We start from the raw sequence: 56,370 nt of genomic DNA, 5'->3' as shown, positions 1-56,370 counted from the left end.
GGAAAAATGAATCTCGACGCGGTGCGCCGCCGGGGGAGCGGACTTTTTGGAGAATAAACCCATGGGACTACTCGTTGTGGGGATCTGAGAGGCAGAAAACGATGCCGTAGGGATCGCGCAGTACGGCCCATCCGAATTCGGGGTCCTCATTGTGTTCCTCAATGAGCGTGGCGCCGGCGGCGATGAGCTGCTCGACTTCCTCGGCGCGGTTGCTGCTGGCTTCCAGGTCCAAGTGGACGCGGTTCTTACCCTCGGTGGGGGCGTCGACCTGCTGGAATCCAAGGCGTGTACTGGACCCGGGAATGGAAATCATGGTGAAGCCGGGGTACTGCCCGATGTATTCGCCCTTGAGAACGAGCCTCCACCACGCGGAAGCTGACTGTTCATCGGTTGTATCAAGTGTGATCATGCCAAGGTTCGCCATGCCTATAAAACTACCGGGGCGAAGGGCGAAAGGGTAGGGCAAAGCGAAGATGAAGCCGGAGCAAAAGGCAGCGCCGGAACGCACGAGGCGTCCCGGCGCTGCCGAGGTTCAGCTGCGGATCAGCTGCCGAAGTAGTCCATGACCTTTTCTTCGGCGGCCGGCGGCGCCGAAGGCGAAACCTGCTTGGCGACCTTCAGCTTCCCGTCTAAGTAGTCCACTGCCACCGTGTCTCCGGCAGCCAGCTCGTCGCTGATCAACAGGTCGGCGATGGCATCCTGCACCTTGCGCTGCACCAGGCGGCGCAGCGGACGGGCGCCGAACTCCGGATCGTAGCCCTGTTCGGCAAGCCAGGCGATGGCTGCCTGGCTGACATCCAGCTTCAGTTCCTGCTCGGTCAGGCGCTCGCCGGTTTCAGCCAGCACCAGCTCGACGATCCGTCCGATCTCGGTTTGCGAGAGCTTGGAGAAGAGCAGCACCTCGTCCAGGCGGTTCAGGAACTCGGGGCGCATGAACTCGCGCACCTTGCTCATGACCTTGGCGCGGACCTCCTGCGAGCCGGCTTCTGCAGCCGCAGAAGTGAAGCCGAAGCTTCCGGCCCTGTTGGCCAGGTACTCGCCGCCGAGGTTGCTGGTCATCAGGATCAGCGTGTTGGAGAAGTCCACGGTGCGTCCGGCCGCATCGGTCAGCCGGCCGTCGTCCAGCACCTGCAGCAGCACGTTGAACACATCCGGGTGCGCCTTCTCGATCTCATCGAGCAGGATCACCGAGTACGGGTTGCGGCGGACCTTCTCGGTCAGCTGGCCCGGCTGGTCATGGCCGATGTACCCCGGAGGGGCGCCGATCAGCCGCGCCACGGTGTGCTTCTCGCCGTACTCGCTCATATCCACGCGGATCAGCGCGTCGGCCGAGCCGAACAGGTTGGTGGCCAGCGCCTTGGCCAGCTCGGTCTTGCCCACGCCGGTGGGACCCAAGAACAGGAAGGAGCCGATGGGGCGGTGCGCCGCCGAAAGCCCCGCACGGCTGCGCCGCACCGCCTTGGCCACCGCCGATACGGCGTCGGACTGGCCGATCACCGAAGCATGCAGCGACTCTTCCAGCGTGGCAAGGCGCGCCTTGTCATCCCCGCTGATCCGCGAGGTGGGGATGCCGGTGGAGCGGGAGATGACCTCGGAGATCTGGGCCTCGTCCACCACACGGGTGACCCCGGCGGCGCCGGATTCCTCCGCGGCGGTGATGCGCGAGGTCAGCTCCGCGATGTGGTCGCGCCAGGCGCTGGCATCCTCATAGCGCTCCTCGCCGATGGCGCGGGCCTTGTCGCGTTCGGCCTCAACCAGTTCGGCGCGCAGGCCCTGTACGTCCTCGGTGTCTCCGGCGGCGATGGAGCGGCGGGCGCCGGCGATGTCAATCAGGTCGATCGCCTTGTCGGGCAGCCGCCGGTCGGTCAGGTAGCGGGCCGAAAGGCTCACCGCGGCCTTCAACGCCTCGGGGGTGTACTGCACCTGGTGGTGGTCCTCGTAGGATTCGCGCAGACCCTCAAGGATGGCCAGTGCGATTTCCTGTGAGGGCTCCTCAACCATGACCTTGCCGAAGCGGCGGGCCAGTGCCGAGTCCTTCTCCACCTTGCGGAATTCATCCAGCGTGGTGGCGCCGATCAGGTGCAGCTCGCCGCGGGCCAACCGCGGCTTGAGGATGTTCGCGGCATCCATGTTGCCCGATTCGCCCGATCCTGCGCCGACCAGCAGGTGCATCTCGTCGATGAATACGATGGCCTGGCCTTCGGCGTTGGCCACCTCTTCCAGCAGGCCGGTCAGGCGCTGTTCGAAGTCGCCGCGGTAGCGGGTTCCGGCAAGCATGCCCGGCAAGTCGATGGAGATCAGCTGGGCGCCGCGGATCTGCTCCGGGACCTCGTCGGCCACGATGGCGCGCGCCAGCCCCTCAGCGATGGCGGTCTTGCCGACGCCTGCCTCGCCGATCAGCACCGGGTTGTTCTTGGTGCGGCGGGCGAGGATCTCAACCACTTGATCCAGCTCGTCGTCGCGGCCGATCACGGGGTCGATCTGGCCATCCGCTGCCAGCGCCGTCAGGTCGGTGCCGTAGCGTTCAAGCATCGAGACGTCTTCGGACTCGTCTTCGCCCTGCCCGCCGCCTGACTGGGCGCGCTGAGCCTGCTCCATGGCAGCCTGCTGCAGCGACTGCCCGGTGACGCCGTGCTGTGCCAGCAGGTTGCTGACCGGCGACTCCGGGTTGAAGACGAAGGCCAGGAACAGATGGTCCGGGTCGATGTAGGTTGAACCGTAATTGCGGGCCACCTGGTAGGCGTCGAAAAGGCTGCGCTGCGCGGCAGAAGAGAGCCTGCTCGGCTTCTCCGTGCCCTGTTGGCTGTGCGGCAGGTGGGCGATGGCGTCTTTTGACAGCGCATCGATGTCGATGCCCATGGCTTGAAGATGAGAGTCGATGGGCGAGGTGCGCAGCAGGGCTACGAGCAGGTGCAGCGAGTCGATCTCGTCGTGGCCGTGCTCGTGGGAAATTGCAGCTGCGGTTTGAACTGCCTCGTGGGTACGTGCAGAGAGCAGACGCGTAATGTCGATTGGTCGGGCGGCCTGAGCGCGCGAGGAAAGGAACCGGGAGAGAAATTCCTCGAACGAGCCGTTGTCCGGTGAACCGAAGAATGCTGGCAAGTGAGCCTCCTAGTAGAAACTTGAGCGGTCTATGCTCATGTTCAACGTTCTGCGCGCGAATCTATTCCCGCCCGAGTGCAGCAAACTACGCTTGGAGGCCCATCTCACACCGGAGGGTGCGGCTATTCCCTGGGGATCTCGATCAATCCCATGCGGGTTGCGGCAACCAACGCTTGAACGCGGTCGCGGACATCAAGCTTGGCGAAGATCTTTGCCATGTGGGTCTTGACGGTTGTTTCAGAGATTTTCAGCAGCTTGCTGATCTCCGGGTTGTTCAGCCCCTTGGCCAGCAAGTTGAGGATCTCTAGCTCGCGGGAAGTAAGGCCCAGATCCGAGATGAGGTCTTCAACTTCCTGTGTCGTGTCTCGGTAGGCAACTTGAATCGCCGAGACCAGGTCCGAAGAAACGGAAGCTGAAATCGCCGCGGTGCCGCGGTGTACGGCGTGAACGGCGCTGATGATCTCGGCCGGATCCGTGTCTTTGACGAGGTATCCGCTGGCTCCTGCCGCCAGCACGGGAACGAGGTAATCGTCGGAAGAAAAAGCGGTAATTGCGAGAATGGCAGGGCTATTTTTCGAGCGCTTGATCTCGCGGGTTGCCACGACACCATCCATGACAGGCATCTGCAAATCCATGAGTACAACGTCGACTTCATGCTCTTGGCAGAATTCAACCGCTTTTAATCCATTTTCTACGGAATTTAGCGTTACAATTTGCGCGTCCGTTGCTAGGATTGTGCCCAAAGCATTGCGGATGAGGGGCTCGTCATCGACGATGAGAACCTTGACCTGTTCCATCAGTTTCCTTAGAACGATGTTGCAGACCAATTTCCGGACTGCTCCTTCGAAATAATATTAGTCATCGAAAGTCATGGGGTGTGTTTATGAAGGCTATTAAAATGCTCGCAGTAGCGGCATTGGTTATTGCGCCGGTTACGGCTGTTGCCGCACCGGCATCGGCAGCTGCTGGCAGCTCGTTGGAGCAGCAAGGAGTCAACGTTGTTTCCCCTGCAGGTTGGGGTGCAGACTTTGCTGCATGGATGTGCCGAAATTACGGCGTTTCCTGCCCAGGATAGACGTAATTTCTTGACTTCACTTGTATCTCCGTGAAGTATACGGCCTATGAAAATGAGCCTTAAAGACACCCTGACCAAACAGTTCGCTGGTCGGGGTGTCATCATTTGGGGCGGAATCATCGCTCTCCTGGCGGTTTCAAGCACCGAAATTCTGACACTCTTGCAGCAGGGTATTGGCGATACCTCGAATGTGTCCATAAGCGGAGCCATCGCTGGACCCGTCCTTTGTCTTGGACTGTTGTTGGGCAAGCGTTGGGTCAGCGCTTCGTTGGGCATTTTTTTCGCGGCGGCCTTTTTTCTCTTTTCGGATGGCGAACTAATTCTATGGATGATTTTTTCGATCATCATTTTTTCCGCATTAGCTGCTACATCACGGTCTCGCCACGTTCGTATTTGGTATCTGACGCTACTTGCAGCCTGGATGCTCCAGTTTGGAATCCGAGCTGGAGATGACGCCATCTTGGCTGTTTTGCTCGTGCCCTTGGCAGCCCTCTCATTCGGTTTGACCCGTATCATTTTCGTGTTGCGCGAGCGTAATGCAGCGGCCTTGAGGGATATGGATGCGGCCAATGAACGAACCAAGCAAGCCTTGGAGACGGAAAGAAAAAACATTGCCCGCGACCTGCATGACATCGTTGCCCACGACATAACTGTTGTGGCGATGCAGTCTAAGGCCGCGAAATTCGCCAATGACGGACAGAAGGCGCTGGACGCGATTGATGTTATTGCGAAACTCAGTACCGAAACGTTGCATGACCTTCGTCTAATGCTCAATGTGCTGCGCACCGATGGAACCATGATGGATCCCGCCGAGGCGAGCGGCGACAAACCGGCGGCGACTACGGTTTACGCGGTTCAGGGAGTTGAGCTGTTCTCCGAACGCCTTCGTGAAGCAAATTTTGCGGTGAATTCTCACACCGAGGAAAAAATTTCGAAGCTTCCGCGTTCCGCCCAGACTGCGTTGTACCGGGTGATGCAGGAAGCCACGACCAACGTGATTAAGCATGGATTGCCAGGGGGAGAATGCTCGATTTCACTGATCGCGCACGGCAATGAAGCGATACTGGAAATTACTAATCAGACGCGGAATTCCGGGGAAGAGCAGGTGACCTTCCCCTATGGCGGCAGCGGCTTGATTGGCATGGAAGACCGCATGCGTGCGTTCGGTGGAACATTCGACACAAAGGCCCGCAATGGGCGTTGGATTCTGCGGGCAAGTATCCCCTTTTAGGCCTTGCCCTCCTACTAAAGTATGATTTCGCATTTCTTGCAGACGCGATAAGTTAAACATGTATCGGTGAAGACCGATCACCGATTAGGTACTTGGTGGTGTTTTGCGAGTGGCATCACTAAGGATCCGAGGGTGATTAAAAGGTACGTTGCGTTACCGGACGGACGATCTTTCATCGGCGTTGTGCCCCCATCGCACGCCGTTGTCCGCGAGTAACGCGACGTACCTTTTGAACTTTAACGATACTAGTGTGATGGATCTCATATTATCTCGGGATGATGCTTCGTGGTTGATTTGTTTTAGCCATTAGGATCAATTTCTTTGAAAGTGAGAGACCGTGACCGTTCAGACCGAAACCAGCGTCTACGATTCCTTGACCATCACCCCCCGAAGCTGCTGATCAGCTTTTCTTCGATGCCCGCAGCGCCAACTCGTTCAGCGACGAGCCGGTATCCGATGAAACCCTTGATGCGATCTACCAGACCATGAAAATGGGTCCGACGCTGATGAACAACCAGCCAATGCGAATCACCTGGATCAAGTCCGAGGATGCACGCAAGGCCATCGCAGGCACCATGGCTGGTACCAATGCGCAGAAGGCGCTGAGTGCACCGGCGCTCGCGGTTCTCTCATTCGACACCGAATGGCATGAGGAATTTGAAAGCTTCTTCCCACATGCGCCAGAACGCAAGGCGATGTTCGAGGATGTAGGCGTTCGCACCGCGATTGGCAACAACAATGGTTGGCTGCAGGCGGGCTACTTCATCATGGCAGTCCGCGCAGCAGGCTTGGCAGCGGGTCCAATGGGTGGTTTCGATGCGAAGGCAGTCGACGCAATCATCAACGCGGACAATACCCATAAGTCGTTCTTGATCGTGAACGTTGGCAAGCCAGGGGAGAACCCATGGTTCGACCGCCTGCCGCGCCACTCTGCGCAGCTGGCCACCCGCAGCATCTAACAGACTGAAGATCCGTACATAAACAGGGCACGGCTCCGGTTCATGAAGAACCGGAGCCGCGCCCTGTATGTAGTCCGGGCTCAGTTACGCCTGGTCGTTGTTCTCCGCGACAGCGTCCGAGCCGTTATCGAGAACATGGTCGGAGACCTTGGCCAGGGCTCGTTCCAAGGCGGTGCGCAGCACCACCGGAACGGTGATGTGTTCATCAATCACCACCAGCCCCTCGCGTTCGAAGCTGCGCAACAGCGATTCAACCTGAGGGATGACGACCTCTAGGCTTGCGATGAGATGATGCTGCTCTTCTGGCAGATCGTCGGTGCTAGGAACCTGGAGGGCGAACTCGGTGCGCGGGGCCGTAGACGAGGCAGCGTTGCTCAGTACGCCGGCGGTCATTTCGGCGATGGTTGCCTTCTCCGGAGTATCAAGCGTGTTGATCAGGACGTGCGAGAAGAGCACCTCGGCAATCAGCTCCTTGACCAGGCGGGCTCCCGGGCCAGTTGAGCTTTGCAGCGCTTCCGCCAGGGTTGCGGTGGGCGTGGCATTGGGCGCCTGGTAGGTGAGCATGGCGGTGCCGATCAGGGCATCCCAGTAGGCGGACAGGCGGGGGATTTCTGCGAGGCTGGAGACGACGGTTCCGTCTTCCGGTTCCCAGGAGGAGGAGTCGGAAGGGGTAGCGTTTTCATCGACGGTGACAAGCAGTCCGAGTGCCGAGGCTGCATCCTGCAGGGTCTGGCCCGTGAGTACACCGCTTGGGGAGGTCGGCTGTCCTTCGCCCACCCATGCCAGCAGTTCGCGTGCCGCAAAGACGAATGGCATCGATTCGAGCGCGGCGTTGGCATCCTCGTCTTCCATGAAGGGAGCGACGATTGGTGAATCGCCGGCCATGCGGGAGAGGAACTCGAAGGTCTGCCGGAAATCGTCGACGCTGCCTCCGAAGTTGGCGGTGGTGCCCAGGAATGTCAGGTAGTGCTTGAGGATCGAGGCGCTGGCAACGGCGACTTCTTCGCCCAGCGAAGAGAGGTGTCCTAGCTGCTCACCCAGTGCCTTGGCATCCAAGGTAGTAACGTCAACCAGGTTGCGGCGCTGTGCGTGGACCGTCAAGAGCGTGGTTAGACCTTCAATGGCGGCGCGCGTTTCGCTGGCGGGGTGCCCCTCTTCCTGGAAATGGCGGAACAGCGACGACTTGAACGGTTGCAGTGCCTGGCGGACCTCGGTCTCAAACGGCACCGAGCTGGCACCTTCGCGTCGTGCTGGATGGCCTTGTGGCTGCTTCTTTTTTGCTGGTTTGCGAGATGCCATAGCGTTTGCGCAGGTTCCTTAGGTAGGCAGGGATTTCTTTCCTTCCAGTTTACGCAGTGCCGTGCTGATCTCCTTTTTGTTATTCGCCTCCGGTTTCAAGGTCTGCGTCGTTGCATCTACGGGTTGGGGCCGGTGAAGCGATTGATGCGTGGGCAGAACAGGGAATTTACGTACGAACGGTTTGTCGGAGCGAAATTGAGGGCAAAGTAAAACCTCCTACCGTGCACTTGATCCGCTGATGACACACAGATATTTGGTATACACCGAAATAGCTACGCATATTTTTAATATTTTCCGCAAAAAATACAGATCACATAATAATGTGCTCTCGATCACCGTCGATTCATCAGAGCCCGTTGATTTTCCCGTGTACAGAGACGAAAGTGATCTGTGAAGGCCCTGTGTGGAAGGGCCGCGAGTCTTAGGAGTGTGGGTCATGGCCGCAGCTGTCCCTGATCATGTAGTCATCGTCGGAGCCGGATTTGTCGGTCTGTCGACCGCTTGGTACCTGCAAGAGGCGGGAGTCAAGGTGACTGTCGTCGACCGCGGAGGCGTGGCCTCGGGTTCTTCGTGGGGCAATGCTGGTTGGCTGACACCGGCGTTGACCCTGCCAATTGCAGAGCCGTCGATTTTCTCGCAGGGTCTGAAGATGATGCTTGATCCGGCCTCGCCGCTGTACATCCCGCTGAAGGCCGACGCCAAGCTGCTGCGATTCCTGCTCGGCTTCACCTGGCACTCCACCCCGAAGAAGTGGGAAGAAGCAATGCGCATCTTCTCAGAGGTGGGCCACACAGGTCTGGACGCCTTCGATGAGATTGCCGAAGATACCGCTGCGGGTCCCGGCGCCAAGGAAAAGACCAAGCCTGCAGACCCATTCCTTACCGGCTTCATCTCTATGAAGGACCGCGACGCACTGCTGCACGAGTTCGAGATGATTCACAAGACCGGAGGCCACGTAGATTTCGATCTGCTCAGCGGCGACCAGCTGCGCGGCATTGAGCCGACCCTGTCCGACAATGTCGTTGCCGGCGTTGCTATCAAGGGTCAGCGCTACATTAATCCTCCAAAGTTCATGGAATCGCTGGCCGAGTCGGTGGTGGCACGCGGCGGAGACATTATCGGCACCTTCAACGTCACCGACGTGCGTGACAACGGCTCTTCGGTGACAGTCATCGGATCCGAGGGCCGCGCTATCACCGCCGACCACGTGGTGCTCGCCACCGGTGCGTGGATGACCGATATGGCCAGCAAATTCGGCGTGAAGGTTGTCGTCCAGGCGGGTCGCGGCTACTCCTTCACCGTCGAGCCCGAGGATATGCCGACCCACCCGATCTACTTCCCGACTCAGCGCGTTGCCTGCACCCCTTTGGGCGACCGTTTCCGCATTGCCGGCACCATGGAGTTCCGCGACGTCAACCACAAGCTGGAGCCAAAGCGCATCGAGGCCATCGTTGCAGCTGCTTCACCTGTGTACAAGGGCATCAATTGGGAAAACCGCAAGGAAGAATGGGTCGGTGGACGTCCCTGCACGGCCGATGGCCTGCCGCTGGTGGGTCAGACAGCTTCCTCCCGCGTCTCGGTGGGCGGTGGCCATGGAATGTGGGGCGTAGCGCTCGGCCCGCTCACCGGCAAGATCCTTGCCGCGCAGATCACCGGCCAATCGGTGCCGGCCATCGCCCGCCACTTCAACCCGCTGCGCAAGGGTTTCTAGCCCGTTCTGGTCCACACCCGGAACGTGAATAAAGCGAACCAGCGCGAACCCACACAATGTTGGGATCGCGCTGGTTTGTGCTCTTTTGCGGCGCGCTTTCAGCGGTGGCGGATGGAGTCGCCAGCCAGTACGGAACGGTAGCCTTCGCGGAATCCCGGGAACTGCAATTCGAAACCGGTGGCCAGCAGCTTGTCGTTGCGGATGCGGCGGTTTGCCGCTCGCCTCACCGTTTGTTCGGTCGCCTGAGGAGGAATAGGCAGGCGCAGCTGTTCGGCTAAGAACGTGTAGATTTCATCGATCTGGGCTGGTTCATCGTCGGTAACCATGTAAACATCCTCGGAGGCATTACCCAACGTAGCCACGTGCACGATCGCTTGGGCCAGATCGTCGCGGTGAATGCGGTTGGTCCAGTGGGAATCCAGCGGCATCCGTGCGCTGCCATCGCGTACTTGATCGATCAGGTGGTTGCGCCCAGGCCCGTAGATTCCTGATGCGCGCAGAACCGTCACCGGCAGGCCGGAATCCAGAAACACCCGCTCCGTGGCTGCCAGAACCTCGGAAGTGGCCCTATTGGGTGCCACTTCGGTGCCTTCGTCGATCCATTCGCCGTCGCCGCCGCCAGATACTGCAGAAGAAGAAACATAAATGATGCGCTTGAGAGTTGGTGCCTGGACAGATAGCCGCTGCACCAGCTCTTGAGCGACCTCCAGATAACTGCGGGTATAGGCCTCGTATGTACGGGCGGCAGGAACCGGGGTGAAGACCACAAATTCGGTGGATTCATCGATGACTGGCCACGCCGAAGGATTCAAAAGATCTACGTCTTGACCCTTGAATTCTGCAGGGAGTTTGCTGCTGTTGCGGCGCCAGCCCTCCACTTCATAGCCCTGTCTGACGAAGCGAAGACCAGATTCGATAGCAACATCCCCGGCGCTGACCAGTAGTACTTGCACGTGACTCCTTGGCTGGAAACTGTAGGTGTTTCTTCTAGATTAGTTCTAAGGCCCTGTTCCAAGCTGACCTAGGCTTCATATGTGTCATCGTGGCCTGGTTGCCAAGGATTTTAACTTCTGGTTGAAGGTTCTGGGCCCAGACTCTTGCAATCATCTTGTTCTTCTTAATAAACAGCCATGGAGATGGGCTGCGCAATTCGGGAATCAGACCAACAAGCAATAAATGATTGCCAGGGGCAATCCACGGAGCTGACTGGACATACCTGTGCATGTTGATTTATGCCATGGATGGGTTGGGAAATCTGCCCGGTACGTCAGGATTCATTGCGGATTCAGCGAGATGGATCGACAGCATCTCGGGGTTGGGTACATTTCTGGTCGGATTGAGGCACAAGAGTAACGCCCCAAAGCCGAGTTAGGAGTGTCCGACTGTAATCTCGAAGTGAATGCTATTCAAAGAGAGAAAGCAAAAGTAGACCTAAACGCGCTCAAGGGTTTCATGTTTCCCTTTTGGGATGACAATGCCTATTTTGTCGCCTGGCTTGACGGTACCGCCGTGGTGGATGATACCCATGATTCCTGCCCGGCGAACTAGTTCACCTGACTCGTCATAGCCAACGAGGTGTTTGAGTAGCCCATGTTGGAAGCTGTCTATTTGGGAGCAAGGGTTGCGCAGCCCGGTTACTTCAACGACGGATTCTGGCCCCAATTCTAGAAGGGTTCCCTTCGGCAGCCCAAGGAGATCGATTCCTGTGGTTGTCACGTTCTCGCCCAGCTCTCCAGGTTTTACTGAGTAGCCTTTCTGAGTCAGCCAATCGAACAGCTCCTGGTGAATCAGGTGAATCTGACGCAGATTGGGCTGGCTGGGATCTGCCTTGACCCTAGAACGGTGTTGAACCGTAGTTCCTGCGTGAGCATCGCCGGCCACGCCGAGACCCTCAAGTAGCTTGATCTCGCTGACAGTTTCTTTGCTGAAACGGTGCTTAGAATCTAGGTGGACGGCCAGTACCTTTGCAGTGCTGTTCATACGGACACTATAAGCGATTCTTTGCCGCCGGTTTTTGGGGGATTTTTCGCAGTGCTCCATCCTCCCTCTGGATAGATGTTGCATCACGTTGGGCAACGAAATAGATGTGACTGACATTCTGGCCCTCCGAGGGTGCTGCACCACGGTGGGCAAAGCTTTCACTGAAGGGAAACGAACCTCGAAGCGATGAGGAGGAAGAGTAATCTGAATGACAGATAATTATCAGGTCAATGACAGGTCAATGCTGCTGAGCGAGCTAGCCCAAGAGGTTGCCACCTTGGATGTGCCGAGGCCGTTGGTAGCAATTGATGGTGTGGACGGAAGTGGCAAATCAACGTTTGCACGGGAGCTGTCCGAGCACTTCGAAGGCAAGCCGGTCATCCTGATTCATGTTGATGACTTTCTGAACTTAACCGCGGTTCGACATCGAAAAGGACGAAATTCGCCAGAAGGGTTCTGGCTCGACACCTATGACTATGAAGCGCTTAATCGACTAGTGCTTATGCCCCTTTCGCGCGGTGGCAACGGAACACACTGGCCGGTCGCCACGGAGCACAAAATGAATCTTCGAGTTGAGGTGCCCGCGAGGCAGGCCCCAGACCGCTGCATAGTGCTCATCGAGGGAATGTTCCTGCATAGGGAGGAGCTGAGGCAAAAATGGGATTACTCGATTTTCTTGGATGTGCCATTTGAGGAAACAGCACGCCGCATGTCGCTCCGGGATGGAAGCAACCCCGATCCGGAACACCCGTCGATGCATCGATACGTCGGAGGTCAGCGCCTATACTTCGAAGCGTCAACACCTTGGCTCCATGCGACCCGTGTTATCGACAATTCTGATCCCGAGTCTCCTGGCTTGATTTCGCCGGACGATGCGAGTGCGGCTTCGAGCTGAAAAGCTGTACAATTTCAAATATTCGAAACTTTCTACGAATAATGTGATCGCAGAATGAGGTGAGACCCTGTGAGTAATGCAGAGCCTTTTGTGCCGGCGGCCTCCAGCGCCGGTCCCGTACAGGCTGTCTCAGCCATGGGTTTTCCCTCGCCGGCCCGCGACTACTTTGATGGCGGGCTGGATCTAAATCAACTGCTGGTCAAGGACAGAGTCTCGACATTCATCATGAGGGTCGGTGGGCACTCCATGCAGTCAGCAGGCATCTACGACGGAGACGAGATCATCGTCGATCGTTCATTGCCTGTGCGCCACAACAGTGTGGTGGTGCTGAGTCTCAACGGGCAAATGCTCATCCGTCGCTGGCAAGTCAGCGGGGCAAAAACTGGGCTGCTCTGCGATGAGTCGCCCATCCCGGTTACCATGACCGAAGGCGATGAAGTAAGCGTCTTCGGAGTTGTCACGAGGTGCCTGCACCATGTCCACTGACCATGTTGCGCTGGTAGACGTTAACAATTTTTATGTCTCATGTGAACGCGTATTTGATCAGCGACTGGTCAACAGGCCGGTGGTTGTCCTCTCCAACAACGACGGCTGTGTAGTAGCCCGTTCCCAAGAAGCCAAGGACCTAGGCATCAGCACCGGTGAGCCTTTCTTCAAGGTGCAGCGCTATGTGCAGAGCCACAATCTGGCGGTGCGATCAAGCAACTATGAACTCTACGGCGACATGTCGGCCCGTGTCATGGAGCTGCTGGGGAGATTTGGAACCTGGCACGAGGTGTATTCGATCGATGAATCATTCGTGGGGCTTGAAGGCAGCTTGGAACAGGTGCGTGCCACAGCGGCGCAGATTCGAGCCGCGATCGATAAGAGCATTGGAGTTCCGGTGTGCGTCGGGGTCTCGAGCACCAAAACCTTGGCGAAGTTTGCGAATCATATTGCAAAACGCAACGTGAACCTTGGCGGGGTCTGCGTGAGCGAACTGATGGATCGGGAAGTCTTGGACAAGATCATGTCGCTGGTTCCAGCCACAGATGTTTGGGGCGTGGGGCGAAAAACCGGGGCCAAACTTGCCGGGATGGGCATCGAATCCATCGCAGACCTCAAGGCGTCTGATCCTCTGGCGATCCGCAAGAAATTCTCTGTTGTCCTGCAGCGCACGGTTTTCGAACTTAACGGTCAGCGCTGTATTGGGCCGGTAGAAGAGCGCTCGGATAAAGGGCAGGTCATGTTTACCCGGTCATTTTCCACGCCGGTGCGCACACGCGAAGCGATGGAAGAAGTCATGTCCATCTATGCGCAAAAAGCCGCCAGCCGCTTGGCTCGGGAAGACCGCTATGCAAGCTTGTTGACCGTCACCGCAGGAACTAGCCGATTCGCCAGGGGAGAAGCGTCGTTCCCCACGACCCAAGTCAGGCTTGAACGGCCCACCCGCGACCCAATATTGCTCACCCGCATTGCGATAGCCGCGATGAACGAACTGATGCAGCCTGGCATTGACTACGTCCGAGGCGGCGTGATCCTTTCTGGGCTTAGCGACAACCCCGGGGAACAGCAGTTGGATATTTTTGGTGAAGCGGCAGATCCGGGAGAACAGGAAAGCGCCAACGTTTCGCAGGTGGTCCAGAACATCTCGGCGAAATTCGGCGCGCAGGCTATTGGGCTGGGGCGCGCCGGAATTGCGCAGGCTCCGGACTGGTCGATGAAACGCGAACACATTTCGCAACGCTTCACCACCCACTGGGACGAATTGCCAGTTGTTAAAGCTTGATGTCCACTTCATCCGAGTATTGCAGGTTCCTTGACCCTTAAGCCACCGAATCCTAGACTGTGGCTGAAGCCACCGCGACGTCAGGGGTGATTTTCGTTTGCCCCGCGCGATGGAACATCTACGGATTAGGATGTGTGGCAATGCGAGCAGTCGTCTTCGAACAATGGAAGACCTTCCCAACCATCAAGGACGTCCCCAAACCAACGCCTGGTCCAGGCGAGGTTGTACTGAAAGTTGCCGGGGCCGGAGCCTGCCATTCAGACGTTGCCGTGTACAGCGAATATTCGCCGGAGATGGGTGCAACGAGTGAACTGCTCAAGCCAAGCTACATCCTCGGTCATGAAAACTCCGGCTGGGTTGAAGAAGTGGGCGAAGGAGTATCGGGAGTCAACCCCGGCGAGGCATACTTGGTGTACGGCCCCATCGGCTGCGGTCGCTGCAAGGCCTGCTCTCGAGGTCAGGACACCTATTGTGAGCACCCAGAACAGGTGGGATACCTCGCCTCCGGCCTAGGCCGCGATGGTGGAATGGCCGAGTACATCAAGGTCCCCGCACGAAATCTGGTCCCCCTAGGAGATGCAGATCCGGTTCCGGCCGCGCCGCTGTCCGACGCGGGATTGACCCCCTACCATGCCATCAAGAACTCCTTCGATAAGTTGGCGGGCGGCGGCAAAACGGCGTTGGTGATTGGACTTGGTGGGCTAGGTCAAGTCGCGGTGCAGATCCTGCTGGCAATCACCGGCGCCAAGGTCATCGCTACAGACATGAAGCAAGAGGCCATGGAACTTGCAGCATCCCGCGGTGCTGTCACCGTGCCCGGCGGTGAAAACCAGGTGGCGCAGATTCGAGAACTGACCGGAGGCCGAGGCGTCGACGCGGTCTTCGACTTCGTCGGGGTGTCGCCAACAATTCAACTCGGGATGGAGACCGTAGCTTCCCGTGGCCGCATGACGGTAGTGGGCATCGCTGGCGGCCCGTACACCTGGTCGTTCTATACGGCGCCGTACGAAGCTGAACTGGTCAACACCTATTGGGGCACCATCGAGGAACTGCATGAGGTTGTTGCGCTCTATCGCGACGGGAAGATCACCCCAGACGTGGAACTCTACACAATGGACAATGCGTTGGAAGCCTACCGCAAACTTCAGGCGGGTGAACTCTCTGCCCGAGCTGTAGTCGTGCCCCATATGGCATAGCAGCGACTATCTTTGCCGCCCTAGTTCCAGCCGAATGAACAGCCTGCCCGTTTACTGGGCAGGCTGTCTTCGGTGGTTCCTAGTCGTCGTCGCTGCGATGTCCGACCTTCGCGACGCAGCAGATGAACCTGATGACTGGCTGGGTATCAACCGGCTGATGAGGCAAAAGTCCAAGATTGTTCGCAGAAAGCAGTGAAAGAATGGGCGGCATGACAACTCGTAAGCGTCAGGTTGCCTGTTGGGGAGTGCTCGCCGCGTTGCTGATGACCGGCTGCAGCGCCGGAGCGCCAAAGGCAAACACCACTGCCGGACCATCTTCACCCGCTGCCAGCACTCCAACGTCCAACCAACCACCCACCGCTTCGAGTACCGGACCTAGCTCGAGCGGCGAATCAGGTACAGGCAGCCCCGTACCGAGCACCACTCATGGTACCGAGGCGCCGAAAACGCTTGAGGAGCAGGCCCGGCAGCTTGCCGACCAAATGAGCACCGGAGAACTGGCGGCAAGTTTGGTCATGGCCGGCGTACCAGCCACAGGCGCTTCTAAAGGCGAAATTGCGCAACTGCAGGAACAGGGAATTTCAAATGTGTTCCTCCGCGGGCGTTCGCAGCTTTCGGTTTCCCAAACTGCCGCGCAGGTCAAGAAAATTACCGGTGCCCTTGCCGAAAATATGCCGCAGGATTTGCCCGTATGGGTCGCCACAGATCAAGAGGGCGGCTTTGTTCGGGTGCTGCAGGGACCCGGTTTCTCTGAGCTTCCTACAGCCACAAAGCAGGGACAATGGTCCCAGTCCACCTTGAAGTCCCGACTCTCGGGAGTCGGAGCAGAACTGGTGAAAGCCGGGGTCAACGTGAATCTTGCTCCGGTGGCAGACGTCGTGCCGGAGAGTATCGGCACGAAGAACGACCCCATTGGCTACTTCGGACGTCAATATGGGGACAACGCTCAAGACGTAGCGAGCTCGGTGCTGACGGTCAACGAAACCTTTGCCGAATCAGGGGTGCAGCCGGTGGTTAAGCACTTCCCGGGGTTGGGAAAGGTGACTGCCAATACCGATACGTCCAGTTCGGTCGAGGACACCACCACAGGGACCGACAGCCCGGATCTGGAACCATTTGAAAAGTCGATCGCCCAGGATCTCGCCTGGGTCATGATCTCAAATGCCCTCTACACCAAGATTGATTCGAAGAATGATGCCCCGTTTTCTTCGAAGGTCATTACCGGGCTGCTGCGCGAGCAGCTGGGGTACAAACGCTTGATTATCTCCGACGACCTGTGCGAAGCCAAGCAGGTGGCGGATGTACAGGTCGGGCAGCGTGCGGTGAAATTCGTCGAAGCAGGTGGCACCATGCCGTTGTGCGTCTCCGCGGCCGATTCGGTAGTGATGGCAAAAGCACTGGAGAAGCAGGCAAAGTCAGATCAGGAATTCGCGGCGAAGGTCAACGATGCGGCGGTCCTGGTGCTTGAAGAGAAATTGCGCCAGCAGTAATTCCAGCGAAATCGCTGCAAGGCAAATAAAGGCCCGGGTTGCTTTCTCACTCGCTAGAAAGCAGCCCGGGCCTAGTCTGTCGCCTGACTTGGGGTTTTCAACCCAAATCTTTAGCGGATGTCGACCACCTGTGCGCGGTCGCCGGAACCGTTGTGCAGGTGCAGCAGCAGTGCCTTGGCATCCTTGGAGGTGTCGGCTACCGATACCGGAAGGTTGGTGCCCTTCAGGTCGGTGAAGACCGAGCCTTCTGCACCGAAATCAACCTGAGGCTCGGCGACGTTGAAGTTGATCCAGTCGGTCTGGTCAACAGGAATCATCGAACCTGCTTCATCGGTGTTGTACCAGGAGTAGCCGAGGACGCGGTAGGAGATGTTGGAAGCATCTTCACCCAGGTCCAGGGACGCCAGCGAAACCGGCAGGATTGCGGTGTTGGTGTCGTAGGTGTTGGTGTCAACATCGCCCATCACGCCGTTCAGTGGCTGAAGGTCGACCTGTTTGCCGGTCTTCAGATCGTAGGTGGCGACCAGGTCCAGATCGATGTCGTCCAAGATGGTGGTGAAGCTGACGTAGTCAGCCTTGCCGTCCTGGTCAACGTCGTATTCAACGTCCAGCTCGGTTGCTCCTGCAAGGTGGGCCCAGTTGTCCCAGGTCGAGATGCCGACGTTCAGAACTCCGTCAGCCACTCCCGTCTTTGGTGCGGTGCTCGATGCACCCACGTGCTGGAGGTCCACCGCGCGGGCGCCTGGAATGGCGTCGATTTCGGCACCGCCGCGATCGCTGTTGGCACCCAGCTCGAAGGCTCCGAGCAGGGAAACTACCTGCGATGCGTCGTCGCCGGCGACGATGTCCTTGCCCTTAAGCTGCAGCTTGGTGGTGTTTGCACCCTTCTTCAGCTTGTCGGCCTTGGCTGACATATCGCTGGTCAGCTTTGGCGCCGCCTGAACGGGAACGCGCAGGGTTGGTGCGGTGCTGCTGGTCAGCTCGACGCGGCCGGTGGCATCAGCCAGCCAGGCACGGCTCAGACCCGACTGGGTTGCTTCCATGGTTGGATCCATTGTCTTGGCCCACTTCTTAGGGTCTACCTTGAGGGTTACCTTGACCTGAGCGGTCTTGCCGGCAGGTACGGTGACCGAGCTGCGGTCAAGCGTGTAAGTAGCACCAGGGATCTGCGTGGCGGGCACGTAGTTCACCTTGTAGGTCTGCGACTTGTTGCTGGTGTTCTTCACGGTGATCGAGCGGGTGGCCTTGTACTGGGCCTTGCCGTCGAGTTCGACCACGCCGAAGACCACGCTGGTCAAGTCCTCGGCCTTGGAATCATAGGCGTAGGCAGGGGTTGAGATTGCCTTGTCTGCCATGACGCGGCCTGCGCCGACGCGGGTTGGGCCGTAGGCGTCGCCGTCGGCATCCTTGATGTCGGTTGCTGCGGTGTTCATGACGATGCTCTTGGCCTGGGCCGGAGTCATGTCATCGTTGCCTTCGAGAACCAAGGCGGAGATGCCTGCAACCAGCGGGGTTGCCATCGAGGTGCCGGACATGACGGCAACACCGTTGCCGGTGCCTACGCCTACCGAACCGATCTGGGTGCCCGGGGCCGCGACATCGGGCTTGACGATGCCGTTCGAACCGTGCACGCCGCGCGAAGACGAAGGATTCAGGGTGTCCAGGGAATCGGATGGGGTGGAAGCCGCACCGACGAAGTCTGGGGACAGGGTGACCTTCAGGGTGCCTGCCTCGGCAGCCGGACGCAGCTTCTTCGAATTGTCCAGGGTGAACTGTGCGCCCGGGATGGTGGTATTGCCGGCGATGCCTGCATCAAAGATGTTTGCCTCGGAGTCCAGCAGGACGCCGGTGGCACCGGCTGCTTCAGCGTTGTTGAAGCGGGCGGCGGAACCGCAGGGGAACTCGCCGTTCTCGCTCCACGTCAGCCAGACCCATTTGCCGTCCAGGGAACCTGGCTCGAATGGTTCGCAGCCGAACTTGTTGTCGGCCGGGGCCATGACTGCCTCGCCGCTGAGCTTGGCGGGATCAGCATTGGTGTAGTTGAAGTTTGCAGAGTACTGGCCGGCGGCCGTGCCTGCAACGTCATCCGGTGCATCCACCTGAATCTTGTCCACGGTGACCGAGGAACCGACGGAGTTGGCTACGGTCAACGACGAACGCGAGTTGCCGGGGGATCCTCCGACATCGGTGACGTCCGATGCGTTGCCCGAGGCAACCACCGAGAGGATGCCTGCGGCCGACAGCGAGTCGACGATGTCATTTTCGGGATCTTCTACGGGGGAGTGGTCCGAACCCAGGGACATGTTCACCACGTCGGCGCGGTCGGAGAAGTCGCCGTCGTTGTTTGGATCAAGCACGTAGTCCAGGGCCTGGCCAACCACCGAGGAAGAGCCGCTGCAGCCAAAGACGCGGATGCCGATCAGCTGTGCGTTCGGCGCGGAGCCCGGCCCGACCTTCATAGAGCGGACGTCATCCGCTGAGAGTTCGGAGTAGTCGCCCTCAAAGGTGGAGCCGTCGGCGTTGACGCCGTAACCGGCTGCGGTGCCTGCAACGTGCGAGCCGTGGCCTGCGAATTCGCAGTCAAGCGGGTTTGGATCCGGCTTGGGAATCGGCTGGTAGGTGTCTGACTTTGAATCGGCGTTGTAGTCGTCGCCGACCAGGTCCCAGCCGCCGATGAACTTGTCCGGGTCGATCAACCCGGAATCGGCCGATGGAAGCTCGTTGGAAGCCTGAGCCTCCTTGTAGGCTTCGAGGGTGCCCGGGCCGCCGAAACTGGCGTGGGTGTAGTCGATGCCGGTGTCCAGCACCGCGATCTTCACTCCTTCGCCGGTCTTCTTCTGGGCGGTCCAGGACTCCAGGGCGCCGGTGTCGATGACCGAACCACGGTTGGATGGCGACTTGGGAACGATGGCGCTGATCTTGGCCACGTCGCCGCGTTCAGCCAACGCGCGCAGGTCGTCGGCATCGCCGGTGAGCGCCACGCCGCGCATGGAGTTGGACGTCGTATAGATGACCTCGGAGTTCGTTTCGGAAGCAAGTTCCTTACTTGTCTTTTTGACGTCTGCGCGGATCTTCTTGACCTTTGCGGTGTCTTTCGACTTTCCGGACTTTTGGACCTCCTCGTAGGCCCCGTCGCCCTCTAGCTGGACAAAGACCGAGACTTCGCCTGAAGCCTTGGCCAGTGGGCCTGCGACCTTTCTGTTTGAAAGTGAGTCGCTGCTGGCGATGGGCAGGGATGCTGCCTCGTCGCCGTTTGCAGGTTGCGGGATACTTGCTGCACTTACCGGAATGCTGACGGTCACGGCCAAAGCCAAAGCAGTGGCAGATCCCAGCAACATACGCGGCAATTTCTCAGTGCGTCGTGTGACCATGTTTCTCCTAGCCGAGCTGGACAGCGGAAGTACACCCGTAAACGGGCGGCCGATACGACAAAGCGATGCGGGCGATGATGATCGATCCAGGGTCAGACGTCCGCTGAAGCGTCAAAGTCCCTAGTTTGGAATGATAGGTGACCTAGCTCATATATCAAGGGGTTATTGAATAGTGTCCGATTCCGCCATCTTTGCTAGATGGGGCGCTTTCAGAGTTGGTTCCTAGGAAATCCAAGCAAAAGTTGAGATTCCGGGAGTTTGCCAGCGTCGGCATTTTTAGATTTGTTCGACGGTTTGTTACTGGCTAGTTATCTACTTTGCGAAAGATGAAGGGCTGCCGGCAGGCACCGGCAGCCCCTGAATTAGACCCTGTTGATGAAGGCGTCGACGCGCTCATCGAGCATGATGATTCGCTCTGCAACAACCACCATTGGATCTGGGTTGATGGGGTCCTTTGGCGGGGCGATGCGCACGTTGGACGAGCATTCGAAATGCGAGCAGATCAGGGTGCCCAAGGTATTTCCGTCCCGCCCGGATTGTCCGGAGCGCCGTGTCGTGAACATGCCAACAGCACAGGGGATGGTTACATCCCTGCACATCTCGCACATGGCGGCGCTTCCCGGTTTGCGCCCGCCAGCGGTGGCGCGAAGCAGCAGTCCGCGGATCGTTCCCTCGGGGGAGGTGTGGATCATGTAACCACGCTGCGGCATCTTGGGGTCTCGCCAACCCAGGTATTCCAGTTTGTCCCAGTCGATGCTGGAGAAATTTTCCGGGAGGGTGAGCTTCTTGGCCTCTTGACGACTTGCGTTGATGAAGCTGGAGCGGATCATTTTTTCGGTTAATGGCTGCATGGTGTGTCCTTGAAGAATTCTTTTGCCGCGAAGAAAATCCGCGGTTCGGCACAGGAAGATGCGCCGAGGGGTTATGGCAAAGAAAAGTCCCCAAAAGTGGCGAGGGAGTGCAGGGCAACACCAATGACGGCCAGCCAACAGCAGTTGGCGCCGTGTTATTTAGTGAAGGCCCCGTTCGCCGCGGGGACGAACGGGCAGAGCATCAAAGTGGCTTGCATAGCCGACCGCCCTTTCCCGTGTCCAAGCACGCAACAAATTGAAAATCCTCAACTATTCTAACAACGCATTTCGTCCCAGCCCAAGTGATGATGCTTACCCCTGCTTTGACGAAAAGAACGCCGATGGATTCATCGGAGTCCATCGGCGTTCTGTGGTTTCAGGAAGGGCCTAGCGGCGACCGCCCTGCCAAAGGGCGTCAAACGGTGTCTTGCCCGAAACGCGGTTGCGGATGCCCTCGGTGACGAATGCCTTGGCGGTGCGAGCCGCCTGAAGAGGGGTGGCGCCCTTGGCGAGCTCGGCGGTGACGGCTGCTGCCAGCGAGCAGCCTGCTCCGGACACTGCTACTTCGCCCACCTTCTTCTCGCGCAGCACCTCAAGGGTGGTGCCGTCATAGAACACGTCGACAGCGTCTTCACCTGCGATGCGGACGCCTCCCTTGGCGAGAACTGCAGCCCCCGAGATTTCGTGAATCTTCTTGGCCGCTTCGATGAGGTCGGCTTCGGTGGCAATGCTCATGCCGGACAGCTGCTCGGCCTCGAAGTGGTTCGGGGTGACGAAGGTAGCTACCGGAAGCAGGTTGGCTTTCAAAGCCTCATCGGTATCCAGTGCGTGGCCCGGCTCCTGACCCTTGCAGATCAGCACCGGGTCAAGCAGCACGTTGTCCCATTGCTGGGACTTCAGGGCGGTGGCAACGGTGTTGATAGTTGCCGGTGATCCCATCATGCCCAGCTTGACGGTGCCCAGCTTGCCTTCATAGCAGGTCTGGATGGCTTCGAGCTGGTCGGCGATGACCTGCTGCTCTACCGGAACGAATCGGTGGTTCCACGAATCCTTGGGGTCGAAGGAAACGATGCAGGTTAATGCCACGATTCCGTAGGTTCCAAGTTCCTGGAAAGTCTTCAGGTCGGCCTGTGCGCCGGCGCCGCCGGTAGCTTCAGAACCTGCAATGGTCAGGGTGAAGGCTGGGCTGTTTGCGGTGTTTGTATTAGTCATAGTCCCAAATGAGGTAGTGCGTATTGAAGGTGCTTAGCCCTGTTGCCAGAAGCTCAAATCGGTGGCCTTGGACCAGCCTTCGGCGAGGTTTGCTGCGTTCTCACTGGTTGCCACCAACAATAGCCATGGTAGACCGTGTCCAAAGGCTGCGCCTGCAAAGTTCGCCAGTACTGCGCGACGGGCAACGTCTGGGTTGCTTGGTGCGTACAGGTCAGGGTCGGAAAGAAGACCGAAAGTTGAACCGTAGTGCATTCGTCCGCGGGCAACCGGACGGTCAAAATCGGTGACCTCGACGACGTCGTAATCGTCCATGGGCGCCTCAAACAGTGCCGAGGTGTCGGGAAGCTTGACGACCTGTTCAACGTCATCGGGCCTGCCTGCCAGCAATGCCATTTTCGCGGTTTCATCCCATCCAGCATTGCGCAGGGTAGCTGCTGTCTGCTCGTTGGGAGTGCCCAGCAGGATCAGGCGTTTCGCATCGTTGGGGGCAGTCCAGGAGGCATCCGGCCAATAGCTCAGAACCTCAACGTCTTCGCCGTCGTGATTGACGGAACGGATTTCTCCCGGCTTCGGGAAAGAAGCAATGCGGTCGCGGAGCAGGGCATAGGCCTCTGTCCATGCTGGCAGTGCACGTCTCGTACCGCTCATTTGTATTCGTACTCCTTCGAAGCGAGAAAAAGCCCAGTGACAACTTCGACTTTACGCCTAAAAGTGTGTTGCTTCTGTAAGTCCGCTGACAACGAACTACATCACGTGGCCCTTGCCTAGCTCGCCCGTGAGAATTCTACGAGGCGCGGGCTGTTGCGGATTTGGCGGCGGTGGAGGCGGGCTCGTCGTGGACGTCGTTGCTGGAATCCAGAAGTGACAAGACGTCTTCAAAGAGGGAACGGACGACAGGAAGCCGGCAGAGTACGGCAAACTTGGCAACCACCGGGGCAGTATTTTTCATCAGCAACCTTGAACGACGTCGCCCCTTGGAATTGTCGTAGGCCCAGGCCGAGAATACCTGGCCTGATAAAAGCCAGAGGAAACGAGGCAAGTCTCGGCGAATACCCAGCGGCGGCAGAGGACGGGAGCCTGAGACGACCTTTTCCCAGAGGGAGAGTTCGATCTCCGAGATCTCCGCTGTGAGCGCCTCCCGGGACAGCAGGACTTTAAGGAAAGTCGGGCCGAAATCGTGGTAAGGCTCCATCACTTCCAAGGCGGCATTGTAGGCAACGCGGATGTTGCTCTCGAGGGTGTTGCCTTCATCCAGGTGCGCAATGCACCGTTGGAACTGCTCGGTACGTAGATTCAGCAGAAGCTGGGCGACAATCTCTTCCTTGGATTCGAAGTAGTAGTAGGCATGTGAAAGGGAGACTCCCGCACGCGCTGCGATGACGCGCATGCTTGAAGCTCGAAAACCCTCTGCGGCGAAGCATTCCAGCGCGGTTTGCAGGAGCTTGGCCTGTGTGGCCTGCCCCTTTTGAGTCCGTGGCTGGGTGTTCATTCGCTCCCTTGATTCTCTGCTGTTTCGTCCCAGTCTACTCAATAATTGAACGCGTTCAAAAAATACATTTTTCCATGCGGAAGTTCGGGAGGCGGGTCACGTTCGTCCTTGTTACCTCGATTTTCTTTTCCAAAGAACTCCAAGTGAAGTATCAAATTTTGACAAGTTCTCTTCCAAATTACTGGTTAGTATGAACCAGGTCACGGATGGGTTGGAACTGCTGCATGGGATACTTGAATCAGCAAGTGCTAATACAGCGAGACAGCAAGTTCACAGCCCCCGTGCTGAACACCTAGCGAAGTTCAACCGGGGCAGTGACAGTACAGGTCTTGGCGAACCACTTTGACAAGGAAAAATTTCATGGGCGATCTCAACGCCATACCCGAGGGATCCAAGGCCAATAAAGCGGTCTTTGCTTCAGCCGGATCACCGTATTTCTCTACCGTCCTTGCCTTGATGAGCGCGGTAGTCATCCTCTCCAACATCGGAGCTTCTAAAGGCGTTACCCTCGGGCCGCTGATTACCGACGGAGGATTCTTTCTCTTCCCCCTGGCCTACATCCTTGGAGATGTCATCTCCGAGGTCTACGGGCTCAAGGCAGCGCGCCGTTCAATCATCACCACGTTTGCACTGGCTTTCTTTGCCGTTGCGAGCTTCTGGATCATGATCCAACTCCCAGCCGCCGATTTTTATGATGGACAGGAAGCGCTCGAACGTACCCTTGGGCCCATCTGGCAGATCGTCATCGCTTCGGCGGCTGGATTTCTTGTGGGTCAGTTCGCGAATTCGTGGGTCCTGGTCAAGCTCAAAGAACGAACCGGTGAACGCGGTCTGATTACCCGATTAATCGGATCAAGCGGTGTTGGAGAATTCCTTGACACACTGATCTTCTGCGCCATTGCGGCACCAGTGATTGGTATTAGCGACAGTGCAAGCTTTATCAACTATGTTTTGGTCGGGTTTGTTTATAAGACGGCTGTGGAGATCATCTTCGTGCCCGTTACTTCGTTGGTCATCCGATGGTTCAAGAAACATGAACCTGACTACGCCAAGAATTTAGTCACCGCAAAATAGTCCAGAATCATCATTGGGGTCGATTCATCGCCGCGGCACCTCTCGCTACGCTGATGAGATGGACACAGCTCGAAGCCCGCAGCCAATAGTTCAAATCAGCGAACTGATTATTGGCTATCCCGAGCAAACGATCTGCGGTCCGATAAATCTCAGCATCACTGCGGGCGCGGGGATGGGGGTTATCGGCGTGAACGGCAGCGGTAAATCTACACTCATCCAGACCATCCTTGGTGCGTTGCCTCCAGTCTCTGGATCAGTAACGCATCAGGGCATGCCCGTAAATGAAGATGCTCTTGAATTCCGTAGGAACGTGGCAGTTCAGGTCAGTGACGGTGCCTTCTTTGAAGAACTGACCGTGGCTGAACACCTCGAAATGGTGGCGCGGGGACACGGCCTTGATTCTTGGCGACGTAGGGTCGACGCGGAGATGGAGTTCTTCGAGATTGATTCCGTTCGCAACCACCTGCCTTCGGAACTATCTTCAGGGCAACGGAGAAAGCTTCTGCTGGCGGCTACACTGATTCGTCCAGCGCAGATCCTCATCCTGGATGAACCTGAACAACGTCTTGACCTAAAAATTCGACAGCGCCTCTATGACAGGTTGAAAGACTGCCGCAACAAGTCGGTGAGCATTCTTGCGGTTACTCATGATCCGATGATGTTGCGATGCTGTCTTGACGAGGCCTATCTGATGGACGCGGATCGCGGTCAGCTCATGCCTTCGAAGGAAGGGGCGCAGTGGCTTGAACGCTAATTCCGCAGTTCGCGGCCACACGACCTTCGATCCAGCATCGGTGCTGCGCAGGGCGCGCGCCAAGAGATCCTTCTCGGAGCGCATTGATGAATTTTCGGACGCATATGTCTGGGCTTTGGCTGCAGTCGTTGCGCTGACATACCTGTCGAGTGCGCTGTATGGCGCCATCTTCGTCCTGCTGGGTGAAGGCGTCCCGCATATCTCCCTGCCGACCGCTGTCTGGAACCTCGAGGGGCTTTCGATAGTCCTGCTACCGGTGGTACTCATTGCCATTTTTCGTTTTCAGCTTTTGCTTGGACCCCTTGGAATCGTGCAAGAAAAGGCAGAATGGTGGCTGCCGCTGCCGATCCAGCGGAGGGTGCTTCTACGCCCAATGGGGGTCAGAGCCATCGGTATGGGGATTTGCAGTTCGCTCTTCCTTGGCCTGCTGTGGATCTTAGTTTTCTCGGGCGGAAATGGCGGATTGCCAGGAGAAACCATAGCGCTGGCGACGCTGTTTTTTGGTGTGATGGGACTCGGGCTAGCGGGACTCGCAGTAGTCATTCAGATCAACGAGCATCAACGTTTTGCCCGTGGCGCAGGAAATATCGCAGTGCTTGCGATTACCGGTGTTTTCGCGGTTCTGACGGTTTTTCAGCTGGACCAATCCTCCAAGCCCCCGATCGTCTTGGAAACTGCAGGAAGCTACCTTTCGGACCAGATTCCATGGTTGATTCTGCTGCTGGCTGCAGTGGTGCTCAGCCTTGTCGGGATCAACTATTTGCTCAAACACGGCACCCGGGTATCGGGTGCTTCACTTCGTCGCGGTGGAATTCGTCAACAACAGGTCGCGGGACTGATGATGCAGGCAGATGCGCGAGCAATCGCCCGGCGGCATCACGCTTCCTCCACCGTGCACACCATCAGTCATCGGCTGACAGCAAAGCTTCCAGCCATACAACGCGTCATTCTCCTGCGCTACCTGCGGGCAGGACTATGGCGGCCCGCTGCCATTGTGGGCATTGCCGGTTTGGCCATGATGCTGTTGGTCCAGGACGTAGCCAACCCGTTAGCGGCCTGCCTGCTTTTGGCGGTCTTGCTGGGAGTTCTCAACACCAATTTATCCACGACAATACTTCCGTTGGCGACCCAAAGGGAGCTGGGAAATCTGTTGGGCCGTACACCTAGCCAGGCTGACCGAGCGGCGTTGAGCTTCGGGGCGGTTACGACGGCGGGATGGCTGCTGCTATGGGCGCTCGGGCTTAGGTCAATTGGATTCTTTGAAGAATCAGCGTGGTGGACCGTGCTGCTTGGGTTGGTTATGACATCCCTGGGGCTGGCTTCCTCGGCCCTGGATCATGCACAGCGCGGCGAACGGGAATGGGGCGCCCTCTTCAGCAACGCCACCAACGAAATGACCATGTCGGCCTTCCTCATTCAGGAAATGATGACGCTCATTCGAGCCCTGGCTGCAGGCGCGGTGTTCTACTTCATCATTCTCGCCCCGGCGGCACCGGTGCCGTGGGGCATCTGGGGAATCTCTGTATTATGTGCGCTGCCCGGCGTGAGGAAATTCTTTTAGTTCACTACTCAATTAATGCAAGAGTGCGGGCCCACCTCGTGCATGGACCCGCACCGTCGAAATGCTTGCCTAGGAGGCAGGCTGCCCCTGAGGGTCTGGCTTTCCCGCGTAGTAGCTGGAGAGCACCTGCTCCTTCAATTCAAAGAAGGTGCCGTTTTCGATAGCCTGGCGTGCCGATTCAACAAGATTTACGGTGAAATGCTCGTTGTGGATAGAGATCAGCGTGTGGCTGAGCAGTTCCTTCGCCTTGTACAGGTGGTGGATGTAGGCGCGGGTGAAGTGCTCACAGGCGTAGCAGTCGCACCCTTCAACCAATGGGGTGAAGTCACGCTTGTAGCGTGCACCCGACAGGTTGAAACGCCCCCAGGGAGTGTAGAACGCAGAGTTGCGGGCCACACGGGTTGGCGATACGCAGTCAAAGGTATCGGCGCCGTTTTCGATGGCGGTGAAAACGTCGTCTGGTTCGGAAATGCCCAGCAGGTGGCGCGGCTTGTTTTCCGGCAGTTCCTCGGAGCACCAGCCAACAATGGTGCCGAGGTTTTCCTTTTCCAATGCACCGCCAATGCCGAAACCGTCGAAGGCCATCGCTCCGAGATCCTGGCAGGCCTTGCGGCGCAGATCCTCGTATTGAGCCCCTTGAATGACGCCGAACAGCGCCTGGTAGTCCTTGCCCTCACGCGAATCGGTCAGTGAGAAGTGTTCGGCAATGCAGCGCTCGGCCCAGCGGCGGGTACGTTCCAGCGATTCCACCTGGTAGCCGCGGGAATTCTGCAGGGTCGTCAGCTCGTCGAAGGCAAACATGATGTCGGCGCCGATCTGGTGCTGTACTCCCATAGAGATTTCTGGGGAGAAACGGTGCTTCGTCCCGTCGAGGTGAGACTTGAACCAAACGCCGTCTTCGTCCACATTTGCGAGTCGTTCCTTGCCCGGGGCAACCGCGTCGTCTGGGCCCGACTGGTCAACCGATTTCATATCGATGACCTTCTTGAAACCCGAGCCGAGGCTCATGACCTGGAATCCGCCTGAGTCGGTGAAGGTGGGGCCGTCCCAGCCCATGAACTTGCCGAGGCCGCCTGCCTCGTCCAAGATATCTGCTCCCGGCTGCAGGTACAGGTGATAGGCATTGGACAGCGTTGCCTGGGCGCCGAGTTCCTTGACCTGCGCAGGGGTGAGAGCCTTCACCGTGGCCTTGGTGCCTACAGCAATGAACGCAGGTGTTTTCACCTCACCGTGTGGAGTGCGGATGACGCCGGTGCGGCCCAACATGGGCGAGCCGTCTTCTGCTGTTAGTCGAGTACCGACTTCGAAGCCGAATTCTTCTTGACGCGGGTGCTGTGTACTGGGATCAAAGTTCTTCTGGGGCACGTACCAAGTGTGCCGTATTAAATGCCCGGTGAGGAAAACGACAGTAGGAATCGATCGGCAAACCTAGGCTTTCACGTGGGACAGGGCGAATAATGGGAGCCAACGCATTGTGTTCAACGTGACGGAAGGAAGCTGTGGCCTTCGAACAGATAAAGGACTCCGCCAGATCGCTGATCACACTGGGACCGGCCCGCAAGGACCATTGGATTGGACTGCGCACTGCCGTCGGAATCTTCGCCCCAATGATTATCCTGCTGGCTATCAATCGGATGGATCTGGTGATCTTTGCGGTATTCGGCGCCTTCACCGGAGTCTATGGACGTGTCGACGGGTACTGGAATCGGCTGCGGATGCAGGTTCGTTCGGGCTTGCTGTTCTTCGCCGTGATCGCGTTGGCCTTGGCTGCGTCCAATCTATGGATTGACCATGCGAACCCGGAGATCAAGCAGTGGCAGATCGTCGGCTCCACAACGCTGATTGCTGGCGCCTGTTCGGTGATTGCCGGTTTCATGCGCCTTCGTCCCACCGGTTCGCTGTTCCACATCTTTGCCTTCGCCGCCATAGCTTCCATCCCGAATCCTGCACCTGCCTGGCAGGCATTGCTGGTGGCGGTTTTGACCATCGCATTAGCGATCGGTATTGGTGCAGCGGGAGCCATTGGCCAGTGGACGAATCTGTGGAAGCGCACCAGCCTGCCGCCGCTGTCGGACCATGTGCGCACGGCAATTTGGTGGGAAGGGCTGTTCTACATATTGACCGCCGGCGTTGCCGGGGCACTGGCCAATAGCTTAGGCAGCAGCCTGTCCGCAGGACATAATTACTGGGCCATGGTTGCGGCGGTGGTTCCCCTGGTTGGTCACACCACGAAACTGCGTTTGCACCGTGGAATCCACCGCGTGCTTGGAACGCTCGTCGGCATGATCTTGATGATGCTGGTATTCCTCATCAACCCGCCGGTGTGGATGCTGCTGGTGCTGATCGGCTTCTTCCAGTTCATGGCCGAGATGCTGGTTATGCGCAACTACTTCATGGCGCAGATCTTCATTACCCCGCTGGCGCTGGTGGGAGTCTCGCTGGGCACCGGATTGTCGACAGCTGTCATGTACGACCGCATCGTAGAGACGGTGATTGGTTCGGTGGTCGGCATCTGCGGCGTACTGCTGGGAAGCTGGTTTGGCGGCATCATGCGAAAACGTGTTGGCATTGAGCCGCCAAACCCCAAGAAAGCGGATTAAATATTGATTCCGACGTGGGCTAATGCCTGGCGGAGAATATTTTCACGACCTCCTGCAAACTCACCCTGAATGTCGGCGCTGAGCGCTTCGGCGGGGGTCAGCCAGGTCAGTTCAAGGGCATCCTGGCGTGGTGTGGACTCGCCGCGCACCGGAACGATATAGCACATGGATACCGCGTGCTGGCGGTCGTCGGTCAACCCGGTTTCGCTGGGAGCGGGGAAGTACTCGGCAACGGTGAAGGGCACCGGAGATGCGGGCAGCTGCGGCAGGACCATATTGCCCAGATCCTTTTCAATATGGCGGATCAGCGCGGCGCGGATCGTTTCGCGGTACATCACGCGGCCCGAAACGAAGGTGCGCAGCATGCGGCCATCTCCATCGGCGGTCAGCAGCAGGCCGACTTCGTTGACATAACCCAGCGGGTCAAGGCGCACCGGAATGGCCTCGACATACAGCATTGGCAGGCGCTGGCGGGCCTCGTAGAGGTCTTCCTCGGAAAGCCAGCCAGGATACGGATCAGGCGTACGCACGTTCATGAGTCCATCTTGGTACACAAAGCCCCCCGATGCCATGAAACAATCGTCGTGTTGCGTAACTCACCATTTAGACATGAGTGAGTGCTAGTTCGAAGTTTCCTCGACGGGTAGAATCGATTGGGTAATCTCAATCAGATGATTTCTATTCACTACTCCTAGCGTCATCACCGTACCGAACCCTTGGAAGCAGAACCTGCTGTGTCTAACTCTGTCGAACGCTTGAGCAAACAAAGCTTCACGACTATCACCGTTTTGATCGTGTCCAGCTTTGTCGTGATCCTCAACGAAACCATCATGAATGTTGCGCTTCCGGTGCTGATGGAAGAATTCAACGTCACCGCGGATGCGATCCAGTGGCTGTCAACGATTTTCATGCTGACCATGGCGGTGGTCATTCCGATGACAGGTTTCCTGTTGCAGCGCTTCAGCACCCGCCATGTATTTGTGCTGGCCATTGGCCTGTTCACCCTCGGCACCACGCTGGCGGCCCTATCGCCGGGGCTCGGCGTGCTGCTGGTGGCCCGCGTCATCCAAGCCTGCGGCACGGCGATCATGATGCCGTTGCTCATGACAACGATCCTGGACCTGGTTCCACCGGCACGCCGAGGCGTGCTGATGGGCAACGTATCGATCGTCATCTCGGTGGCCCCGGCGATCGGCCCCACCCTGTCCGGGCTGATCCTGCAGTACCTGTCGTGGCGATTCATGTTCATCGTGATCATTCCAATTGCGCTGGCAGCCCTGGTCATCGGCACGCCGCGACTGTCCAACGAGGTGGGTGATGAGGCAACCCCGCTGTCGGTGCCCTCGGTGCTGCTGGCAATCCCGGGCTTCGGCGGCTTGGTCTACGGCCTGAGCGGATTGTCCGCCGGGGTAAGCGCGGCGAACATCGGCATATTGACCGTAGCGATTGCCTGCCTGGTCGGCTTCGTATTGCTGCAGCTGCGCTTGGAGCGCGACGACAAGGCCCTGTTGGACCTGCGTTCCCTGAACTACCGTGACTTCACGCTGTCTCTGGTGCTGATGATGTGCGCCATGATTTCCCTGTTCGGCGTCATCATCCTGCTGCCGATGTTCTTCACCAACGTGCTGGGCATCGAAACCCTGACCACCGGCTTGATCATGCTTCCCGGCGGGCTGCTGATGGGTCTGTTGGCACCGATGGTCGGCAAGCTCTACGACCGGGTGGGGCCGCGGCCGCTGATCGTCCCCGGCGCCCTGGTGCTGTTGACCGCGCTGCTGGGCTACGCAATCGTGCTGGATGCCGACACCCCGATCTGGCTGCTGGTCACGATGCACCTGATCATGAGCCTGGGCCTTGCATTCATCTTCACCCCGGCGTTCACCACCGCGCTGAACCCGCTGCCGCACCACCTGCATTCGCACGGTTCCGCGCTGCTGTCCACCCTGCAGCAGCTGGCTGGCGCCATGGGCACCGCGCTGATCGTGGGCGTCGTGGCCGCGTCCACCAGCTCAAAGATCGCCGCCGGTACCGATGTCATCACGGCGACGGTGGAAGGCTTCAAGCCGGGCTTCCTGGTAGGCGCCGCCTGCAGCGTCGGCATCTTGATCATCGGATTCCTGCTGGGCGGGAAGAAGAGCGAAGAGGAAAGCGCCGCGGCCGATGCGCCGGCGGCAATGAACTAGCCGATTCGGCTTGTGCCAGGGCCGCGCACCTGCCACCCCACGGGGTGGACGGTGCGCGGCCCTTCGCATTTTCACCACCCAAGTTCTTCACGTTTGTACAAGTGGGCGATAGGCTGACCGAAGATCTGCAAACTACGAAGGGGTAATGATGCATCTACGGGATTCGCTGGCACTCGTGACCGGAGGGCTGTCGGGGTTGGGCCGCGCCACCGCCGAAAAACTGGCGGCGCAGGCCAAACATGTACTGGTGCTGGATCTTCCGCGCGAGGACGGCGACGAGATCGCCGCGCAGATCGGCGCGAATGTTCGCTACACCCCGGCAGACGTCACCAGCTCCGACGACGTCGCCACCGTGATGGACCGGGTGCGCGAGCTGGGGGCGCTGCGCGTGGTGGTGAACTGCGCCGGCGTGGCAACCCCCGGCAAGGTGCTCGGGCGCGAGGGAGTGCTGCCCCTTCAGAAGTTCGCCAAGGTCCTTGAGATCAACGTGAACGGCACCTTCAACGTGCTGCGGCTCGCGGCGGAGGTCATGGCGCACAGCGAAGCGCTGGTGGATGAGCACGGCACCGCGGAGCGCGGGGTCATCGTGAACACCGCCTCCGTGGCGGCCTTCGACGGGCAGATCGGCCAGCCTGCCTACGCGGCGTCCAAGGGTGCCGTGGCGGCGATGACCCTGCCGCTGGCCCGTGAGCTGGCCCAGCATCAGATCCGCGTGATGACCATCGCCCCGGGGATCTTCCACACTCCGATGATGGATGGGCTTCCGCAGGCGGCCCAGGACTCACTGGGCGCGCAGGTGCCGCACCCCTCGCGGTTGGGACGGCCCGATGAGTACGCGGCTTTGGTGGAACACATCATTGCCAACCCCATGCTCAACGGCGAAACCATCAGGCTTGACGGCGCCATCCGCATGGCCCCACGCTAGGCGCAGACATTCGCCGCGGCGGGTGGGGTGCTAGAAATCCAGTTCCTTGCCCGCTAGGGCGCGGTGCTCGGCATGGGATATTTGGAAGCGGCGGTTCTCCGCACAGATGAATACCACCACCGCGAGAAAAGCCCAGATGGCGCAGACCCAGAGCGGTGTGGATTCGCTCTTCCACCCTTGGACCGCCGCGGCGATCATGGCGACGCCGAATCCGCTGGCAAAGGCGTGGCGGCCGCGTTCGGAGTGTGCCAGCACCACCGCGATGCCGGCGATGCCCACCGACAGCAGCGTCACGAACAGCGAATGACCTCCGCCGTTGAAGCCTGCAGCGGCGAACCAGAGCTGCAGGGTGTAGACCAGTGAGAAACCGGCGAAGAAGCTCAATGGCATATCGGTGGCTAGGCGTTCAAGGTGGTTGCGTGCGGTGAATTGGTTCAGGGTGCGCACGCCGTTCAGTGAGAGCACCAGCGACAGGGTGGCCACCACCGCGGCGGCCCAGCCCAGGAACCCCGAGGCGAGCGTGAGCGCGCAGGCCATCAACGCGGTGGAGCTGAGGGTATAGATGGACACCGCACGCTGCCGACGTGATGACAGCTGGTGGCTCAGGGCGCTGAAGCAGGCGCTGAGCAGCAGGGCGATGGAGATCAGCGGCCAGATCAGCCACTGCACTAGCCCAACATCCAGCAGTCCCGCCGCCGTCTGCCTCGAGGTGCTGACGCTCAGCGAGGTGAGCAGCAACAGTGCGGCCGCGAGGATGAACAGGCCAGCACGCAGTTTGTCGGTGGATTCCACCTCCGGGTTGGCCCTTCGATCCGGCGCCGCATAGGGCAGGTCAAAGGTCCGGCGGTAGGAAGCTTCAGCGATGGCGCGCTGCGCGGAGGCCACTAGGGAATGCAGCTGCGGTGTGGAACGCGAATTGGCCATGGTACCGCTGTCCTTCCTCGCTGAGGTGCGTTGGTGAGCTACAGCCTAGGAGATATCCGCGGTGTTGAGAAGAGCTAGACCGCGGCGGGTGCCTCGCGCAGCCGCTGCCTGGAGCTGAAGCTGCGCTCCTGCCCGCTCAACGGGTCGGTGAAGCTGATCGTGTGGGCCAGCAGCTGCAGCGGCCGGTCGTAGTCATCCGGTGCCAGGTCCCACAGCCGCGGGTAGAAGGCATCGTTGATGATGCCCAGTCCCAGCGACGCCAGGTGGATGCGCAGCTGGTGGGTCTTGCCGGAGTGCGGTTCCAGATCCATCAGCGCGACCTCGGTGCCGGCGTGGAAGCCCGAGCTGACACCGGTTGCCTCCACCTTGATCAGCGTCTGCGCGTTGGGTTCGCCGTCTTCAACGATTGAACGCAGCTGGCCCTTGACCTTGGTCATCCGGTTCTCGTAGGTCATTGGCATGCCTTCCAGCAACTGGCGCAGCTGCTGCGTGGAGCGCTGCTGGCCGTGCCCGCCGTTGGCATGCAGCACCACCCCGGTTTCCAGTCCGGGTCCGGGAGTCAGCGCCACCACCGCCTTGTAGCGCTTGGCGATTTCCCTGCGTTCAAAGAGCATCTGATAGGCGCCGCGGGTCTCGGGATTCACTGCAAAGAGGATGACGCCGGCGGTGGCCCGGTCGAGCCGGTGCATCGGCACCAGATCGTCGATCCCGGTTTGGTTGCGCAGCCGCACCAGCGCCGATTCCTGGATGAACTTGCCGCCCGGGGTGGTGGGCAGGAAATGCGGTTTGTCCACGACGAGCAGGTGCTCATCCTGATGCAGGATGTGTGCTTCGAAGGGGATCGGCGTTTCCACCGGCAGGGAACGGTAGTACCAAATGAATTCGTGCTCGCCCATCGGGGTTTCCCTGCTGAGCTTCACGCCCCCGAGGCCTACGATCTCTCCCACGTCGAAGCGGCGCAGGATGCCCTCGGGATCGACGTGGCCGAAGCGTTCGAGCAGGTAGTCGGCGACGGTAGCCCAAGAGCCGGTGCGGGGAAGGTGCAGACGAGTTGCGTTGACGCCATTGCGCACCGGGAGCGGGGAAGCCATTGCCATAGTTCCATTCTTTCATCTTTATCCGGCCGACAGGCCGTGAGGCCCCGGCGGTGCGAAGTAATACTGTTCGGGGTTGGGCGGAGCTTTGCCTAGGGTTGGAAAGGAGGTAAGCATGCAGCTTGAAAACGTGGAATTGCCCTCGACCCAGGGCGGAATGATCGATCTTTCACTAGTGGAGGGCCGAAGCGTCATTTTCGTCTATCCCCGCACGAGCCCGCCGGATGGGGCTCCCGAAGGGTGGGAGATGATTCCCGGGGCCAAGGGCTGCACCGCAGAATCATGCACCTTCCGCGATCTGCAGGAGGATTTTCTGCAGTTGAAGACAAGGGTCTTCGGCGTTTCGACGCAGTCGAGCGAATATCAGTAGGAGGCAGCAGCGAGGCTGCACCTGACATACCCGCTGCTCTCCGATGCTCAACTGGTGCTCAAGGAACCGCTGGCCCTGAAGACCTTCGAATTCGACGGGCAGGTGCTGTATCAGCGGGCTACGTTACTGATCGAGGACGGCGCCGTACATGAACGCTGGGTGGACATTGCCGATCCAGCCTCGCATCCGCATCAGGTGCTGCGGCTGATTGCCCAGAAATACTCTTAAGATTCGGGCTGACAGGACGGGCAGAAGTAGCAGTCCCTGTCTTGGCCGGGAGTATCGCTCGCGAGTTTGAACTGCTGAATCTTCGTGCCGCAGCGCAGGCAGGGTTTTGTGCCGCGACCATAGACCCAGTAGGGTTCGCGGGTGCGTGCCTGGCCCGTTGTCACGCGGCGCGGCCTGCCCTTGTTGATCTGAAGCAGCCGGCGGGACATCTCAACAACCTTTTCGAGGTTCACCACCTGGCCAATTGTCGTCAACGGGTGCAGCCGGGTCAGAAAGAGGACCTCGCTGCGGTAGATATTGCCGATGCCTGCCATGATCCGCTGGTCCAGCAGGGCATCGCCGATGCTGCGTTCGGGCTGGGCCTGCAGGTTCTCTACAGCCCGCTGCGGGTCCCAGTCGGGGCCTAATAGGTCCGGGCCCAGGTGGCCGACGAGTTCATCCTCGTTCTCGGTGGGCACGAGCCTGACCTGTGCGATGTCGAAACCGACGGCGGTGACGGATTCACAGGCGAGCACCACCCGGGCGGTGTGCGCGGGTCGTTTCCACCGTTGACCCGGAGCGTAGAGCTCCCAGCGGCCCTCCATCAGCAAATGCGAATGCAGCGTCAGTTCAGGTTGTCGAAAGGCAGGATCTGCCGCGGCCGGCGGGGCCAGCCGCATCAACAGGTGCTTGCCGCGCGGGCGGACCTCCTTGAACACGTAGCCCGATAAATCGGTGGTGGACAGCGCCGGCACCCGGAAATCGGAGTGCAGCAGAATATGCCCGGCCAGCGCCTGATGCAGGCGTGCGGTGGCCTGGTAGACGGAATCACCCTCTGGCACCGGTGTTCTCCTAAGGTCTGTGGGGCGCACTGCTAGCGCCTGAAGCGGATGCCCTGCGGCGTGGAGTAGAAGCCTGCGGCCAGCAGCGCCGGGGCGATCGGGTGTTCAAGCACCGGTTCACCGTTGACCGTGGCGATGGCCAGCTTGTCCACCGTTGCGGTGCGCAGCGCGGCCACCAGCTTGGCCGCCAGCAGCCGCCAGGACTGGTCGTTCGGCTCGCCGAAGGTCAGCACGGTGCGGCCTCCGCGTTCAAGGTACAGACACAGCGCACCATCGAGCAAGCCCACGATCGCGCCGGCCTTGCGGCCCGGACGGTGGCCGGTTGGCGTGGCAGGCCAGGGCAGCGCCGCACCGTAGGGGTTCGCCGGATCGGTGGAGGCAAGCACCACTGCCTGCGGCTGGCGCTGCGGGTCATCGGGCAGGGTAAAGGTCCGCAGCCGGTCGATGGTGTTGGCAGTGGAGAATTGTGCCGCCCCGAGCTTCTCAATGAAGTAACCGCGGCGGGCGTGGCCCGCCTCCTCCAGCTTGGACAGCACCCGGTAGAGCTGGCCGAAGCCGCCGGGCACCGACTCGGCGGCCACCGATCCGCGGGTGAGCACCCCATAGCGTTCGAGCATGATCTCGGCGGTGGCGTGGGCGGCGATGGTCGCATCGAGCGTGCCGGTGGGCAGCAGCGACCAGCGGGCCGAGCCGCGGGTGCTGCGGGCCGTCGGCCCGGCTGCCTGTTCCCGGGCTAGGCGGGTGAGTCCGGAGAGCCGGTTCAGCCGTGCGGCCCGGGCCCGCGGGGCAGGCTTGGCGATCTTGTGCGCGGTGGTGCCGCCTGCCAAATAGCTGCGCACCGGGGCGAGCGTATCCGGGGAGATGAATCCGGCCCAGAACAACTGCCAGCAGGCGTCGGTGATTTCCTGTTCGGTGGGCGGCAGGCCCTCGGCCGGGTGCAGCCGGGCGGCGAGTTCCTGCACGAAGTAGGCACCGGTGGCGTCGAAGGAGTCGAGCACCCGACGTGCCAGCGAATCCAGCTGCGACATGTCAGGCGCGGGAAGGCTCAGCGAAGCGAACTCCGAGGTATGCAGCGAGAGCCAGCCGTCCTTGCCGCCGGCCGCTCCGGCGCCGCAGATCAGCACGTCCCCGCTGCTGGTCAGCTCATCAAGCCAGGAGGCTTGGTATCCATTTAATCGTGCGGGCAGGATGAAAGATTCAAGCGCCGAGGCGGGAAGCTGAACCCCTGCCAGCTGGGCGATAACCTCATAGAGTCCGTCGCTGCCTTCCAGCCGGGAGCCCACCTGCTGCCAGGCTGGCAGGAAGCGGCCGAAGGTCGCCTGGTCCACCGGTTCCACCTCGGCGCGCAGGGCGGCCAGTGAGCGGGTGCGGATGGTGCGCAGCACTGAGACCTCGCAGTACTCGTCCCCGCTGATGCCCGCCGGGATCAGCTCCACCGGGCGGAAGGCGCCCAGCGACAGGCGGCCTGCCGCCACCAGCTGGTCCAGCACCGGGCGCAGCACCGCAACGCCCAGGCCCAGCGCGGCAGCCAGTTCGGACAGCGTGAAGGGTGCGTGGGTGCGGGCAAAGCGGGAGACCAGGTCCTGGACCGGCTGCGCCGCCGGTTCAAGGAAGGCAGTGGGGATGCCGGCGGGCAGCGGGGTGCCCAGGGCGTCGCGCAGCTTGCCAGCGTCTTCGATGGCTGCATAGGCCAGCTGACCTGCGACCCGCAGGGTGAAGGCGCGGCGGGTGGCCACCAGGGATTCTGCGTGGGAGCGGGCGGTCTCGGTATCCAGCGCCGCCTGCTCATCGTTCGGGTCGCGCAGGCGCCGCGCCAATTCTTCGGCGCTCAAGGGGCCGAGCAGGCGCAGCAGGTCCGCGGCGCCCTCCATGCCTGCAAGCCGGCGGTTCGGTGCCAGGTGTTGCAGCTGCTGCTCAAGCGTCGCGATGACCTGCGGGTCGAGGATCTCGCGCACGTCATTGCGGCCCAGCAATTCGCCCAGCAGCACCGGGTCAAGGCTCAGTGCGGCGGCCCGGCGTTCAGCCAGCGGGGCGTCGGTCTCGTAGAGGAACTGGGCCACGTAGCCGAAGAGCAGCGACTGGGCGAAGGGCGAGGGCAGCTCGGTGGTGACCTCCACCAGCCGGATGGCGCGGGAGGAGACCCTGCCCAGGATCTCGGTCAGCGCCGGCAGGTCGTACACATCATTCAGGCATTCGCGCACGGTCTCCAGGATGATCGGGAAATCCGGGTAGTTGCGAGCCACGTCCAGCAGCTGGCTGGCACGCTGGCGCTGCTGCCATAGCGGGGTGCGCTTGGTCGGGTTGATGCGCGGCAGCAGCAGGGCTCGGGCAGCACATTCGCGGAAGCGCGCGGCGAACAGCGCCGAGTTGGCCACCTGGCTGGTGACCACGTCGACGATCTCGTCAGCCTCGAAGGCGAAAAGCTCGGCTCCCGGAGGCTCGTCGTCCATGGCGGGGATGCGCAGCACGATGCCGTCGTCCGCCGCCATGGCGGAGGCGTCCAAGCCCCAGCGCTCGCGCACCCGCGCGCCGATGGCCAGCGCCCAGGGGGCATGCACCGCAAGGCCGAAGGGGGAATGCAGGATGACCCGCCAGTCGCCCAGTTCGTCGTGGAAGCGCTCCACCACGAAGTTCTGGTGGTTGGGCACCTGGCCGGTGGCTTGGCGCTGCTCGCCCAGGTAGTTCAGCAGGTTTTCCGCGGCGAAGGGGTCCAAGCCGTGCTCGCGCAGGGCTGCGGCCGAGTCATTGCGCTCGCCGGCCAGCAGCTCGGTGGTGAACTCACCGAGCGCCGTGCCCAGTTCCACCGGGCGTCCCAGCCCGTCGCCATGCCAGAAGGGCAGTTTGCCGGGCTGGCCGAAGGCCGGGGTGACTAGCACCCTATCGTGGGTGATGTCTTCGATGCGCCAGCTGGTAGCGCCCAGGGCGAACACGTCGCCCACGCGGGATTCGTAGACCATCTCCTCATCCAGTTCGCCCACGCGCTTGGGGGCCTTGTCGTCCTCCGAGCCGGCAAGGAAGACGCCGAACAGTCCGCGGTCAGGGATGGTTCCGCCGGAAATGACGGCAAGGCGCTGGGCACCGGGTCGGGCGCTGAGCGCACCGGCGTCGCGGTCCCAGATCAGCCGGGGCTTGAGGGTGGCGAACTCGTCGGAAGGGTATTTGCCCGCCATCATGTCCAGGGTCGCGAGGTACACGCTGCGCGGCAGCTGCTGGTAGGGCGCGGCCCTGCGCACCGTGTCGTACCAGGCTTCAACCTCTAGGTCTTCCATGGCTACCGCTGCGAGGGTCTGCTGTGCCAAGACATCCAGCGGGTTGGCGGGGATGACCATCTTCTCGATCTTGCCCTCGCGCATGCGGGTGACCACCAGGGCGGTGGAGAGCAGGTCGGCGCGGTGTTTGGGGAAGAAGATGCCCTGGGAGACCGAGCCCACCTGGTGCCCCGCGCGGCCCACGCGCTGCAGGCCCGAGGAGACCGAGTTGGGGGACTCGACCTGAATCACCAGATCCACCAGGCCCATGTCGATGCCCAGCTCGAGCGAACTGGTGGCAACCACCGCACGCAGCCTGCCCAACTTCAGGTCTTCCTCGATCTGTGCGCGAGCATCCTTGGACACCGAACCGTGGTGGGCGCGGGCCAGCAGCGGCGCCTCGGGATGGGCCGGCGCGGTGGAGCCGGCCTGGGCCATCATCACCGCGGGGGAGGTGCTCCGTTGGTTCTCTACGCTGAAACCCTCGCGTTCCGCGTAGATCTCGTTCAACCGCCCGGTCAGGCGTTCGGCCAGCCGGCGGGAGTTGGCGAAGATGATCGTGGAATGGTTCGCCAGCACCAGATCCACCAGCTGATTCTCCACATGCGGCCAGATGCTCGCCGAGGCTGCCGGGGAGGAGCCGGGTCCCAGGTCGTGGGCGGCCGCCGCGGAGGGCAGGTCGGTCATGTCTTCCACCGGGACCCGGACCTTCAGCTCCCACTTCTTGGTTGACTGTGGGCGCACGATATTCACCGGGGCTGCACCTGCAAGGAAGCGGGCTACCTCTTCGGGCGGTTCCACGGTCGCCGACAGGCCGATGCGCTGGGCGGGGGTCGCCAACAGCGCGTCGAGGCGTTCCAAGGACAGGGCAAGATGGGTGCCGCGTTTGGTGTTGGCAATCGCGTGGACCTCGTCGATGATCACCGTATGCACCTGGCTCAGCGTTTTGCGAGCCTGGCTGGTGAGCATCAGGTAGAGGGACTCCGGCGTGGTGATCAGAATGTCCGGAGGATTCTTCAGGATCTGGCGGCGTTCGGCGGCCGGGGTATCTCCCGAGCGGACGCCCACGGTGACGGATGGCTGCGACAGTCCCATCTCATGGGCGGTGGAGCGGATGCCCGCCAACGGGGAGCGCAGGTTGCGTTCAACGTCCACGCCCAGGGCCTTGAGCGGGGAAATATACAGAACCTTGGTGCCGTTCCCAGCCGGGTGGTCGCCGTCTTCTTCCATGCCAGGCAGGGCTGGAGCATCGAGTTCGGCATGATGCAGCCGGTCCAAGGCCCAGAGGAAGGACGCGAGGGTCTTACCAGATCCGGTGGGCGCGATGACCAGAGTGTGATTGCCCTCGGAAATAGAGGTCCATGCCCCGATCTGAGCGGTGGTCGGCTCCGTGAAGACATCGGTGAACCACTTGCGGGTGGCCGCACCGAACCGGGAAAGAACTTCGCTCATGACTCTGATCCTACGTTCTTGCCCCGACAGTCATTGTCACTTGGCTTCCGTGATTTCGCGCAGCGCTGCAACATGTCCCACGTAGGCGATGCGTCCCTGTTCGGTCAACGAGACTCGAACATGGCTGCGGCCCAACTTGGCGAAGCGTTCAATTTCCACGTAACCGGCGTCGGTAAGCTGTCTCAAGTGCTTGCTCAGTACCGAATCAGCAACACCCAAATTCTCTTTGAGATGCGCGAACTCGGCCCATTGGACAGGTGCGAGACTGGCGCAGATCCGCAGGCGCAAAGGAGAATGGATTAGCTCGTCGAAGCGCGGCTCAGGCGGCTTGCTCATTGCCGTCCTCAATGCGTTCTCGCGTCAGAGATATGTTCATTTTGTGGGCTATGAACCCGAGGATTGCACAACAAGCAACCATCTTCCCTGCAGCCTCGAACCAGGTGGATACTTCCCACATCCGCAGGAACATTGTGGCCAGAATGGCGACCAGCAGGAAGCAGCCAAAGGCGGTCGAACTGCGGGGCAAGGGGCGTTGCTTGGCGTGTTTACGCAGAAAAACGATTAGCCAAATAATCAGCGGGACGAATAATGCGAAAAGCGCATACAGGAGCTGGTTTGGGACGAAGCCGTCGATGCTAGTAAGTGCGCTGATCAGCAACACTACACACGTGGTGAATCCGCGAGGAGAATCGCTGCTTTGAATCATCTTTTGAGAGGCGGACTGCGCTTCGGCAAGCAATTCTGCGGCCTCGCGCTTTGTGGGGTTCGAGGGTTCTTGCGAGTTCATTCTCACTCACTTTCCGTTACGGAAAGTCTTGTCTTTCCATGACGGAAAGTCAAGGATGTCTAGACGTGGTGGTACTTGCCGCCAGCTAGGATGTCCTGGGCGCGGTAGAGCTGCTCGGTGAGGATCAGGCGGACCAATTGGTGGGGGAACACGAGCTTCGAGAGTGACCAGGTGAAGTTGGCGCGGGCGTGTATGGATGGGTCGACACCGTAGGCTCCACCGATGATGATCACCACATTGCGCGATGAATCGATGGGGGCGCGCAGGGTGTTGGCGAGCGTTGGCGAATCGACGTTCTTTCCCCGTTCGTCAAGCAACACCACAAAGTCGCGGTCGTCGATCTTGGCGAGGATACGTGCCGATTCTTCCGTACGGGCAGCGTCGTTTTCCCGGGATGAATGGGAGAGAAGCTGCCACGAGAGGTCGAACGGTTTCTTCAGGCGCTTCTCGTAGCGGGAGATTCCTTCGTCCACCCACGACTCGTGCTTCTTGCCAACTGCCAATACCTTGATCGTCATGCCTATATTCTCTCGCATTGTTGTCGTTGGGCTAATTCATTGGCTTGCTGACTACGATGGACAGCATGCGATCTACTTGGTACTTCGGACCTGACAAACCTACGGGCGGTAAACAGGTCCTATGGGTGGTGTTCGGGTTGATTGTGGCGATGTTCTACTTCACCCGCCGAGTGCTTGTATCGCTGCGTATCGGCGGCTGGGCTACCAACTTGGATCAGACGGTCTACCAGTGGGTGCTGGCGCACCAAGACCCCTTCTGGCTGATGGTCGCTGAAGTGCTTTATTGGTGGGGTTCCACGCCTGGAATGATTGTCACGATGCTGATTATCGGATCACTGTTGTGCTGGTTGGCGCGTAGTTTCTGGCCCTTGCTCACGATCGCCGCCACTGCTGCCGGATCCGTGACCCTGACGATCGTGCTTAAGGCATCGCTACAGGTTCCGAGGCCGGCCGGTGTTCCCGGAGGACCTGCCCCGCCGACCTCCTACTCCTTCCCCAGCGGACATACGTTAAATGCTGCGGCCTTGATGGGCATCGCCGCATATCTGGCGGTGATCTACGGTCTTCGCCGCTACGCCTACCTCATTGGCGGCCTCGCAACACTATTTGTGGTCGGCATGGGAGCCTCCCGCATTTATATCGGGCATCATTGGCTCTCCGATGTCGTCGTCGGATTCTTGATCGGTGCGGCCTGGGCCGCGGTGATCGCGATTTTGCATTATTTTTTCGCGCCTCGGCCGCTAGTCGAGGACGGAATCAATCCTGGGCATAAGTGAGAAGTGTGTCACTGGCGCCCGATACCCGCTTTCAAATAATTACATTTGATTAGGAGTTTTACTTATTTTCGGGAAAAGCTCTGGCGTTTTTCTTGTCTGATGAGAAATCACGATTGTACTCACATCACATTTTGAATAGAGAATGGTTCACTGTGCCCAAAATCTGGTGAGTCCGGCCACGGGGCTACGGACATGGGACATGAGCTAATTCATTTCAAAGGTGATCGATGTACAAGCGCAAAGCGTCAGAGTCGCAGAACTCTCGAGTCCTGCGCATTCTTGCAGCCTTGGCTAAAGTCCCGCAGGCAAGTGTCAAAGAGCTGTCGGACGTTACTCAGATTCCCCTGAGTACTGTCTACCGCATCCTAGACGATTCGATTTCCTCCGGTTTAGTTAGGAAGACTTCATCAGCCCATTACGGTGCCGGGCCGGTTTCTGTTCAATTGGCTGAGCGCTATCGAGATACCTCGGGGCTGCATGGAACTGTAACTCCGTACCTTCGTGAATTGTCACGGCAAACTGGAGAACTTACAGCGTTCATGGTCGTTCACGGTGCTGAAGCGGTGTGCGTTGAATCAGTGGAATCAGAACGTGCCCTACGGTGTAGCTACACGGTTGGAAAGTCTCAACCGTTAATCTACGGGGCGACTGCGAGGGCGCTGCTCAGCAGAATTTCCCCTGCTGACCGTAGAGACATTTTTGAACACCACGCCATCCCGCGCGATGAACAGCTTGAGCTTGAGCAGAAGTGCTCCATTGCGCGAGCCGACGGATTTGCAGTCAGTACCGCTGAACTTGATGAAGGCATTTGGGGCGTCAGTGCTGCCGTCACCAACAGCAAAGGCATGTTGAAAGGCGCCGTAACTCTCATGGCTCCGGCCCAACGTATTGATCAGCGTGGCAAAGAGCTGATCGAGTTGACCTGCCGAACAGCCATAGCGCTTAGTGGAGGAAATAAATGACGTGGAAAAAGCCTAGCGAATGGACCGGTCGCAACGACGGACCGGGATCAGAGAACGCGCGATGGCATAACACTATTCAGCCTGTCACCGATAAGGCGCAACCGGGAATCGCGCTTCTCGGTTTCGCCAGCGACGAAGGCGTGCTGCGAAATCTAGGCAGAGTGGGAGCCCGTGAAGGGGCTGCCGCATTGCGGGCAGCCTTGTCATCAGTAGCGCTACATGAACCTTTGGCGTTATACGACGCTGGAGACGTTGAAGTTGACGGCCATGCGCTGGAAGATGGCCAAGAAGAATTCGCTGAGATTCTCTCCAAGCTATTGAGCGATGGACATTTCACAGTGGGACTCGGCGGCGGCCATGAGATCACTTTTGCTTCTTATTCGGGCCTTGCCCGAGCATTGGGAGAATCGGGCGATTGGAGCCTAGGCATTCTCAACATTGACGCACACTTTGATCTTCGCGTCGCAAACGAAGCGACGTCCGGCACCGGCTTCTCGCAGATCGCTCAAGCAGAAACTGCCGCAGGGCGGACATTCCGCTACGCAGCGGTGGGTATTAGCGAAGCAGCCAATACCAAGGTTCTCTTTGACCGAGCAACCGCCCTTGGGGTGCAGGTACTCCTAGATACCAACTGCCACCTTGGAAATGTTGACGGTGTGCGACGGTTCGTCGCGAACTTCGCAGATTCTGTGGATCACCTGTACCTGACCATTGACTTGGATGCCCTGCCGGCAAGCGTGGCACCAGGAGTCAGCGCTCCAGCAGGCTTTGGAATCGCGGTTGAAGTGGTGCGGGAGGTCGTAGTGGCGGCTGTGGAAAGTGGCAAACTGCGCCATGCCGATATTGCTGAACTCAATCCAAAATTCGATATCGATCAGCGAACTGCCCGCACGGGGGCTCGCTTGATCAACGACCTGATCGTGCACCGAGGAAGATAACCATGGAACTTCAACTCACCCTAGTTCAGACTTCCGCGCTTGCGCTGCTGCTTTTGGTCTTTGGCGAATATGCTCGCCGGCGTGTTTACTTTCTGGAAAAATTCTGTATCCCTGCGCCTGTGGTAGGCGGTTTCCTTTTCTCAATCCTCGTCTTGATTTTGCGCCAAACAGGGACCGTTGAGCTTTCGCTGGACACCACCTTGCAGTCTCCGGCGATGATCGCGTTCTTCACCACGATCGGTCTTGCTGGATCGCTGGCTACCATCAAAAAGGGCGGCAAGCTACTGCTGATGTACTTGGTTGTGTGCTGGTCACTAGCGATCTTCCAGAACTTGATCGGCATCGGCATGGCTAAGGTTCTGGGGGTTAATCCGATACTTGGAATCATGGCTGGTGCTGTCAGCCTTGAAGGTGGTCACGGAGGTGCAGCGGCTTTCGGCCCGACAGCGGAGGCAATGGGCGTTGAGGGCGCTACGACAGTGGCGATTGCTTCCGCGACCTTTGGACTGGTCGCTGGTAGTCTCATCGGCGGTACACTGGCTAGCTACTTGATGACTCGTCACAAAATCGAGGCCCCGAAGCCCGATAAGGCACGCGGGTTCCTTGCAACGGTGGGCGCTGGTCCCAAAAGGAGTTCTGGATCCGCTGGAGCGGTCGCAGATTATGATGGCGTGCCTGATGCTCATGATGCGTCGTCAGACGAGGCAAAGAGCAATTACTCGACGCTGCTGTCCACCGCCACCATTATCGGCGTCATTATGGTGATCGGCATGCTGCTCGGTGATTGGTTGGCAGATCTGACTGGTTTCGCATTGCCTGCTTATGTGGGTGCGATGATCATTGCAGTGATTTTCCGAAATGTGAATGACAAGCTTGGCTGGATCAAGGTCGATGATGATGCAGTGAACCTGATTTCGCAATTGACCCTCGGTTTCTTCTTGACCTTGGCGATGATGAGCCTGAAGATCTGGGAACTGGCTAGCCTAGCAGGCCCGTTGGCTATCATTCTGCTTGTTCAGTTGGGATTCATCATCTTCTTCGCCGGGTTCGTCGTCTTCAGGCTGCTGGGTAAAAACTATGATGCAGCCACCATGGTGGCAGGCTTCCTCGGCCACGGGCTGGGTGCCACCCCGAACGCGATGGCCAATATGGACGCTTTCAACTCCAAGTTCGGTGTACGTTCGGAGCGTGCTTTCCTCATTGTTCCGTTGGCTGGCGCGGTGCTCATCGATATGGTCGCGCTGCCATGGATCGTCTGGTGTATGAACTTCGTTGGGTAACGCCGCTTCAGTCTAAGTGCTCCTCAGATCAGCACCCGCACGGGTTTGCCCTTGGCCCAGGCTCGAATGTCAGCGACCGCGTCATTGAAGAAGATCTCGAACTGTTCAACTGTCACGTACCCGATGTGCGGGGTGGCAATGACTCCGCGGGTAGCTGCCAAACGGTCTCCGGCCGGCAACGGCTCCACATCGAAGACGTCAACGGCCGCAAGATAGAGCTGCTCGTTGTTCAGGGCATCAATCAACGCATCGGTCTGTACGATCTTGCTGCGCGAGGTGTTGACCAAAATCGCGTCGGGCTTCATCCATGACAACTGCGTGGAGCCCACAACGCCGGTGCTTCGTTCGGAAAGCTTGAGATGGATGGTCAGCACATCGCTGCTGGCAAAGAGCTCCTGTTCGCTGACCTTTTCAACGCCGATTTCCTTGGCGCGTTCATCGGTCAGATTTTGGCTGTAGGCAATGACTCGCATTCCAAAGGCAAGCCCAACCCTAGCGACCCGGGCGCCGAGGTTTCCCAGCCCGTAGACGCCCAAGGTCTTTCCGGACAAACCCATGCCGAGGGTGCTCTGCCAATGGTTCGGGTCCGTCAGCGGACGGTCTGCCGAGAACAGCTCAATATCCAGACGCCGAGCCGCTGCAAGGATCAGCGCCCAGGTATGTTCCGCAGCATCCGGCGCCTTGTAACCTGTATGGCTGACCACAATACCGTGTTCCTTGGCGGCCTCAAGGTCGATGGATCCGTTGCGCCGGCCTGTAGTGACAAGAAGCCTCAGGTTCGGCAGGGCTTCGAGGCGTTGGCGTGGGAACGGGGTGCGTTCACGCATGGCAATGATGACGTCGTAGGGCTGAAGTGCGGAGATCACCGCTTCGTCGTCGTGGCCCAAGTGTTCGGTGAATACCGTCAGTTCGGCATTCAGGTCTTCGGAAAGCGATTTAAAGTCAGCCAGCGAGCGGGCGATGTCATGGTAGTCGTCGAGGAGAGCAATACGCATAGTTCATCCTAGGCATGCAAACGGCAGCGCTGAAAGAACATTGCTTTCGACGCCGCCGTCGCTGGTTTCTACTCTTCTTCTACACGCCGGGTCCAACGGCGCTTGCGGCCAATGCTGCGGTTCACTCGAAATGGGACCTTGCGGGCTTTGCCCTGGCCACGCCACTGATGTGGCTTGCACAGTGCGCATCCACGGTGTCTGCGATGAGGCGAATGTGCCAATCGATTTTCCTTCCCGAAACATGCCCCGCCCGGGTGGGCAAGGTTTGCATCGAGAAGTGGGGAAGACTGGCATGGTTGCAGTGTATATCTTTGGGCGGACGGGTGTGCCGAAGAATCATTTGCTGATGGGAAATTACATGGATCTTAGTGATGCACTTCTTAAAGGCCGACGCGGCCGCGGCTTGCTGCTGGACGTACTGATTTCAGGTGATGATGAGGCAACGCGAAAATTGTCACGAGCGGTCCGTGATGCTTCGTATCGGCTGGCCAAGCGCCGAGGCGATGGTGTGGCGCGGTTCCCACGGTCTGAAGAAGACGATGTTCTGGTGAACACAGCAGAGCTGATGCAGGAGCATCTAGCGAAGTTGGTAGCCAAAGTCCCGGTGCCAACGATTACCGCCGAGTTATTGCGTGAAGCGCTGGGCAGGACCGTTGACGAAGCGGTGTACTGGGAACCGCCACATGCAGAAGACGTGATCTTCAGTGATCCGGCATTAGTCGAGGCGTTGGCCCCGGTGGCTCAACTGGTGAACGAATCGGGCATCCTGCAAAACTGGGTGGCCCGGTCCAAGAATGATAATCAGTGGTCATTGCACTGGAGAGGTGAAGATTCAGATAGTGTGTGGGAGCCTGGCCTGAGTCCAGTTTCGCAGCAGCTCGAAGCGTGGAAGAGTGAACTCCTCGCAACAGAACATCGGAACCGGCGGGATTTGAAGAAGTCAGCCATGAACGCCGGATCCGGAGTCTGGTGGTCGAATCCGCCAGGCGGGCTGTTCCGCACCTTCGGAACTTTTGATGACGGCGCGCCGATTGGGCTCTACTGCCAGGAAGATGGATATGGGTGGAGGGAAGCCAGCATCCAGCGCATCAAACCTGTTATTTCCAAGCCGATTTTTCACGTCGAAGGATCTGAACACTGGATTGAGTTATGCCGCAAGTATCCCGCGGATGTCAGTGCTGGTCGCCGAGGAAGTTGGTATCAGCTCTCCGGACGCGATGGATTGTGGGTTCAGCCAGATTGGCGGGCCGTTGCCCGAGACTTCGACGGAGTGCACCTTGGTCTTCCAGCCTATCTATCTGCAGCAGGTGAAGAGTTGAGAGTCAGCGATAATTATTCGAGCATTATTGCTGGATGGAACCCTGACGAAACGTACTGGTTCACCGATCGCGTGAACTTTACTGGAAATGAGCAATTTTGGGTCGTGGAAGATCAACGAAACAACGAAGGGTGGTCTCTGCAGAAGGCGGAAGGTCAGAATTAGGGCGTGATTTCACACTTAACACACGTTTCACAAACTTCACACGATTCATAAAGTTCACAACTTTCACAACCCCTACTCGGTACTGTCTTGGCTCCGCGAGTATCTGCTCAACCGCCCTCGCAGCTAGCGCTTGCGGGGTGCGGCCAAGACTGCCGTGACGATCAAGAGGCCTGCCATCAAGGCACCGAACGCCAGCACCGCTGGGATCAACGAGATGTACAGCATCAGCGCGCCGAGCAGCAGCACCGGTACCGACATTCCTAGGTAGCCTGCCAAGAACACTCCGGCAATTACTTCGCCACGTTGATCTTCCGGAGCGATGCGGATCGCGGTGCCAAGCCCTGCCTTGAAGGCGATGCCAGCACCGGATCCTGCAATCAGTCCGCCAACAATCAACAGCGTCAACGAGGCGAAAAGCATGCTGCCGGTGATCACAACCAGCCCGACGGCCAAAGCAGACAGTCCCCAATGGGTTTGGGCGGTCAGCGGCCAGCGTGAAGAAAAAACCTGCATGACTGCCGCTGCCGCGAAGACCAAGAAGGCAACGCCGCCAGAGACAGCCAGCGAGCTGATGCCCAAGGTCCCTCGTATTAGCGCCGGTGCGAGTGAAGTGAACAACCCGAACATGGCGAAGGCAACGAATGCCATCATCGCGGCGGCCGCGAAGGTTCTGCGCTCGTGATGGGGTACAGAGACGGCTTGTGGACGGTACTTCCAGCCTTTTACGGGGGACGCAGTTTCAGGAGTGCTGAGCAACAGCACCAGAGCGATCTGTAGCAGAATTGCAAAGATCGAGTATGAGAGTTTCAACGGCGCCGGCGCATACTCAGCCAGTAATCCTGATACCAGCGGCCCCATGCCCAGGCCGCCGATATTCGCGGCTGTGGCAGTAATTTCCGCCTTGCGCAGCCCTGTGCCGGGATGTGCCTTGGCATGCAGCTCCATCAGGTAGGCGGTGGCTGTAGCGGTGAGCATGCCTATACCCAGACCCGATACGAAGCGGGCAATCAGCAATCCCGAAAGATTCTGGGCAAAAAGGAAGATCAGTGCGGAGCCAAAGCCCAAAGCAAGCGAGGGCAGCATCAATTTTCGACGACCCACGCGATCTGATAAATGGCCCACGGTGAAAAGTGAGGCGACAACGCCCAAAGCATAGGCGGCAAAGATCACGGTGATGGTGAATGCGCTGAAATTCGAATGGGCTTGGTAAACCACATAGAGCGGAGCAGGAGCGGTAGCGAACGCCATTGAGACGAGGAAGGAAAATGCGACGATCCAGAAACTGCGGTCATAGAGTGCGGTGCTCGTTTGCAAGGTCTTTTGTGCGGAAGCGATGGTCATAGACCTAAGTATCCGAGGAATTTTAGATCATATCCAACGATCATTATTGATAGATCTCATCAATTTTGCTGATAATAAAATCATGCAGATCACGCAACTTGAATACTTTCTCGCAGTAGCTCAGGAACTGAGCTTCACCAGAGGCGCACAGTCAATGCATGTTGTTCAATCTGCCGTGTCTGCAGGGATCAAGCAATTGGAACATGAGTTGCATTCGGAGCTGTTTATCCGCCAGGGGCGATCAATCAGACTTGCCCCAGCAGGGGAAGCACTGTTGCCGCATGCCGAGGCAATCATTGCCCAAACCCAAACAGCACGGGACGCTGTGGATGCAGTGCGGGGCGTTGTCCGCGGCACCGTTGAGCTGGGAACCTTGTCTCATTTAGGGACACTGGACATGTCAGCGGTGCTGGTGCAGATTCATCGCGAGTACCCTGATGTTGTCGTTAAACTCCGGCAGACCGTCCAAGGGACTCGGAGTTCATTGGAAGCATTGCGAGACGGAACCCTAGACTTGGCCTTGCTCTCGTTGTCCGAAGATTCGCTCCCTGGGATCGAGTTGAGGCAGTTGCATGCTGAACCAATGCTATTTGTTATCCCCGAAGGGCACCGATTGGCGGGCCGCAAACGTATTTCCCTTGAAGAAGTTGCGGGGGAGCATTATGTCGATTTCCCGCAAGGGTGGGGAAACCGCACCACGGTCGATGCGGCTTTTGCGGCCTTGGGGCTTCAACGAAGCGTGGGCACAGAAGTATCTTCTTTGGCGTTCGCACTTGAACTGATACAGCAGGGGCTAGGCGTCTCCTTTTTGCCTGCATCGACTCTGGAGCAAAGCCCAAATCACAAGACTTGGAGCATCCCTGTACCGCTTCAATGGAAAATTCAACTAGCTAGATCTACAACGAGGGAACCCACGGCGGCCGAATCTGTGTTGATGCAGACGATCATGCAGCAGGTGCCCGTACATCATGGCTAGTTGACCACAGATTTTTAACGATTCTGACCTAAGCTGACGATAGTGGGTTTCGTAGCTTGCTAGAGGGAATAGGCAAAGTCATGGGCAATGAACTTCGGGTGGGAGTCCTCGGCTTCGGGGCCATCGGCTCGGTGGTAGCGCGGCATATCGCCGACGGGAAGGTGGCCGGTGCTAGCTTCCAGGGAATCGCCGTTCGCCACTTGCATGAAGAGCTGCATTACCCGCAGTTTGGCATCGATGAAGCCGTCAAGTGCTGTGACCTGATCATTGAATGTGCCGGTCAAGAAGCTTTGCGCGAGCATGCGGTAAAAATTCTCGGCGCCGGCGTGGACCTACTGGCCAGCTCTTTGGGTGCCTTGGCTGATCGCGGCTTCGCAGAACAAGTGAGGCAAGCCGGTCCGGGACGATTGCTGTTGACGTCGGGAGCGATCGGAGGGCTTGACCTGCTCGGTGCGGGTGCTGCCATGGGCGGATTTCAACAGGTTACGCTCACCACCCGAAAGCTGCCTGCGACTCTGATTCAGCCGTGGATGAGTGAAGCCCAATGCAGCCAATTAGCTGCGGTGGTTGAGCCGGTTGTAGTCTTCTCGGGCTCGGCTGCTCAGGCCGCGCAGAAGTTTCCCAAGTCCCTGAACATTGCAGCAGCAGTGGCATTGACGGTGGGGGACTGGGACGTGGTTTCGGTCAGGCTGATAGCCGACCCCAATGCGACACTGACCGAGCATCGAATTGATGCACGTGGAGTCGGCGGCGAATACAGCTTCTCGATCAAAAACTATCCCTCGCAGCAGAACCCGCGTAGTAGCGGCATTGTTCCCTGGGCGTTGCTGTACTCATTGCAGCAGGCGATAGGAAACAACCGTTCCTAAGGTCGCTCGTCGTACTCGGCCAAAACCTTTTTGCCGATCTTGAAGGCGACGTTGGCCGCGGGCACCGAGCAGTAGATGGCGCTCTGCAGGAAGACCTCTTTGATCTCATCGGGGGTCATGCCGTTGCGCAGTGCTGCATGCACATGCATTTCAAGTTCTTCCCAGTAGCCGCCGGCGATCATCGCGGTCAGGGTAATGGCGCTGCGGGTGGTGCGAGGCAGACCATCTCGGGTCCAGATCGTGCCCCACGCATAGCGGGTGATCATTTCCTGGAACTCGTCGGTGAAATCATTAGAGGTGCTGGTCGCGCGGTCGACGTGCTCGCCTCCGAGGACTTCACGTCGAACCACCATGCCTGCATCGTAGGGATCGCCGGGCAGGCGTTGTGAGTCGGTCATCGTCGAAAAGTCCTTTGCTAGTGGGCGGTGAAGAAGTCAACCAAGAGCGACGCAGTGGCCGCAGGGTCCTCGGCCGGGGCAAGATGCGCCACCGAGTCGATGATGGCGGCCTGTGCGTTGGGCGCATGTTCGGCAACGAACTGCGCGTCGGAGGGAGGACACACCTGGTCATGTGCGCCATTGATTGCGAGGATCGAGTCGTTCATGCCCACCAGCTCATCGCGCAGGTCAAAGCCGGCGAGCGCACCGCAAACGTGCGCATAGGAGAAGCGGTCTGCGTCCTGCAGGTTGTGCAGCAGATTGGTGGAGACTACAGCCTCCTTTTCAATGAATCCCGGGGCGAACCAGCGCTGGGCCGAACCGACCACCATGGTGGGGGTTCCCGCTGCGGCTACTAGTTCCGCGCGTTCCCTCCAGCCTTCGGGGGTGCCGATCTTGGCGGCGGTGCAGATGGGGGCCAGCGCCGCGAAGATTCCGGGGTGTTCGTGGGCCAGCTGGAAGGCGGTAGCCCCTCCGACCGAGACTCCGGCGTAGTAGAGCTTCTGGGCCGGGTCGATAATGCCGTCGGTTTTCAGTGCTTGAATCATGGCGATCACGCCGCCGGCCAGTTCGCTCATGCTGAATGCTTCGGTCGACGGTTTGCTTTCACCGTGTCCCGGTAGGTCCCAGGCGATGAGCTGGAAGTGATCCTTGAGGTAGGGCGCTGCCGGACCCCAGAGGCTCAGTGATGCGGTGCCCAGGGACGGGCCGAGGATTAGCGTGGGAAGCGCTGTATCGGTGTGCAGCAGGGAGGGGGTTAGCGTTGGGACTGCCATGTTTCCTTCCACGCCGAATATTCGGCAAGTACGTTGTCGGTGAAGCGGCCGGCGGCGCCGAGGTAGCCTGCCGGATCGAGCAGTTCGTCCAGCAGCTCGTCGCTGAGCAGCTGTTGATCGGTGGAGGCACGCAGCAGCTCGCGCAGGCTGCCGCCTTCGGTCAGGGACTGGAGCACCAGCCGCTGGATGGCTGGCTTGCCCCCTGCGACGACCGGGCCCAAAACGGTGGCCAGGCGTTCGGAGAGCACCGCGTCACCGCCGAGTTTAAGGTTACGCGTCAGTGCGTCGGTGTTGATGCTCATCCCCGTGGCAAGGATGGCCGCGTGCTCGCTGGAGCCGATGGCCAGGCGCAGCAGTTCGCGCAGCGCAGGCCATTCTGCATGCCAGGCGCCGTCGGGGCGTTCATCCACAGCGGTGCCGGCGGCGGTGTACAGGGTGGCCACGTGGCCAGGGGCGTTCAGGGCGGCGCTGCGCAGCAGCAGCGAGTGCACCGGGTTCTGTTTTTGCGGCATGGCGGAACTTCCGCCCTTGCCTGCCTCGCGCGGCTCGGTGATTTCCCCGATTTCGGGCCGGGATGCGGTGAGCACGTCGGCCCCGAAGGTTCCCAGGGCCGCGATGGCTGCGCCCAGGGCGGAGCCTGCCTGCATTATGGGCAGCCGGTTGCTGTGCCATGGGGTGGCAGGACTGGCAAGGTCCAACCGGTCCGCCAGCCTTTGGCTCAGCTGCCCGGTAGTTGCGGTAATTTCTGTGCGCCCCGCCAGATGCTGTTCAAGGGAAGCCAGTGTTCCCACGGCTCCGCCGAACTGCAGCGGCAGGTGTCCGCGCAGCTGTTCCAGATTCTTTGCGGCGCCTAGGACGGCAGACAGCCAGCACGCGGCCTTGTACCCAAAGGTGGTGGGCAGCGCGTGCTGGGTCAGCGAGCGGGCGATGCACACGGTGTCGCGGTGCGCCGCCGCGAGGTCCGCCAGGCCCGAGGCCGTGCGGTGCAGGGATTGCAGCACTGCCTGAACGCCGTCGTGCAGCAGCAGCATGAGCGCGGTGTCGATGATGTCCTGGCTGGTGGCCCCGCGGTGCAGGGCGGTGCCGGCACCGGCTGGGGCGCCGTCGGCCGCCAGCAGGGCGCGCATCATTCCCAGCAGCGGGATCAGCGCGTTGGCCCCGTCCGGGGTTTTGGCCGCGAGCTGCGCAAGGTCGTAGCGTGCTACGTCGGCCACGGCCTGGACGGCATCCAGATCTGCCTGCGAGCACAGCCCCGCCTGGGACTGGACCTGCACCCAGGCCAGCTCGACCCGAAGCATTGCGGCAACGAAAGCCTCATCGCCGCTACGCTCGGGGGCCGCGCCGCCTGCCCAGACGGGGGTCAAAACACCGTAGTCAACACCGCTCATGCCTTTACCCTAGCTTTCGCGCGGGTAGGAGAGGAACACGGTTTCCTTCTCGCCCTGCAGGTGCACATCGAAGCGCAGCGAGCCGTCGGCTTCGCGGGTGGCGATCAGGGATTGCCTGCGTTCTTCAGGCAGGGAGGCCAGCAGCGGGTCCTTGGCCAGCGCCGCGGTGTCCTCCGGCAGGTAGATGCGGGTGAACAAACGGTTGAGCAGGCCGCGGGCAAAGACCGTCAGCATGATGAACGGCGCCTTGCCTTCTTCGGTGGGCCCCGGGTTCACCGTGGTGAAGGTGTAGTGCCCCATGTTGTCTACCGGTACGCGGCCGAAGCCGGTGAAGGTGTAGCCGTCGCGCACCAGTGAACCATCGCGCGAGACCACATTGCCGTGCTCGTCGGCCTGCCAGATTTCTAGCAGCGAATCCGGGATGACATCCCCGTTGCCGTCGTAGACCACCCCGTGCAGGCGCACCGCCTTCGGGTGGGCCTGATTGACCAGTTCTCCGCCCTTTTCGAAGGGCAGTGCGTAGCCGTAGAACGGGCCGATGGTCTGTCCGGGGGTGGGGGTGAGCTTGAGCTTGGGTGCCTGAGCCATTTAGTGCTCCTCCTCTTCGTTTTCCATCCAGGTGCGGTTGGACCCGGTGAGCACAATGTCCCAGTTGTAACCGGTGGCCCATTCGTGGCTTGTCAGGTTGTGGTTGTAGGTGGCGACCAGGGCGTCGCGGGCCTTCTGATCGGTGATCGACTGATAGATCGGGTCCAGTGCAAACAGCGGATCGCCCGGGAAGTACATCTGGGTGATCATGCGCTGGGTGAAGTCGGTGCCGAACAGCGAGAAGTGGATGTGCGCCGGACGCCAGGCGTTGTGGTGGTTCTTCCACGGGTAGGGCGCGGGCTTGATGGTGGTGAAGGAGTATTCGCCGTTGGGACCGGTGATGGCGCGTCCCACGCCGGTGAAGTTCGGGTCGATCGGTGCTGGGTGCTGGTCGCGCTTGTGCACGTAGCGTCCGGCGGCGTTGGCCTGCCAGATTTCGATCAGCTGGTTGGCCACCGGGCGTCCGTCGCCGTCCAGCACGCGGCCGGCGACCACGATGCGCTCGCCGATGGGATCGCCGTTGTGCTGGACGGTCAAATCCGACTCCAGCGCATGCACGTCGCGCTGGCCAAAGGCCGGGGAGTGTAGCTCGATGGTCTCCGGATCGGTATGGTGCAGGTCCTTGGTCGGGTGGCGCAGCAGCGATGAGCGGTAGGGTGCGAAGTCCACCCGAGGCTGGGTTTCTGCCTTCTTGCCCGCCAGCACCTCCTGGCGGTAGGCCTCGTGGATGTCGGCGATCTCGCTGGTGATCTGGTCCTGGGTGGCTTGGGATGCCGCAGGATCCAACACATGGGAATTGTTGAATGCGTCGTTGCTCATGAGTGGTGCTCCTTTCACAGTTGTTAGGCGTGGGGCCAGCCGGTGTAGGACTCGGCCAGGTATTGCTGGCCGTACCTCGACGAGGTGACGGTATCCAGCTCTCCGAGGGCACGCTGAGCCATGAACGGATCGGCGTTCACCGGGGTGTGCAGCATGGAGGTCATCCAATAGGAGAAGTTCTGCGCCTTCCAGACCCGCTTGAGCGCCAGGTCCGAATAGCCGCCCAGCAGCTTGTCGCTACCGGTGGAGAAGTAGGAATCAAGCGCCTCGAAAAGGACCTTGACGTCGGCGAAGGCGAGATTCAGGCCCTTGGCGCCGGTGGGTGGGACGGTGTGGCCGGCATCGCCGATCAAGAACATCCGCCCGTGGGAGAGCGGCTGTCGCACGAATGAGCGGAAGCCGAGGACCGTCTTGTCGAAGATCGGCCCGGTCTTCAGCTCGAAGCCGTCGGGACCGTCAACGCGCTTTTGCAGTTCGCTCCAGATGCGGTCCTCGCTCCAGTCATCCACGTTCTCATTTGGGTCGCACTGGAAGTACATGCGCTGCACGGTTTCGCTGCGCTGGGAGATCAGCG

Annotated in this window: 52 protein-coding genes and 1 pseudogene (1 of these 53 only partly in view); 24 read left to right on the top strand and 29 right to left on the bottom strand. The window is 59.6% G+C overall.

Going from position 1 to position 56,370, the window contains the following annotated elements; translation table 11 throughout:
• The 4 genes from RUH64_RS12975 to RUH64_RS12960 all read right to left on the bottom strand — a co-directional run.
• A protein-coding gene (locus RUH64_RS12975) for a hypothetical protein (protein WP_313813924.1) crosses the window boundary here: on the bottom strand, positions 1-63 show its 5' portion. 522 nt of this gene lie to the left of the window's left edge; the window shows 63 of its 585 coding nt (coding positions 1-63); it begins with the start codon at positions 61-63; its stop codon lies off the left edge, out of view.
• 4 nt (positions 64-67) lie between these two features.
• Positions 68-409 (bottom strand): VOC family protein, encoded by a 342-nt coding sequence (locus tag RUH64_RS12970; protein WP_313813923.1) that lies wholly within the window; start codon positions 407-409, stop codon positions 68-70.
• A 134-nt stretch (positions 410-543) separates the two neighbouring features.
• The gene (locus tag RUH64_RS12965; RefSeq protein WP_313813922.1) at positions 544-3,102 is read right to left on the bottom strand and encodes an ATP-dependent Clp protease ATP-binding subunit; all 2,559 of its coding nucleotides are present in this window, start codon (positions 3,100-3,102) and stop codon (positions 544-546) included.
• A 122-nt stretch (positions 3,103-3,224) separates the two neighbouring features.
• On the bottom strand, positions 3,225-3,899 hold the full coding sequence (locus RUH64_RS12960; protein ID WP_313813921.1) for a response regulator transcription factor: 675 nt from the start codon (positions 3,897-3,899) through the stop codon (positions 3,225-3,227).
• A 101-nt stretch (positions 3,900-4,000) separates the two neighbouring features.
• Here RUH64_RS12960 and RUH64_RS12955 point away from each other — a divergent pair, with 101 nt between their 5' ends.
• The 3 genes and pseudogenes from RUH64_RS12955 to RUH64_RS12945 all read left to right on the top strand — a co-directional run.
• Entirely contained in the window at positions 4,001-4,177 is a 177-nt protein-coding gene (locus tag RUH64_RS12955) for a hypothetical protein (RefSeq protein WP_313813919.1), read from the top strand.
• A 46-nt stretch (positions 4,178-4,223) separates the two neighbouring features.
• On the top strand, positions 4,224-5,408 hold the full coding sequence (locus tag RUH64_RS12950; RefSeq protein WP_313813917.1) for a histidine kinase: 1,185 nt from the start codon (positions 4,224-4,226) through the stop codon (positions 5,406-5,408).
• 449 nt (positions 5,409-5,857) lie between these two features.
• Positions 5,858-6,367, top strand: a pseudogene (locus RUH64_RS12945) (malonic semialdehyde reductase); the annotation flags it as partial.
• 84 nt (positions 6,368-6,451) lie between these two features.
• Here RUH64_RS12945 and RUH64_RS12940 read toward each other — a convergent pair.
• Positions 6,452-7,666, bottom strand: coding sequence for a hypothetical protein (locus tag RUH64_RS12940; RefSeq protein WP_313813915.1), 1,215 nt, complete (start codon positions 7,664-7,666; stop codon positions 6,452-6,454).
• A 436-nt stretch (positions 7,667-8,102) separates the two neighbouring features.
• Here RUH64_RS12940 and RUH64_RS12935 point away from each other — a divergent pair, with 436 nt between their 5' ends.
• Complete coding sequence (locus tag RUH64_RS12935) at positions 8,103-9,377, top strand: FAD-dependent oxidoreductase (RefSeq protein WP_313813913.1); 1,275 nt, start codon at positions 8,103-8,105, stop codon at positions 9,375-9,377.
• 98 nt (positions 9,378-9,475) lie between these two features.
• Here RUH64_RS12935 and RUH64_RS12930 read toward each other — a convergent pair whose 3' ends face one another.
• Together RUH64_RS12930 and RUH64_RS12925 are read right to left on the bottom strand one after the other, a co-directional pair.
• Entirely contained in the window at positions 9,476-10,330 is an 855-nt protein-coding gene (locus RUH64_RS12930) for an NAD-dependent epimerase/dehydratase family protein (protein WP_313813909.1), read from the bottom strand.
• Between the two features lie 478 nt (positions 10,331-10,808).
• On the bottom strand, positions 10,809-11,357 hold the full coding sequence (locus RUH64_RS12925; RefSeq protein ID WP_313813906.1) for an MOSC domain-containing protein: 549 nt from the start codon (positions 11,355-11,357) through the stop codon (positions 10,809-10,811).
• Positions 11,358-11,565: 208 nt separating this feature from the next.
• Here RUH64_RS12925 and RUH64_RS12920 point away from each other — a divergent pair, with 208 nt between their 5' ends.
• The 5 genes from RUH64_RS12920 to RUH64_RS12900 all read left to right on the top strand — a co-directional run bounded on the left by RUH64_RS12920 (position 11,566) and on the right by RUH64_RS12900 (position 16,706).
• Positions 11,566-12,252 (top strand): AAA family ATPase, encoded by a 687-nt coding sequence (locus RUH64_RS12920; protein ID WP_313813904.1) that lies wholly within the window; start codon positions 11,566-11,568, stop codon positions 12,250-12,252.
• 69 nt (positions 12,253-12,321) lie between these two features.
• The gene (locus tag RUH64_RS12915) at positions 12,322-12,738 is read left to right on the top strand and encodes a translesion error-prone DNA polymerase V autoproteolytic subunit (protein WP_313813902.1); all 417 of its coding nucleotides are present in this window, start codon (positions 12,322-12,324) and stop codon (positions 12,736-12,738) included.
• Complete coding sequence (locus tag RUH64_RS12910; RefSeq protein WP_313813900.1) at positions 12,728-14,020, top strand: Y-family DNA polymerase; 1,293 nt, start codon at positions 12,728-12,730, stop codon at positions 14,018-14,020. Before RUH64_RS12915 ends, RUH64_RS12910 begins: the two co-directional genes overlap by 11 nt.
• A 140-nt stretch (positions 14,021-14,160) precedes the next feature.
• A complete protein-coding gene (locus RUH64_RS12905; protein WP_313813953.1) occupies positions 14,161-15,216 on the top strand; it encodes an NAD(P)-dependent alcohol dehydrogenase in 1,056 nt (351 codons plus the stop codon).
• 209 nt (positions 15,217-15,425) lie between these two features.
• Entirely contained in the window at positions 15,426-16,706 is a 1,281-nt protein-coding gene (locus RUH64_RS12900; protein ID WP_313813898.1) for a glycoside hydrolase family 3 N-terminal domain-containing protein, read from the top strand.
• A 110-nt stretch (positions 16,707-16,816) separates the two neighbouring features.
• Here RUH64_RS12900 and RUH64_RS12895 read toward each other — a convergent pair whose 3' ends face one another.
• From RUH64_RS12895 to RUH64_RS12875, 5 genes are all read right to left on the bottom strand, one after another.
• Positions 16,817-20,044, bottom strand: a complete 3,228-nt coding sequence (locus tag RUH64_RS12895; RefSeq protein ID WP_313813896.1) for a S8 family serine peptidase — start codon at positions 20,042-20,044, stop codon at positions 16,817-16,819.
• 395 nt (positions 20,045-20,439) lie between these two features.
• Positions 20,440-20,928: an FBP domain-containing protein gene (locus tag RUH64_RS12890; RefSeq protein WP_313813895.1), complete on the bottom strand. Its 489-nt coding sequence runs from the start codon at positions 20,926-20,928 to the stop codon at positions 20,440-20,442.
• A 387-nt stretch (positions 20,929-21,315) separates the two neighbouring features.
• Entirely contained in the window at positions 21,316-22,140 is an 825-nt protein-coding gene (locus RUH64_RS12885; RefSeq protein ID WP_313813894.1) for a hydroxymethylpyrimidine/phosphomethylpyrimidine kinase, read from the bottom strand.
• A 33-nt stretch (positions 22,141-22,173) separates the two neighbouring features.
• Positions 22,174-22,788 (bottom strand): hypothetical protein, encoded by a 615-nt coding sequence (locus tag RUH64_RS12880; RefSeq protein ID WP_313813893.1) that lies wholly within the window; start codon positions 22,786-22,788, stop codon positions 22,174-22,176.
• Between the two features lie 136 nt (positions 22,789-22,924).
• Entirely contained in the window at positions 22,925-23,629 is a 705-nt protein-coding gene (locus tag RUH64_RS12875; protein WP_313813891.1) for a TetR/AcrR family transcriptional regulator, read from the bottom strand.
• 360 nt (positions 23,630-23,989) lie between these two features.
• Here RUH64_RS12875 and RUH64_RS12870 point away from each other — a divergent pair, with 360 nt between their 5' ends.
• Genes RUH64_RS12870 through RUH64_RS12860 form a run of 3 tightly spaced genes read left to right on the top strand, consistent with a single transcriptional unit; the run spans position 23,990 to position 27,018 of the window.
• Positions 23,990-24,703, top strand: coding sequence for a queuosine precursor transporter (locus RUH64_RS12870; RefSeq protein WP_313813889.1), 714 nt, complete (start codon positions 23,990-23,992; stop codon positions 24,701-24,703).
• A 58-nt stretch (positions 24,704-24,761) separates the two neighbouring features.
• Positions 24,762-25,457 carry an ABC transporter ATP-binding protein gene (locus RUH64_RS12865; protein ID WP_313813888.1) on the top strand — a complete coding sequence of 232 codons (696 nt, stop codon included), beginning with the start codon at positions 24,762-24,764 and terminating at the stop codon, positions 25,455-25,457.
• Entirely contained in the window at positions 25,447-27,018 is a 1,572-nt protein-coding gene (locus RUH64_RS12860; RefSeq protein WP_313813887.1) for a DUF6297 family protein, read from the top strand. The genes RUH64_RS12865 and RUH64_RS12860 overlap by 11 nt, the downstream gene beginning before the upstream one ends.
• 69 nt (positions 27,019-27,087) lie before the next feature.
• On the opposite strand, the gene tgt is transcribed toward RUH64_RS12860, so the two are convergent.
• Positions 27,088-28,383, bottom strand: a complete 1,296-nt coding sequence (gene tgt, locus RUH64_RS12855) for a tRNA guanosine(34) transglycosylase Tgt (RefSeq protein WP_313813885.1) — start codon at positions 28,381-28,383, stop codon at positions 27,088-27,090.
• 134 nt (positions 28,384-28,517) lie between these two features.
• On the opposite strand from tgt, the gene RUH64_RS12850 reads away from it, so the two are divergent.
• On the top strand, positions 28,518-29,618 hold the full coding sequence (locus RUH64_RS12850) for an FUSC family protein (RefSeq protein WP_313813883.1): 1,101 nt from the start codon (positions 28,518-28,520) through the stop codon (positions 29,616-29,618).
• Here the strand turns inward: RUH64_RS12850 and RUH64_RS12845 are convergent.
• Positions 29,615-30,154, bottom strand: a complete 540-nt coding sequence (locus RUH64_RS12845; protein WP_313813881.1) for an NUDIX hydrolase family protein — start codon at positions 30,152-30,154, stop codon at positions 29,615-29,617. The genes RUH64_RS12850 and RUH64_RS12845 overlap by 4 nt on opposite strands.
• Positions 30,155-30,352: 198 nt before the next feature.
• On the opposite strand from RUH64_RS12845, the gene RUH64_RS12840 reads away from it, so the two are divergent.
• Both RUH64_RS12840 and RUH64_RS12835 read left to right on the top strand, forming a co-directional pair.
• Complete coding sequence (locus RUH64_RS12840; RefSeq protein ID WP_313813880.1) at positions 30,353-31,801, top strand: MDR family MFS transporter; 1,449 nt, start codon at positions 30,353-30,355, stop codon at positions 31,799-31,801.
• A gap of 148 nt (positions 31,802-31,949) precedes the next feature.
• Positions 31,950-32,726 (top strand): SDR family NAD(P)-dependent oxidoreductase, encoded by a 777-nt coding sequence (locus RUH64_RS12835; RefSeq protein WP_313813952.1) that lies wholly within the window; start codon positions 31,950-31,952, stop codon positions 32,724-32,726.
• Between the two features lie 30 nt (positions 32,727-32,756).
• On the opposite strand, the gene RUH64_RS12830 is transcribed toward RUH64_RS12835, so the two are convergent.
• Positions 32,757-33,650: a hypothetical protein gene (locus RUH64_RS12830; RefSeq protein WP_313813878.1), complete on the bottom strand. Its 894-nt coding sequence runs from the start codon at positions 33,648-33,650 to the stop codon at positions 32,757-32,759.
• A 74-nt stretch (positions 33,651-33,724) separates the two neighbouring features.
• Positions 33,725-34,741, bottom strand: a complete 1,017-nt coding sequence (locus tag RUH64_RS12825; protein ID WP_313813951.1) for a pseudouridine synthase — start codon at positions 34,739-34,741, stop codon at positions 33,725-33,727.
• A gap of 118 nt (positions 34,742-34,859) precedes the next feature.
• Between RUH64_RS12825 and RUH64_RS12820 the strand changes: the two genes are divergently transcribed.
• Together RUH64_RS12820 and RUH64_RS12815 are read left to right on the top strand one after the other, a co-directional pair.
• Positions 34,860-35,114, top strand: a complete 255-nt coding sequence (locus tag RUH64_RS12820) for a redoxin family protein (RefSeq protein ID WP_313813876.1) — start codon at positions 34,860-34,862, stop codon at positions 35,112-35,114.
• Positions 35,115-35,168: 54 nt separating this feature from the next.
• On the top strand, positions 35,169-35,342 hold the full coding sequence (locus tag RUH64_RS12815; RefSeq protein ID WP_313813873.1) for a hypothetical protein: 174 nt from the start codon (positions 35,169-35,171) through the stop codon (positions 35,340-35,342).
• Here RUH64_RS12815 and RUH64_RS12810 read toward each other — a convergent pair.
• Genes RUH64_RS12810 through RUH64_RS12790 form a run of 5 tightly spaced genes read right to left on the bottom strand, consistent with a single transcriptional unit; the run spans position 35,339 to position 42,168 of the window.
• Entirely contained in the window at positions 35,339-36,163 is an 825-nt protein-coding gene (locus tag RUH64_RS12810; protein WP_313813870.1) for a DNA-formamidopyrimidine glycosylase family protein, read from the bottom strand. The two genes, RUH64_RS12815 and RUH64_RS12810, sit on opposite strands and share 4 nt — an antisense overlap.
• 32 nt (positions 36,164-36,195) lie before the next feature.
• Positions 36,196-40,863, bottom strand: a complete 4,668-nt coding sequence (locus RUH64_RS12805; protein ID WP_313813868.1) for an ATP-dependent helicase — start codon at positions 40,861-40,863, stop codon at positions 36,196-36,198.
• A 36-nt stretch (positions 40,864-40,899) separates the two neighbouring features.
• The gene (locus RUH64_RS12800; RefSeq protein ID WP_313813866.1) at positions 40,900-41,199 is read right to left on the bottom strand and encodes a transcriptional regulator; all 300 of its coding nucleotides are present in this window, start codon (positions 41,197-41,199) and stop codon (positions 40,900-40,902) included.
• The gene (locus RUH64_RS12795) at positions 41,183-41,650 is read right to left on the bottom strand and encodes a hypothetical protein (protein WP_313813864.1); all 468 of its coding nucleotides are present in this window, start codon (positions 41,648-41,650) and stop codon (positions 41,183-41,185) included. The genes RUH64_RS12800 and RUH64_RS12795 overlap by 17 nt, the downstream gene beginning before the upstream one ends.
• Positions 41,651-41,709: 59 nt before the next feature.
• Complete coding sequence (locus tag RUH64_RS12790; protein WP_313813862.1) at positions 41,710-42,168, bottom strand: 23S rRNA (pseudouridine(1915)-N(3))-methyltransferase RlmH; 459 nt, start codon at positions 42,166-42,168, stop codon at positions 41,710-41,712.
• Positions 42,169-42,233: 65 nt separating this feature from the next.
• Here RUH64_RS12790 and RUH64_RS12785 point away from each other — a divergent pair, with 65 nt between their 5' ends.
• The 4 genes from RUH64_RS12785 (at position 42,234) to RUH64_RS12770 (ending at position 46,124) form a co-directional block, all read left to right on the top strand.
• Positions 42,234-42,944 (top strand): phosphatase PAP2 family protein, encoded by a 711-nt coding sequence (locus tag RUH64_RS12785; RefSeq protein WP_313813860.1) that lies wholly within the window; start codon positions 42,234-42,236, stop codon positions 42,942-42,944.
• 227 nt (positions 42,945-43,171) lie between these two features.
• Entirely contained in the window at positions 43,172-43,906 is a 735-nt protein-coding gene (locus tag RUH64_RS12780; protein WP_313813858.1) for an IclR family transcriptional regulator, read from the top strand.
• Complete coding sequence (hutG, locus tag RUH64_RS12775; RefSeq protein ID WP_313813856.1) at positions 43,903-44,844, top strand: formimidoylglutamase; 942 nt, start codon at positions 43,903-43,905, stop codon at positions 44,842-44,844. The genes RUH64_RS12780 and hutG overlap by 4 nt, the downstream gene beginning before the upstream one ends.
• Positions 44,845-44,846: 2 nt before the next feature.
• Positions 44,847-46,124 carry a sodium/glutamate symporter gene (locus RUH64_RS12770; RefSeq protein ID WP_313813854.1) on the top strand — a complete coding sequence of 426 codons (1,278 nt, stop codon included), beginning with the start codon at positions 44,847-44,849 and terminating at the stop codon, positions 46,122-46,124.
• A 23-nt stretch (positions 46,125-46,147) separates the two neighbouring features.
• On the opposite strand, the gene RUH64_RS12765 is transcribed toward RUH64_RS12770, so the two are convergent.
• Positions 46,148-47,119 carry a D-2-hydroxyacid dehydrogenase family protein gene (locus RUH64_RS12765; protein WP_313813852.1) on the bottom strand — a complete coding sequence of 324 codons (972 nt, stop codon included), beginning with the start codon at positions 47,117-47,119 and terminating at the stop codon, positions 46,148-46,150.
• A 292-nt stretch (positions 47,120-47,411) separates the two neighbouring features.
• Here RUH64_RS12765 and RUH64_RS12760 point away from each other — a divergent pair, with 292 nt between their 5' ends.
• Entirely contained in the window at positions 47,412-48,602 is a 1,191-nt protein-coding gene (locus tag RUH64_RS12760; protein ID WP_313813851.1) for a hypothetical protein, read from the top strand.
• A gap of 123 nt (positions 48,603-48,725) precedes the next feature.
• Here RUH64_RS12760 and RUH64_RS12755 read toward each other — a convergent pair whose 3' ends face one another.
• Positions 48,726-49,943 (bottom strand): MFS transporter, encoded by a 1,218-nt coding sequence (locus RUH64_RS12755; protein WP_313813850.1) that lies wholly within the window; start codon positions 49,941-49,943, stop codon positions 48,726-48,728.
• A gap of 82 nt (positions 49,944-50,025) precedes the next feature.
• Here RUH64_RS12755 and RUH64_RS12750 point away from each other — a divergent pair, with 82 nt between their 5' ends.
• Positions 50,026-50,919 (top strand): LysR family transcriptional regulator, encoded by an 894-nt coding sequence (locus RUH64_RS12750; RefSeq protein WP_313813849.1) that lies wholly within the window; start codon positions 50,026-50,028, stop codon positions 50,917-50,919.
• An 80-nt stretch (positions 50,920-50,999) separates the two neighbouring features.
• Positions 51,000-51,788 carry an aspartate dehydrogenase domain-containing protein gene (locus tag RUH64_RS12745; protein WP_313813847.1) on the top strand — a complete coding sequence of 263 codons (789 nt, stop codon included), beginning with the start codon at positions 51,000-51,002 and terminating at the stop codon, positions 51,786-51,788.
• On the opposite strand, the gene pcaC is transcribed toward RUH64_RS12745, so the two are convergent.
• The 6 genes from pcaC to RUH64_RS12715 all read right to left on the bottom strand — a co-directional run.
• Complete coding sequence (gene pcaC / locus RUH64_RS12740) at positions 51,785-52,186, bottom strand: 4-carboxymuconolactone decarboxylase (RefSeq protein ID WP_313813845.1); 402 nt, start codon at positions 52,184-52,186, stop codon at positions 51,785-51,787. The genes RUH64_RS12745 and pcaC overlap by 4 nt on opposite strands.
• A 17-nt stretch (positions 52,187-52,203) precedes the next feature.
• Positions 52,204-53,001: an alpha/beta fold hydrolase gene (locus RUH64_RS12735; RefSeq protein ID WP_313813843.1), complete on the bottom strand. Its 798-nt coding sequence runs from the start codon at positions 52,999-53,001 to the stop codon at positions 52,204-52,206.
• Positions 52,983-54,389: a lyase family protein gene (locus RUH64_RS12730; protein WP_313813841.1), complete on the bottom strand. Its 1,407-nt coding sequence runs from the start codon at positions 54,387-54,389 to the stop codon at positions 52,983-52,985. Before RUH64_RS12730 ends, RUH64_RS12735 begins: the two co-directional genes overlap by 19 nt.
• A gap of 9 nt (positions 54,390-54,398) precedes the next feature.
• Positions 54,399-54,977, bottom strand: a complete 579-nt coding sequence (pcaG, locus tag RUH64_RS12725) for a protocatechuate 3,4-dioxygenase subunit alpha (protein ID WP_313813840.1) — start codon at positions 54,975-54,977, stop codon at positions 54,399-54,401.
• On the bottom strand, positions 54,978-55,796 hold the full coding sequence (gene pcaH / locus RUH64_RS12720; RefSeq protein ID WP_313813839.1) for a protocatechuate 3,4-dioxygenase subunit beta: 819 nt from the start codon (positions 55,794-55,796) through the stop codon (positions 54,978-54,980).
• Positions 55,797-55,819: 23 nt separating this feature from the next.
• Positions 55,820-56,370 (bottom strand): FAD-dependent monooxygenase (locus RUH64_RS12715; protein WP_313813838.1); only part of this gene is annotated, 551 nt, incomplete at its 5' end.

The sequence above is a fragment of the Glutamicibacter sp. genome, assembly GCF_032154645.1.
Taxonomy (GTDB): domain Bacteria; phylum Actinomycetota; class Actinomycetes; order Actinomycetales; family Micrococcaceae; genus Glutamicibacter.
This window is presented reverse-complemented; position numbering and strand designations above follow the sequence as displayed.

What these genes read in the sequence shown, in the direction of transcription:
- RUH64_RS12970 (WP_313813923.1), bottom strand. Translation starts at nt 409, where the DNA reads ATGATCACACTTGATACAACCGATGAACAGTCAGCTTCCGCGTGGTGG.
- RUH64_RS12960 (WP_313813921.1), bottom strand. Translation starts at nt 3,899, where the DNA reads ATGGAACAGGTCAAGGTTCTCATCGTCGATGACGAGCCCCTCATCCGC.
- RUH64_RS12955 (WP_313813919.1), top strand. Translation starts at nt 4,001, where the DNA reads ATGCTCGCAGTAGCGGCATTGGTTATTGCGCCGGTTACGGCTGTTGCC.
- RUH64_RS12950 (WP_313813917.1), top strand. Translation starts at nt 4,224, where the DNA reads ATGAAAATGAGCCTTAAAGACACCCTGACCAAACAGTTCGCTGGTCGG.
- RUH64_RS12940 (WP_313813915.1), bottom strand. Translation starts at nt 7,666, where the DNA reads ATGGCATCTCGCAAACCAGCAAAAAAGAAGCAGCCACAAGGCCATCCA.
- RUH64_RS12935 (WP_313813913.1), top strand. Translation starts at nt 8,103, where the DNA reads ATGGCCGCAGCTGTCCCTGATCATGTAGTCATCGTCGGAGCCGGATTT.
- RUH64_RS12925 (WP_313813906.1), bottom strand. Translation starts at nt 11,357, where the DNA reads ATGAACAGCACTGCAAAGGTACTGGCCGTCCACCTAGATTCTAAGCAC.
- RUH64_RS12920 (WP_313813904.1), top strand. Translation starts at nt 11,566, where the DNA reads ATGACAGATAATTATCAGGTCAATGACAGGTCAATGCTGCTGAGCGAG.
- RUH64_RS12910 (WP_313813900.1), top strand. Translation starts at nt 12,728, where the DNA reads ATGTCCACTGACCATGTTGCGCTGGTAGACGTTAACAATTTTTATGTC.
- RUH64_RS12905 (WP_313813953.1), top strand. Translation starts at nt 14,161, where the DNA reads ATGCGAGCAGTCGTCTTCGAACAATGGAAGACCTTCCCAACCATCAAG.
- RUH64_RS12900 (WP_313813898.1), top strand. Translation starts at nt 15,426, where the DNA reads ATGACAACTCGTAAGCGTCAGGTTGCCTGTTGGGGAGTGCTCGCCGCG.
- RUH64_RS12895 (WP_313813896.1), bottom strand. Translation starts at nt 20,044, where the DNA reads ATGTTGCTGGGATCTGCCACTGCTTTGGCTTTGGCCGTGACCGTCAGC.
- RUH64_RS12890 (WP_313813895.1), bottom strand. Translation starts at nt 20,928, where the DNA reads ATGCAGCCATTAACCGAAAAAATGATCCGCTCCAGCTTCATCAACGCA.
- RUH64_RS12885 (WP_313813894.1), bottom strand. Translation starts at nt 22,140, where the DNA reads ATGACTAATACAAACACCGCAAACAGCCCAGCCTTCACCCTGACCATT.
- RUH64_RS12880 (WP_313813893.1), bottom strand. Translation starts at nt 22,788, where the DNA reads ATGAGCGGTACGAGACGTGCACTGCCAGCATGGACAGAGGCCTATGCC.
- RUH64_RS12875 (WP_313813891.1), bottom strand. Translation starts at nt 23,629, where the DNA reads ATGAACACCCAGCCACGGACTCAAAAGGGGCAGGCCACACAGGCCAAG.
- RUH64_RS12870 (WP_313813889.1), top strand. Translation starts at nt 23,990, where the DNA reads ATGGGCGATCTCAACGCCATACCCGAGGGATCCAAGGCCAATAAAGCG.
- RUH64_RS12865 (WP_313813888.1), top strand. Translation starts at nt 24,762, where the DNA reads ATGGACACAGCTCGAAGCCCGCAGCCAATAGTTCAAATCAGCGAACTG.
- RUH64_RS12845 (WP_313813881.1), bottom strand. Translation starts at nt 30,154, where the DNA reads ATGAACGTGCGTACGCCTGATCCGTATCCTGGCTGGCTTTCCGAGGAA.
- RUH64_RS12835 (WP_313813952.1), top strand. Translation starts at nt 31,950, where the DNA reads ATGCATCTACGGGATTCGCTGGCACTCGTGACCGGAGGGCTGTCGGGG.
- RUH64_RS12830 (WP_313813878.1), bottom strand. Translation starts at nt 33,650, where the DNA reads ATGGCCAATTCGCGTTCCACACCGCAGCTGCATTCCCTAGTGGCCTCC.
- RUH64_RS12825 (WP_313813951.1), bottom strand. Translation starts at nt 34,741, where the DNA reads ATGGCTTCCCCGCTCCCGGTGCGCAATGGCGTCAACGCAACTCGTCTG.
- RUH64_RS12820 (WP_313813876.1), top strand. Translation starts at nt 34,860, where the DNA reads ATGCAGCTTGAAAACGTGGAATTGCCCTCGACCCAGGGCGGAATGATC.
- RUH64_RS12805 (WP_313813868.1), bottom strand. Translation starts at nt 40,863, where the DNA reads ATGAGCGAAGTTCTTTCCCGGTTCGGTGCGGCCACCCGCAAGTGGTTC.
- RUH64_RS12800 (WP_313813866.1), bottom strand. Translation starts at nt 41,199, where the DNA reads ATGAGCAAGCCGCCTGAGCCGCGCTTCGACGAGCTAATCCATTCTCCT.
- RUH64_RS12795 (WP_313813864.1), bottom strand. Translation starts at nt 41,650, where the DNA reads ATGAACTCGCAAGAACCCTCGAACCCCACAAAGCGCGAGGCCGCAGAA.
- RUH64_RS12790 (WP_313813862.1), bottom strand. Translation starts at nt 42,168, where the DNA reads ATGACGATCAAGGTATTGGCAGTTGGCAAGAAGCACGAGTCGTGGGTG.
- RUH64_RS12785 (WP_313813860.1), top strand. Translation starts at nt 42,234, where the DNA reads ATGCGATCTACTTGGTACTTCGGACCTGACAAACCTACGGGCGGTAAA.
- RUH64_RS12780 (WP_313813858.1), top strand. Translation starts at nt 43,172, where the DNA reads ATGTACAAGCGCAAAGCGTCAGAGTCGCAGAACTCTCGAGTCCTGCGC.
- hutG (WP_313813856.1), top strand. Translation starts at nt 43,903, where the DNA reads ATGACGTGGAAAAAGCCTAGCGAATGGACCGGTCGCAACGACGGACCG.
- RUH64_RS12770 (WP_313813854.1), top strand. Translation starts at nt 44,847, where the DNA reads ATGGAACTTCAACTCACCCTAGTTCAGACTTCCGCGCTTGCGCTGCTG.
- RUH64_RS12765 (WP_313813852.1), bottom strand. Translation starts at nt 47,119, where the DNA reads ATGCGTATTGCTCTCCTCGACGACTACCATGACATCGCCCGCTCGCTG.
- RUH64_RS12760 (WP_313813851.1), top strand. Translation starts at nt 47,412, where the DNA reads ATGGTTGCAGTGTATATCTTTGGGCGGACGGGTGTGCCGAAGAATCAT.
- RUH64_RS12755 (WP_313813850.1), bottom strand. Translation starts at nt 49,943, where the DNA reads ATGACCATCGCTTCCGCACAAAAGACCTTGCAAACGAGCACCGCACTC.
- RUH64_RS12750 (WP_313813849.1), top strand. Translation starts at nt 50,026, where the DNA reads ATGCAGATCACGCAACTTGAATACTTTCTCGCAGTAGCTCAGGAACTG.
- RUH64_RS12745 (WP_313813847.1), top strand. Translation starts at nt 51,000, where the DNA reads ATGGGCAATGAACTTCGGGTGGGAGTCCTCGGCTTCGGGGCCATCGGC.
- pcaC (WP_313813845.1), bottom strand. Translation starts at nt 52,186, where the DNA reads ATGACCGACTCACAACGCCTGCCCGGCGATCCCTACGATGCAGGCATG.
- RUH64_RS12735 (WP_313813843.1), bottom strand. Translation starts at nt 53,001, where the DNA reads ATGGCAGTCCCAACGCTAACCCCCTCCCTGCTGCACACCGATACAGCG.
- RUH64_RS12730 (WP_313813841.1), bottom strand. Translation starts at nt 54,389, where the DNA reads ATGAGCGGTGTTGACTACGGTGTTTTGACCCCCGTCTGGGCAGGCGGC.
- pcaG (WP_313813840.1), bottom strand. Translation starts at nt 54,977, where the DNA reads ATGGCTCAGGCACCCAAGCTCAAGCTCACCCCCACCCCCGGACAGACC.
- pcaH (WP_313813839.1), bottom strand. Translation starts at nt 55,796, where the DNA reads ATGAGCAACGACGCATTCAACAATTCCCATGTGTTGGATCCTGCGGCA.